Raw genomic sequence first — 44,939 nt, forward strand, 5'->3', positions numbered from 1 at the left:
CCTGACCCAGGGACGCGTTCCTGCGCACCAAGGTCTCCTTCGAGCTGCCCGCCGCCGGCTCGTACGCGGTCGGCATCGCCTTCCTGCCCGACGAGGACGAGGCCTCCGCCGCCGCCGTCGCGCAGATCGAGGCCATCGCCGCCGAGGAGGGCCTCACCGTCCTCGGCTGGCGCGACGTCCCGGTCAGCCCGGACCTGCTGGGCGCCACCGCCCGCAGCGTGATGCCGCGCTTCCGCCAGGTCTTCCTGTCGCAGGGGGAGACCACCGGCATAGCCCTGGACCGGCTCGCCTTCGTCGTCCGCAAGCGCTCCGAGCGCGAGGCCGGTGTCTACTTCCCGTCGCTCTCCGCGCGCACCATCGTCTACAAGGGCATGCTGACCACCGGCCAGCTGGAGCCCTTCTTCCCCGACCTGTCGGACCGGCTCTACGCCTCCGCGCTCGGCCTGGTGCACTCGCGGTTCTCCACCAACACCTTCCCGAGCTGGCCGCTCGCCCACCCGTACCGCTTCGTCGCGCACAACGGCGAGATCAACACGGTCAAGGGCAACCGGAACTGGATGACCGCCCGGGAGTCCCAGCTCGCCACCGACCTGATCCCTGGCGACCTCAGCCGCATCTTCCCGGTCTGCACCCCGGACCACTCCGACTCGGCCTCCTTCGACGAGGTCCTGGAGCTGCTCCACCTCGGCGGCCGCTCGCTGCCGCACTCGGTGCTGATGATGATCCCGGAGGCGTGGGAGAACCACGCCACCATGGACCCGTCCCGCCGCGCGTTCTACCAGTACCACTCCAACCTGATGGAGCCCTGGGACGGCCCGGCCTGCGTCACCTTCACCGACGGCACCCAGATCGGCGCCGTGCTCGACCGCAACGGCCTGCGCCCGGCCCGCTACTGGATCACCGAGGACGGCCTGGTCGTCCTCTCCTCCGAGGTCGGCGTGCTCGACATCGAGCAGGAGAAGGTCGCCAGGAAGGGCCGCCTCCAGCCCGGCCGGATGTTCCTCATCGACACCGCGGAGCACCGCATCGTCGAGGACGAGGAGATCAAGTCGGCGCTGGCCTCCGAGCACCCCTACGAGGAGTGGGTCGCCGGCGGTCAGATCCAGCTCGCCAAGCTGCCCGAGCGCGAGCACATCGCGCACACCCACGCCTCGGTGACGCGACGTCAGCAGACCTTCGGCTACACCGAGGAGGAGCTGCGGGTCATCCTGGCACCGATGGCGAGGACCGGCGGCGAGGCGCTCGGCTCGATGGGCACCGACAGCCCGATCGCCGCGCTCTCCGAGAAGCCGCGCCTGCTGTTCGACTACTTCGTGCAGCTCTTCGCGCAGGTCACCAACCCGCCGCTGGACGCCATCCGCGAGGAGCTCGTCACCTCGCTGCTGTCCAACCTCGGCCCCGAGGGCAACCTGCTGGCCGCCGAGGCCGCCGCCTGTCGTTCCGTCGGCATCACCTTCCCGGTGATCGACAACGACGAGCTGGCCAAGCTGGTCCACATCAACGCCGACGGTGATCAGCCCGGCCTCAAGGCAGTCACCCTGTCCGGCCTCTACAAGGTCTCCACCGGCGGCGAGGGCCTGGCCGCCCGCCTGGCCGAGATCGCCGCCGAGGCCGACGCCGCGATCGCCGACGGCGCCCGGATCGTCGTGCTCTCCGACCGGCACTCCGACGCCGAGCACGCCCCGATCCCCTCGCTGCTGCTCACCTCCGCGATCCACCACCACCTGATCCGCACCAAGCAGCGCACCCAGGTGTCGCTGCTGGTCGAGGCCGGCGACGTCCGCGAGGTGCACCACGTCGCGCTGCTCATCGGCTACGGCGCCGGCGCGGTCAACCCCTACCTGGCCATGGAGTCCGTCGAGGACCTCGTCGCCCAGGGCGTCTTCATCGAGGGCGTCGAGCCCGAGAAGGCCATCAAGAACCTGATCAAGGCGCTCGGCAAGGGCGTGCTCAAGGTCATGTCCAAGATGGGCATCTCCACCGTCGCCTCCTACCGCGGCGCGCAGGTCTTCGAGGCGATCGGCCTCTCCCGGGAGCTGGTCGGCGCCTACTTCGCCGGCACCACCACCAAGCTCGGCGGCATCGGCCTGGACGAGATCGCCAAGGAGGTGGCCGCCCGCCACGCCAAGGCCTACCCGGCCTCCGGCATCCCCGCCGCGCACCGCGCGCTGGACATCGGCGGCGAGTACCAGTGGCGCCGCGAGGGCGAGCCGCACCTGTTCGACCCGGACACCGTCTTCCGCCTCCAGCACTCCACCCGCAACCGCCGGTACGACATCTTCAAGCAGTACACGGACCGGGTGAACGAGCAGTCCGAGCGGCTGATGACGCTGCGCGGCCTGTTCCAGCTGGACGGCCTCGGCCGCACCCCGGTCCCCGTCGACGAGGTCGAGCCGGTCTCCGAGATCGTCAAGCGCTTCTCCACCGGCGCCATGTCGTACGGCTCGATCTCCCGCGAGGCGCACGAGACCCTGGCCATCGCGATGAACCGCCTCGGCGGCAAGTCCAACACCGGTGAGGGCGGCGAGGACCCGGACCGCCTGTACGACCCGGAGCGCCGCTCGGCGATCAAGCAGGTCGCCTCCGGCCGGTTCGGCGTCACCTCCGAGTACCTGGTCAACGCGGACGACATCCAGATCAAGATGGCCCAGGGCGCCAAGCCCGGCGAGGGCGGCCAGCTGCCCGGCCACAAGGTCTACCCGTGGGTCGCCAAGACCCGGCACTCCACCCCCGGCGTCGGCCTGATCTCCCCGCCGCCGCACCACGACATCTACTCCATCGAGGATCTCGCCCAGCTGATCCACGACCTCAAGAACGCCAACCCGGCGGCCCGCATCCACGTGAAGCTGGTCTCCGAGGTCGGCGTCGGCACCGTCGCCGCGGGCGTCTCCAAGGCGCACGCGGACGTGGTGCTGGTCTCCGGTCACGACGGCGGCACCGGCGCCTCGCCGCTGACCTCGCTGAAGCACGCGGGAGGCCCCTGGGAGCTCGGCCTCGCCGAGACCCAGCAGACCCTGCTGCTCAACGGCCTGCGCGACCGCATCGTCGTCCAGACCGACGGCCAGCTCAAGACCGGCCGCGACGTCGTCATCGCCGCGCTGCTGGGCGCCGAGGAGTTCGGCTTCGCGACCGCCCCGCTGGTCGTCTCCGGCTGCATCATGATGCGTGTCTGCCACCTGGACACCTGCCCGGTCGGCGTCGCCACCCAGAACCCGGTGCTGCGCGACCGCTTCTCCGGCAAGCCCGAGTTCGTGGTCAACTTCTTCGAGTTCATCGCGGAGGAGGTCCGGGAGATCCTGGCGGAGCTGGGCTTCCGCTCGATCGAGGAGGCCGTCGGCCACGCCGAGCACATCAACGCCCAGGCCGCGATCGACCACTGGAAGGCCGCCGGGCTCGACCTGGCCCCGCTCTTCCACGTCCCCGAGCTGCCCGAGGGCGCGGCCCTGCACTGCACCACCACGCAGGACCACGCGCTCGACAAGGCCCTGGACAACCAGCTGATCGAGCTCGCCGAGGACGCCCTGGAGCGCGGCGACGCCGTCCGCATCCAGCTGCCGATCCGCAACGTCAACCGCACGGTCGGCACCATGCTCGGCCACGAGGTGACCAAGCGGTACCGCGGCGAGGGCCTGCCCGAGGGCACCATCGACGTCACCTTCACCGGCTCGGCCGGCCAGTCGTTCGGCGCCTTCGTGCCGCGCGGTGTGACGCTGCGCCTGGAGGGCGACGCCAACGACTACGTCGGCAAGGGCCTGTCCGGCGGCGTGGTCGTCGTCCGGCCGGCCCGCGACGCCGCCGCGATCGGCGCCGACGCGCAGAACCACGTCATCGCCGGCAACACCATCGGCTACGGCGCCACCAGCGGCCGCGTCCACCTGCGCGGCAAGGCCGGCGAGCGTTTCGCCGTCCGCAACTCCGGTGCGACCCTGGTGGTCGAGGGCGTGGGCGACCACGGCCTGGAGTACATGACCGGCGGCCGGGTCGTCATCCTCGGCGAGACCGGCCGCAACCTGGCGGCGGGCATGTCCGGCGGCATCGCCTACGTGCTGGACCTGCGCCCCGCCAACGTGAACGACGGCATGGTGGGCATCGAGGCCCCGACCGCCGCCGACCGCGACTGGCTGCGCGAGACCGTGCAGCAGCACTACGAGGAGACCGGCTCCACCGTGGCCGCCGAGCTCCTGGCCGACTGGGGCGGCGGGGTCTCCCGCTTCTCCAAGATCATGCCGACCGACTACAAGGCAGTGCTCGCCGCCAAGGACGCCGCTGAGCGCGATGGCCTCTCCGAGGCCGAGACCACTCGCAAGATGATGGAGGCGGCACGTGGCTGACCCCAAGGGCTTCCTGACCACCGGCAAGCAGCTGGCCGAGCGCCGGCCCGTGGACGTCCGTCTGCGGGACTGGAACGAGGTCTACGTCGAGCGCAGCCTCCTGCCGATCATCACCAAGCAGGCCGGCCGCTGCATGGACTGCGGCATCCCGTTCTGCCACAACGGCTGCCCGCTCGGGAACCTCATCCCCGAGTGGAACGACCTCGCCTACCGGGACGACTTCGCCGGCGCCATCGAGCGCCTGCACGCGACCAACAACTTCCCGGAGTTCACCGGGCGGCTCTGCCCGGCGCCCTGCGAGTCCGCGTGCGTCCTCGGCATCAACCAGGACGCGGTGACCATCAAGAACGTCGAGGTCACCATCATCGACAAGGCCTGGGACAACGGCGGCGTCACGCCGCAGGTCCCGGAGCGCCTCTCCGGCAAGACCGTGGCCGTCGTCGGCTCCGGCCCGGCCGGCCTGGCGGTCGCCCAACAGCTCACCCGGGCCGGGCACACCGTGGTGGTGTACGAGCGCGCCGACCGCGTCGGCGGCCTGCTGCGCTACGGCATCCCCGAGTTCAAGATGGAGAAGCGCCACATCAACCGCCGCATCGAGCAGATGCGCGCGGAGGGCACCCGCTTCCGCACCGGCGTCCACGTGGGCGAGGACATCACCGGGCAGCAGCTGCGCGAGCGCTTCGACGCGGTCGTCGTCGCCGCCGGCGCCACCACCGCCCGCGACCTGCCGGTGCCCGGGCGCGAGCTCAAGGGCATCCACCAGGCCATGGAGTACCTGCCGCTGGCCAACAAGGTGCAGGAGGGCGACTTCGTCGAGCCGCCGATCAGCGCCAAGGGCAAGCACGTCATCGTCATCGGCGGCGGCGACACCGGCGCCGACTGCCTCGGCACCGCGCTGCGCCAGGGGGCGGCCTCGGTCACCCAGCTGGAGATCATGCCGCGTCCGGGCGACTCGCGCCCCGGCCACCAGCCCTGGCCGACCATGCCGATGACCTACAAGGTCACCTCGGCCCACGAGGAGGCCCTCTACGTCCGGGAGACGAAGACGGTCGGCAACCAGGCAGAGGGACCCTCCTCGCCGGAGGGGGGCAAGGAGGGACGGGTCTACTCCGTCAACACCACCCACTTCAGCGGCGACGAGGACGGCAACGTCCAGGAGCTGCACCTCGTCGAGGTCGAGTTCAAGGACGGCCGCTTCGAGCCGGTGCCCGGCACCGAGCGCGCCATCCCGGCGCAGCTGGTCACCCTGGCGATGGGCTTCACCGGCACGGACGTGAAGAACGGCCTGGTCGAGCAGCTGGGCGTCGAGCTGGACGCCCGGGGTAATGTGGCCCGGGACGGAAAGTTCGCCACCAACGTCGATGGCGTCTACGTCTGCGGCGACGCCGGCCGAGGCCAGTCGCTGATCGTCTGGGCCATCGCGGAGGGCCGTTCGGCCGCCGCCGCGGTGGACCGCTACCTGGGCGGCAAGACCCCGCTGCCCGCCCCGATCCGTCCGACGGACCGCCCGCTGGTGGTCTGACGTACACCCGAGCCCGCCGGCGGCCCCACCGCCGGCGGGCCCGGACCCCCTGATCGCCCGGTACCGCATTACCGGGAGTTCGAGCCGCTGCCCCCGTCAGCGTCGCCGGGCCTGCACGGTGCCATGGCGCCTGCCCTCTCCCCGACCAGTGGAGGGCGGGCGCCGTTTTCGCGTTCCGGGGGCCGGGCCTTCGGGGACGGGGGCCGCACGGGCCCCCTCCGGCCGCGCGCCCCCGTGCGGCTCAGCCGCGGAGCAGCAGCTCGGCCGCCTCGGTGCGGGCGTAGAGCACCGTGCGCCCGGTGCGGTGGCGGGCCAGCAGGCCGGCCTCGCGCAGGGCGGTGAGGTGGTGCGAGACGTTCGCCGGGGAGCCGCCGGTGCGGGCGGCGAGCTCGCTGGTCGAGGCCGGTGACTCCAGCTCGGCGAGCAGCCGGGCCCGGGTGCGGCCCAGCACACCGGCCAGCCCGTCCGGAGCGGTGGCACCGGCGCTCTCCCAGAGCGTGGCCACCCCGCGCGGCGGATAGACCAGCCCGGGCTGCCCCTCGGGCTCCACCTGCCAGACCATGCCCGGCCAGATGAACACCGACGGCACCAGCACCAGGCCGCGTCCGCCGTCCAGCCGCCGCTCGATCTCGTACCGCTGCTGCGCCACCGTCATCCGGCCGTCCTGCCACCGCACCTTCGGGTGCAGGCCGTCGAACAGCGCCGCCGGGCCGTCGGCCGCCATCCGCCGTGCCCGGTAGAGGATCTCGCCCTCCACCAGCCGGACGATCCGGCCCCAGTACGGCTCCACGGCCGCCGACCAGTACGCCCGGACCTCACCGGCCAGCCGCTCCAGCCCGGGCACCGGATCGGCGTACAGCTCGGCCACCAGCGGCGGCAGCGGCTGCCCGACCAGGTCCAGTTCGGCCCGGACGACGGCCGGTGCGGTGGCCGTCAGCGCGGCGAGCTCGGCCTCGATGCCGGGCGCGGTGGCGGCCGGCAGGGCGGTCAGGAACTGCGGCAGGTGCCAGGCCGGCATCGGCACCAGCTGCGACAGCAGCTCGTAGCGGACCCGGCCGGCCGCCAGCCGCTCGCGGGCCCGGCGCACCCACGGCAGGTGGACGGCCTTGGCGCCGGGGTCCTTGAGCACCTGGACGCTCATCACCACCTCGACCACGCGCGAGCCGGCGAAGCGGGTGGCGGCGAGGTCCTGGGCCGAGAAGTCCAAGGTGAGCACGGGTGTCTCCGGTACGGAAGCGGTCGGGATCCGGTCGGGGTCCGACGGGGATCCGGCCGGGATTCGGCTGCGATTCGATCATGATGGAATCTCTGGGCGCAGCATCCCATCACCGGGAGGCTCGGTCCATGACCACCGCCACGCTCCCCCCGCTCCGGGACCGGCTCGGCCTCCCGCAGACCGCCGGCCGCCACCGCCTGATCGGCGCCCACCTCGTGGACAGCCTCGGCACCGGACTGATCCTCGCCTTCACCCTCGTCTACTTCGCCCGCACCACCAGCCTGACCCTGGCCGCCATCGGCGCCGCGGTCACCACCGCCCGGCTGGTCGCCCTGCCCACCGCGATCGCCGTCGGCCCGCTCATCGACCGGTACGGCGCCCGCCCGGTGGCGGCCTGCGGCAACGCGCTCTCCGCGCTCGCCTACGGCGGCTTCCTGCTCGCCGGGCAGGTCTGGCAGATCGTGCTGGTCTGCCTGCTCGCCCAGATCGGGCACGTCTCCTACTGGACCTCCAGCACCGGCCTGGTGGTGCTGGCCTCCGCCGAGGGCGAGCGGACCCGCTGGTTCGCGCTGGTGCAGACGCTGCGCAACACCGGGATGGGGCTGGGCGGGGCGCTCGGCGCCGTCCTGGTGGCCGGGGACGGGACGGGCGGGCTGCGGGCGCTGGTGGTCCTCAACGCGGCCAGCTACGCGGTGGCGGCGGGCCTGCTGGCCTCCTGGCGGCCGGCCGCCACGGTGCCCGCGGCGTCCGCGGCGTCCGCGGGGCGGACGGCGACGGGGGAGCGGGACGGTGGCTACCGGGCGGTGCTGCGGGACCGGCGCTACCTGCTGCTGGTCGTCGTCCACCTGGCCTTCGTCTTCGGCTCGATGATCATCAGCATGCTGCTCGCCGTCTACCTCACCGAGGGCCTGCACCGCGAGGCCTGGCTGGCCGGATCGCTGCTCGTCCTCAACGGCGTCCAGGTGGTGCTCACCCAGAACGCGGTGGCCCGCCGGCTGGAGCGGTTCCGGCCGACCCGGGTGGTCGCCGCCGGCGCCCTGCTCAACGCGCTCTCCTTCGGCCTCTTCGCCCTGATGGCCGCCGCACCCGGCTGGATCGTGACCGCCGGCCTGTTCACCGCGATGGCGGTCTTCAACCTCGCCGAGACCGTCGCCACCCCCTACGCCGAGGAGCTCAGCGTCTCGCTCGCCGACCCCGCCCGCCGCGGCCGCTACCTCGCCGTCTACCAACTCTCCTGGAACACCGGCCAGGCCGTCGCCCCCGCCCTGCTCACCCTCCTGCTCTCCCACGGCGCCGCCTGGCCCTGGCTGTTCCTGCTGGTGCTGAGCCTGGCCGCGGTGCCCGGACTGCTGCGCCTCGAACGCCTCGGCTGACGGACTGTTGTTTGTCCGTGCCAGGTGGCAGACTGCGGCCGACGGCCGGGGGGCTGCGCGAGGTGCGGAGGTTGACGGGATGAGCATGACCCAGGCGGGCGGGGGCGCCACAGTACGGCGCCTCCTGCTGGGCTCCCAGCTGCGAAGGCTGCGCGAGGCCAGGGGCGTCAGCCGCGAGGAGGCCGGCTACTCGATCCGCGCCTCGGAGTCGAAGATCAGCCGCATGGAACTCGGCCGGGTCGGCTTCAAGGAGCGCGACGTCGCCGACCTCCTCACCCTGTACGGCGTCGAGGCCGAGCAGGAGCGGGCCGGTGTGCTCGGCCTGGTCCGCGACGCCAACGCGACGTCCTGGTGGCACGCGTACGGCGACGTGCTGCCCGGCTGGTTCCAGACCTACCTCGGGCTGGAGGAGGCCGCCTCCGACATCCGCAGCTACGAGGTCCAGTTCGTCCACGGGCTGCTGCAGACCGCCGACTACGCCCGGGCCGTGATCACGCACGGCGGGCACGTCACCGAGCCGGGCGAGGTCGAGCGGCGGGTCGACGTCCGGCTGAGGCGCCAGCAGGTGCTCACCGCGGAGCGGGCGCCACGACTGCTCGCCGTCCTCGACGAGGCCGCGCTGCGCCGCCCCTGGGGCGGGCCGGAGGCGATGCGGGCCCAGATCGACCGGCTGCTGGAGCTGACCGAGCTGCCCAACGTCGTCCTCCAGGTGATGCCGCTCGGCTTCGGCGGGCTGCGCGCGGAGGGCGGCGCCTTCTCGGTGCTCGGCTTCGCCGAGCCGGAGCTCGCGGACGTCGTCTACCTGGAGCAGTTCACCACCGCGCTGTACCTGGACAAGCCCGCCGAGGTGGCCGAGTACGCGGGCGCGATGGACGGCCTGGCGGCCGACGGGCTCTCCCCCGAGCGGACACGGGAACTTCTCCGCTCCGTACGCCAAGAGCTCTGAAGCATAAGTACGATGAGGCCCGATCAGATCTGATCGGGGAAGGCCTGCCCGTCTTCCCGAATCGGCACGAGAGGGATCAGATGTCGTACCTTTCCGAGTTGGCGCTGCAGTACATCGACGGCGAATGGCGGGCGGGCAGCGGCTCCTGGGACATCGTCGACGTCGACCCCTACACCGGCGACAAGCTCGCCGGCATCACCGTCGCCACCGTCGAAGAGGTCGACCAGGCCTACCGGGCCGCCGAGCGGGCGCAGAAGGAGTGGGCCGCCACCAACCCCTACGCCCGCCGCCTGGTCTTCGAGCGCGCACTGCGCATCATCGAGGAGCGCGAGCAGGAGATCACCGAGGCGATCACGGCCGAGCTGGGCGGCACCGCCCTCAAGGCCGGTTTCGAGCTCGCCCTCACCAAGGACATGCTGCGCGAGTCGATGCAGCTCTCGCTGCGCGCCGAGGGCCGGCTGCTGCCCTCGCCCGTGGACGGCAAGGAGAACCGCCTCTACCGCCTGCCGGTCGGCGTGGTCGGGGTGATCAGCCCGTTCAACTTCCCGCTGTTCCTGTCGATCAAGGCGGTCGCCCCGGCGCTGGCGCTCGGCAACGGCGTCGTGCTCAAGCCGCACCAGGAGACCCCGGTCGTCGGCGGCACCCTCATCGCCAGGATCTTCGAGGAGGCGGGCCTGCCGGCCGGCCTGCTCAACGTCGTGATCACCGACATCGCCGAGATCGGCGACGCCTTCATCGAGCACCCCGTGCCCAAGGTGATCTCCTTCACCGGCTCCGACAAGGTCGGCCGGCACGTCGCCACCGTCGCCGCCTCGCACTTCAAGCGGACCGTCCTCGAACTCGGCGGCAACAGCGCCCTGATCGTCCTCGACGACGCCGACCTCGACTACGCGGTGGACGCCGCCGTGTTCAGCCGTTTCGCCCACCAGGGCCAGGTCTGCATGGCCGCCAACCGGGTGCTGGTCGACCGCAGCGTCGCCGACGAGTTCACCGAGAAGTTCGTCGCCAAGGTCGCCACCCTGCGGGTCGGCGACCCCAGGGACCCGGCCACCCAGCTCGGCCCGCTGATCAACCCCGTCCAGGCCGACTCCATCACCGCCCAGGTCGACCAGGCGATCGCCGCCGGCGCCACCGCCCTGCTGCGCGGCGAGACCAACGGCAGCCTGATGGCCCCGGTCGTCCTCGGCGGCCTGCCGGCCGACGCGCCCATCCTCCAGCGCGAACTCTTCGGCCCCGTCGTCCTGGTGGTGCCCTTCGACGGCGAGGACGAGGCCGTCCGGATCGCCAACGACACCCCCTTCGGCCTCAGCGGCGCCGTCCACACCGCGGACGTCGAGCGCGGTGTGCGGGTGGCGCAGCGGATCGAGACCGGCATGATCCACGTCAACGACGGCACGATCGCCGACGAGGCCGTGGTGCCCTTCGGCGGCGAGAAGAACTCGGGCGTGGGCCGGCTGAACGGCGAGTCCACGGTGGACGCCTTCACCACGGTGAAGTGGATCTCCATCCAGCACGGGCGCAGCCGCTTCCCGTTCTGACGGACGGCGGTGCGGCGGTGGGGGAGCCCCCGGCGTTGGCGGAGCCCCGGCGTTGGCGGGGGCTCCGCCGCACCGGTCCCGCCGGGTGGCTGCCCCATCGGGCCGGATTCCGGAAGTGGCCGGTACGGTTCCCGTCCGACGCCTAGGCTGCCCGGGGAACGACCGGAACGGCCCGATGGGGGACCGAGAATGACCGAACGTCAGGACATCGTCGCGGACTGGGCGGACAGCGGGGCCGACGACCCGCGCATGCCCACCGACCTGCGGCCGGACGTCCCGCACCCCGCCCGGATGTACGACTACTACCTCGGCGGCAAGGACAACTTCCCCGCCGACCGGGCGGCCGCCGAGAAGGTCCTCGCGCTCAGCCCGCTGGTGCGGATCAGCGCCCTCGCCAACCGGGCCTTCCTCGGCCGGGCCGTCCACCACCTCGCGGCCGCCGGAATCCGGCAGTTCATCGACATCGGCACCGGCATCCCCACGGCCGGCAACACCCACGAGGTCGCCCAGCGCGTCCACCCCGACGCGCGGGTCGTCTACCTCGACAACGACCCGATCGTGCTGGTGCACAGCCGCGCCCTGCTCAGCGGGACCACCCCGGAGAGCACCGCCGTCGTCCAGGCCGACCTGCGCGACCCGGCCGCGATCCTGCGGACCCCCGAGGTGCGCGCGCTCCTCGACTCCGGGCGGCCCGTGGGCCTGCTGCTCTTCGCCGTCCTGCACTTCATCGACGACCAGGACGACCCGCACGGCATCGTGCGCACCCTCGTCGACGCCCTGCCCGCCGGCAGCCGGCTCGCGCTCTCGCACGCCACCGGCGACTTCACCGCCCCCGCCGACGCCGCCAAGGGCCCGGCCGTCTACCGCAACGCCTCCGCCCAGCTCACCATGCGCAGCCGCGAACAGGTGCTGCGCTTCTTCGACGGCCTGGAGCTGGCCGAACCCGGCCTCGTCACCGCCCCCCTCTGGCGGCCCGACCAGCCGGCCCAGCCCACCGACGCCGAGGTCGCCTTCTGGGCGGGCGTGGGCCACAAGCCCTAGCCGCCGTGGCCGCCCCAGCCGCCACGGCTGCCGGGACGCGGGCGGGTCAGGCGGCCGGGTAGCGGATCAGATCACCGGTGACGAGGTCGAAGGCGAACGGGTCCGGCACCGGCACCCGGTCGCCGAACCGTCCGCGCCACTGCCGGCGGTACGTGCCGCCGTCCGGTTCGGAGTGGAGGGTGAGCCCGCCGTCCCGCGGGTCGATCACCAGGTACAGCGGGATGTGCATCAGCGGGTAGTCGCGGACCTTGCCGACCAGGTCGTTCTCCGGGTTCGACACAGAGACGATCTCGACCGCGATCGCGGCCAGCTCGGCGGGGACTTCGTTGCCGCCCAGCTCGACCGCGGAGAGCGGGAGGTAGGTGAGGTCCGGATTGCGCAGCTTGCCGACGGTCGGCGAGGCCAGGTCGGTGTTCTCGCTGGGCATCAGGTCGGCCGGACGATGGGCGTCGAACTGCTCCCGGACGATGAGCAGGTTGCGCTGATGGATCAGTGACGGGCCGGCCATCACGATGATCTCGTCGCCGGACACCTCGATCTTCCAGCCCGAGGGTGGCGTCAGGCTCTGCGCGTAGGCCAGGAGCCGGGCGTGCCGTTCGGGACCACGGAACTCGGTCATGCCGCCATTCTCGAACCGCGGAGCCGTTCTCCGGCGGTCGGCCGGACGCGACCGGCCCCGGACCGCCGAGAGCGGTCCGGGGCCGGCCGGTGCGTGCGGCGGGTCAGAACACCGGCTGGCCGACGCGGACCAGGCGCCAGGACTCGCCGGCGAAGTCGGCCGGGTCGATGACACCCTTGGCCTTCACCCAGGCGATCATCGCGTTGCGGATCTCGTCCGAGTTGGCCCACACCTTCTGGGCCTTCGCGACGTGCGGGAAGTTGCCGCCGCCGTTGGCGCGGTAGTTGTTGACGGCCAGGACGAACTGGGCGGCCGGGTCGATCGGCTTGCCGTCGAACGACAGGTTGACGATCCGCGAGCCGACCGGCTGCGAGATGTCGATGTCGTACGAGACGCCGTACACCGCGTCGTAGTTGTAGTCCGGGGTGGTCTGCGCGTTGGTCAGGGTGTCCTTGTCGATCGGCGCACCCGGGGCGACCTGGACGTAGTACTTCGCCGAGTACTCCAGGTAGTCCTTGATCTGGGCGCCCGTCAGGATGCGGGCCTCCAGGGTGTTCTCGTAGATGTACAGCCCGGCGGCGTCCCGCAGCTTGACCTGTCCGGCCGGGATCAGGGCGGTGCGGTTGAACGGCGCGGCCTGCGCCAGCACCGGGAGCTTGGCGTACTGGCCGCCGGCCAGCGCCTCCCGCACGACGTCGGCCTGGACACGGCCGATCAGGTCGATGATCGGGGTGTCCTTGAACCGGGACTCGGCGATCGACAGCTCGGCCTTGCAGGTGCCGATCGGCTGGTTGACGTACGCCACGACCTTCTTATGCTGGTCCGCCAGCGCGTTCGCGATCTCCGGGTCCTCCGGCACGGTGTTGGAGTTCAGCACCCGGGAGGAGAGCGAGACCAGCTTCCACGCGCCCCGGTCGAACTCCACCTCGAAGTCGAAGCAGGTCAGCCGCTGGCCCCAGCAGAGCGGCTCGGAGAGCACCACCGTCTTCCCGGTCTGCTTGTTGACGATCAGCCGCTGCGCCACCTCCTTGTGGGTGTGGCCCACCAGCACCGCGTCGATGTCCGGGACGGTCTCGGCCATCTCGCCCGAGGCGTCCTCCGGCCAGGGAAGCTGGTCGCCGTACGTGGTCGGCTCGTCGATGCCGGAGTGGGCGGACACCACGATGATGTCGGCGCCCGCCGCCTTCATCCGGGGCACGTACTTCTTCGCCATCTCCACGATGCCGGGGAACACCATCTTGCCGGCGACGTTGGCCTTGTCCCAGATCGCGATGCCGGGGTTGGTCAGCCCGAGGATGCCCACCTTCAGCGGTCGGCCGCCGCCCAGGTGCAGCTCCTTGATGACGAACGGCTTGAAGGCGGGCTTCTCGTCCTTCGCGTGCAGCGCGTTGGCGCCCAGCAGCGGGAAGTCCAGCTGCTCCTCGAAGGCCCGCAGGGTGGGGATGCCGTAGTTGAACTCGTGGTTGCCGAGCGCCGCCGCGTCGTACTCCATGAGGTTCATGGCGAGCGCCATCGGGTGCTCGGGTGCGGTGTCCGCGTCGGTGGCGATCGGCTCCACGCGGGCGAAGTAGTAGGTCAGCTGGGTGCCCTGGATGATGTCGCCCGCGTCGATGAGCAGGCAGCGGTCCCAGCCCTTCTCCTCACGGACCTGCTTGGCCAGGCTGGAGATCTTGGCGAGGCCGACCTCGTTGTGCGCCTTGTCGGCGTACACCGCGTCGGTGAAGTAGTCCCAGTTGAGCACCCGGCCGTGCAGGTCGGTGGTGCCCATGACGGTGAAGGCCTGCTTCTTCGCGGGCTTGCCCTTGGCACGGGCGTCGTCCGGGCCGGCCGCCGCGGCGGGGGAGGCGGCGGCGAGCGAGGCGCCGCCGGCGAGGGCCGCACCGGCGGCGGTGGCGGCGGACCGGGTGACGAAGTCACGGCGGTTCAGGGACATGGACGGCTCTCCCGGGTGGGGACTGCGGACGGATCGTCAAGGATGCGTTCGCGGAGGTCATGGTGACGCGCGTAGAGGTACGCGCGTAGAAGTGTGCCGTGCAGTCAGGCGGATTGATAGCCCCGGGACGTTTCCAGCAGGTGAGATCTTGGCAACTCGTTCGTGACGCGGCCGGGCGGGTGCTGCGCGCTCCGGGCCCGACCGGACGAAGCGGGCGGACGCGCCCGCAGCCCGCCTCCGAAGCCCACGTCCGGAGCGCGTCCGGAGCGCGATCGGGCAGGCCCGGGCGGACGCGCCCGGAAAACGCGCCACCCGCCGCGCCGTGCGGGCACGGCGGGCGGGTGGAACGGCTGCCCGGAAAACGGACCCGAAGGTCCTAGATGTAGCCCTCGCGCACGGCGTGGGCGACCGCGTGGGCCCGGTTGCGCAGCTGCAGACGGGTGGTCAGACCGTGCAGCACGTTCTTGACGGTGCGCTCCGAGTACGACAGCCGGGCCGCGATCTCCCCGGTGTCCCACCCCTCGGCGACCAGCCGCAGCACGTCCGACTCACGCTCCGACAGCCCCGTCGGCGCGTGCCCGGGCATCCCCTGGACACTGCGCTGCAACCGGCCCACCTGGCTGATCAGCCGGCCCAGCAGATCGGCCGGCAGGTCCCCGTCGCCGCGCGCCGCGGCGAGCACCGCCCGGCCCAGCCGTTCGGCGGTCGCCTCCCGACGCCAGAGGATCGCGGCCACCCCGCACTCCACCGCCTCCAACAGCTCGGCCTCGCGCATCCGCTCGACGACCAGCACCACCTTCTGGTCGGCGCCGCGCACCAGCCGGCGCAGCGTCGCCACCACGGCGGCGTCCGCCGACTCGGCGAGCAGCACGGTGACGGCGCCGGGCGTCACCGCGGCGTCGTCCGCCATCAGCTCCAGGCCCGGGTGGCGGCGCAGCTGCGCCTCCGCGCCGGCCCGCGAGATCGGGTCCGCGGCCCGCACCACCACACCGGTGCGCACGCCGCCGGCCGGGGCCGCCGAGGCCGCGGCGGCATGGCGCACGGGCGCGGGACGCTGGGGAGGCACGGCGCGGGGCGGCGTCGCCGTCGCGGGCAGCCGCCGGGCGGCGCCGCGGTGGTCGGGCTCGGTGTGCAGGACAGTCAATCTGGCCCCCTCCTGAAGAATCCCGGCCCGCCACCCGGACATCCGGGCATGCCGCGCGCTGGGGGGGCGTTGCATGAACCCGACCGGGCGGGGACCGTGCAGTGAATGCGTCCCGGGGCAGGGGTGCCCCCGGGAGCCCGGGGCTGCGGTGCCCCCGTGGACTCCATGCTTTCCCGCGGCGGGCGGCCACGGCCATCGTGGTCCACCACGAGATCGGGCCACCCGGCGGCGCCCGCACGGCACCGCGGGAGCGCCCTCCGGAGCGGCCGAACCTGCCCCAGGAGGCAGCCCGGAGGTAGGGTGCGAAGCGGCGTCGGCCTGCGGGTTGTGCGGACAAGTGGGGCCGCGCCGGGCCCGGGGAGACGGCCGCCGCACCCGCCCCGGCAGGGGTGCGACGAGAATCACACCACTAGCCCAGGCGCTGATACCCCGTCAAGCCGTTTCCCTGGATGACGGCGAAGAGTGCCCGCCCGGCCGCGCCGGAGGGAACGACGGGGAGGGGAAACAGATGAGCACCGTCAGGATCCGCGGACCGCAGCAGGCCGCCCCCGTGCACCTCACCGCCCGCGACCGCCAGCTCGGCCGGATCACCGCCCTCGCCGACCGCGCCCGGGCCGGCACCGGCGGCGTCCTCCTGCTCACCGGTGCGACCGGCACCGGCCGCAGCACCCTGCTCGCCGAGGCCGCCCGCCGCGCGGCCGCCGAGGGCACCACCGTGCTGTGGGCCCGCTGCTCCGCCGACGAAGCCGGCACCCCGTACGCGGCCGCCCGCCAGCTGTTCGAGACCGGCCCCGACGAGTACCCGGTGCGCGCCGACGGCTACGAGCGGGCCCGCGTCGACGGCGCCGACGGCGCTGACCAGGCCCGCTTCGGCGGCGCCGCCGGCGGCGAACGGACCGACCGCGGCCGGCGGGCCGGACGGGCCGGGACGGGCGGCCCGACGGACCCGGCCGAGCGGCCCGCGGACCCCGCCACCACCGACCTCTGGGCCCTGCTGCGCCTGCACGCCGCCCACAGCCCCGTCCTGCTCGCCGTCGACGACATCCACCACGCCGACCGGCCCACCTGCGACTGGCTGCTCCAGGTCGCCCGCCGGATCGACCGCCTGCCCATCCTCCTGCTCGCCACCGAACGCCGCCAGTCCGTCCTCGGCACCCCGCCCACCCGCTTCGGCCGCGGCCTGCCCCCCGGCCTGGCCGAGACCGTCCCGCTCGGCCCGCTCGACACCCCCGCCGCCGCCCGCCTCGCCGCACACCACCTCGGCCCGGCCACCCCGACCGCCCTCACCGCCGACTGCGTCCGCGCCACCGGCGGCAACCCGCTGCTGCTCACCGCCCTCCTCGGCGACCTGCACCACCACCCCGCGCCCGCCCCGCAGGCCCTCCCCGACAGCTGCACCCGCCTGCCCGGCGACGCCTTCCCCGAAGCCGTCGAGGCCTGGCTGCGCGGCGGCGGCGACCGCGCCCTCACCGCGGCCCGCGTCATCGCCCGGATGCACGAACACCCCGCCGCCCGCACCGCACCACTGCCCGTCGCCGGCCACGACGACCCCGCGGCCATGCTCGCCGAACTCGCCGACGCCGACCCCGACCAGCTCGCCGGCTGGCTCGCCGACCTCACCGCCCAGGGCCTGCTCGACGACCCCGGCCCCGGCCGCTGGCCCCGCTTCGCCCACCCGCTGCTCGCCGACGCCGTCCTCGCCGGCCACGAGCCGGGCCACCGCGCGCGCGTCCACCGCGCCGCCGCCACCTTCCTGCACCGGGCCGGCGCCCCCGACGAACGCGTCGCCGGACACCTCCTCTTCACCCCCGCCCCCGGCCCCCGCTGGGCCGTCGACACGCTCCGCCACGCCGCCCGCAAGGCCGCCGACGCCGACCGCCCCGCCGACGCCGTCACCCTGCTGCGCCGCGTCCTCGCCGAACCGCTCGGCGACCGCCGGCGCGCCCTGGTGCTCACCGAACTCGGCAGCCTGGAGGTGACCCTCGGCCCCGACGAGCGCACCGCGGGCGTGCGCCGCCTCGCCGAGGCCGTCCACCTCCAGCAGTCCGACGAGGGTGTCTTCCGCACCGCCAACACGCTCGGCGCCGTCCTCGCCGCCCGCGGCGACACCCCCGCCGCACTGGAGCTGATGGAGGAGCTGGCCGAGCGCTTCGCCGACCGCGACGACCTCGTCCACGCCGTGCAGGCCGCCGCCGCGCTGATCGCCGCACACGACGGGCGCAGCTGGATCCAGGTGGTCGAGCGCGTCCAGGGATTCGCCGCCCGTTCCTCCCAGCGGCTCGCGCCGCCCGCCTACGCGCTGCTCACCGAGTTCGACTCGACCAGCGGGGTGCTCTCCGCCGCCGAGGTCGGCGGACGGATCGAGGAACTGCTCGCCGCCCCGGTCGACCCGCTCTGCCGCTCCTACGTCCTGGTCTCCGCCGCCACCCTGGCCCAGTGGGCCGACCTGCTCCCCGAGGCCGACCGGCTGGTGGAGCGCGGCCTCGCCGCGTACCGGGGGCCGTCGCTCGACCCGGGCTACCAGTGCCTGCTGAGCGTCCGGGCCGAGGCGCAGGTGATGCGGGGGGAGTACCAGGCGCTGCTGGACGACCTCGCCCTCACCGGGCCGGCACCCTCCGGGCCGCACGGCCCGGGCGAGACCGGCCCGGGCGAGACCGGACGAGACACGACCGGGTGGGACGAGACCGAACGGGGCGAGACCGGACGGGACACGGGCGAGACCGCCGGCCGGGCCGGCCGGTCGCTGCCGGCCCGGGCCGAGCGGGCCGAGCGGTCGGTCTGGTCCTGGTGGTGCGGCGCCCAGCCGGAGGACGGGCCCGGCCCGAACAGGTACGGCCCGAACGGGCAGGGACCTCACGGCGACGGACCCGGGGGGCACGGACCCGGCGGGCACGGACCGGACGGGACCGAGGGCACCGCGGCCGCCCGCGCCCGCTACGCCGGGCTGCTCGGCCAGCAGAACGCCCACCTGGTCGCCCAGGCCGTCCTCGCCCTCACCGAGACCGGCCGGTACTGGCAGGCCCACGGCCTGGCCCGGGCCGTCGCCGCCGACCGCGCCCAGGGCTCCTGGGAGTGGAACGAGTACCTGTACGCCCGCGGCATGCTCCGGCTGGCCACCGGCGAGCCCGCCGCGGCCCTCGCCGACCTGATGGAGTGCGGGCGCCGGCAGGACGAACGACAGGTCCTCAGCCCGATCGTCACCCCCTGGCGCTCCGCCGCCGCCGACTGCCACACCCTGCTCGGCGAACCCGGCCCCGCCGTCGCCCTCGCCGAGGAGGAGCTGCGGCTCGCCCGCGTCTGGGGCACCCCGCGCACCGTCGGCCGCGCCCTGCGCGCCCTCGCCGCCGCCACCGGCGGCCGGCACGGGCTCGACCTCGCCGCCGAGGCCGTCGACCTCCTGCGCGGCGCCGGGGTGGAGACCGAACTGATCCCCGCACTGATCACCTACGGCCGGCTGCTCGCCGACGGCGGCCGGCGCGGCGCCGCCCGCCGGGCCCTGCGGGACGCCGCCGTCCGGGCCGAACAGCTCGGCGCCGTCCGGCTGCGGGCGGTCGCCGTGGAGTCGCTGCGCGCCTCCGGCGCCCGGCTCGGCCGCGGCGAACACGCCGGGACGGAGGCCCTGACCGACAGCGAACTGCGGATCTGCCGGATGGCGGCGGCCGGGAGCTCCAACGCGGAGATCGCCGGGATGCTGCACCTCGCCGTGCGGACGGTGGAGACCCACCTGACCAACAGCTTCCGCAAGCTCGGCGTGCGGCGCCGGGCGGAGCTGGCGGGCGTGCTGGAGGGCTGAGGCCGCCCGCGGCGGGCACGGCCGGCCGGACCACGGCCCGCCGCGGTCCGGTTCGCCGCGCCCGCCCAGGGGTCAGACCGTGAGGCCCGCCGCCATCAGCTCCACCTCGTGCGCGAGGTCGGCGCCCGGGTCACCCGCACCCGGCCGCCAGCGCTCCCACGTCAGGGCCCGCAGATAGCCGTCCACCGCCACCGGCAGCCGCCGGCCGACGACCGGCTCCGTGGCCGGTCCCGGCCCCAGCTCCGCGAGCCGGCCCAGCAGCCCCTCCAGCAGCGCGTCCAGCTTCGCCGGGTCCGGCGGCCGCGGAACGCCGCGCAGGTAGACCCGCAGCTCCTCCAACTCCGGCCAGACCGGCCCGGGCTGCGGCAGAACCGGCCCGCCCGTCCCGCCCCGGCCACCCGTCCCGCCCCGGCCGCCCGCGCCGCCCTGCCCGCCGGGCCAGAGCAGCACCCCCGCGCCGTACAACGCCGCCACGATCCCCGGCCACCAGGCACCGCCCAGCCCCGCGAGGTGCAACCCCAGCCCACCCGCACCGGCCGCGCAGCCCACCAGGTTCCGGGTCGACTCCAGATACCCCAGCACCCGCCGCCCGACCGAACCCCCGCCGCCCCCAGGGCCGTTCGGACCAGCCGGACCGCCGGAGCCGCCGGAACCGGTACCGCTACTGGTAACCACGGATCTCCTCGAACGCCCCGTCCAACGAGCCCGTCCCGTCGAACAACTTCCCCCCGGTCAAGTCCGCGATCCCCTGCAACTGCGCCTTCGCCGCGTCACCGAACAGGATCGGGAACACCGGCACCGCCTTCTGCGCCGACGAGAGCCCGTTGTAGAAGTCCTTGAAGTCCCGGTCCGACGCACCCTCGTTGCTCTCGCCGTCCGTCATCACCACGATCGACGTGAACCGGTCGTCCTTGGCGTCGGCCTGCTGCCGCTCGATCAGCTTGTACGCCTCCTCCACCGAGCCGTACACCGCCGTACCGCCGTCCGCCGACAACGCCTGCACATCCGCGTTGATCGACGCCAGCTCCTGCTGCGCGTCCACCGCCGGCACCGAATGCGTCTTCGCCGACTTCACCTTCGACGCGAAGGACATCAGCGTCACCTCCTCGCGGTTGCGGAACCGCCGCACCCCCCGCGTGTCGTCCGCCCCCGTCAACCGCCCCAGCGCCCTCTTCAACGACGCCAGCCGGTCACCCGCCATCGAACCCGACGTGTCCAGCACGTACACCGTCCGCGACGGCCGCCGCAGCTCGTTCTGGTACGACGCCAGCAACCCGTCCGCCACCGACTTCGACCCCGGGAACGGCAACTCACGCCGCCGGTCACCCGGCAACGACGACGCCGGGGCCGCACCCGCCGCCACCGGACGGCGCAGCGTCAGCTCCGAGATCCGCTTCTGCACGTCGTCCTTGAGCAGGTACGCCGTCAACCGCTGGAACGAGTCCCGCTCACGCTGCGCCGACGACCCCAGCAGGGTAAACGGGTAGTCCGCCGACACCACCCCGTCCGTCGGCCGCACCACCGTCAGCCGCTGCCCCTCCGCCAGCGTCCTGTTCATCGACAACAGCACCGACTCGTAGTTCACCAACGCCCCGACCCGGCCCTGTTCGGCCCGGCTGTACGCCTGCGCCAGCCAGCCCGACGAACCCGACGTCAGCTTCTGCCCCGTGAAGAACCTCTTCAGCGACGGCGTCGCCTTCTGCACGTCCGCGTCCGTCAGCGCCGCCTCCGCCCCCGAGAACGCCGAGGCCACCGCCACCAGCGCCGAGAAGCCCGAGTTCGACCGCGACGGATCCGCCATCCCGTACGACAGCTTCCCGGCCGAGGCCGCATCCGCCACCTGCGCCCAGCTCACCTTCGAACCGTCGCCCCAGCCGAGCTCGTTGAGCGTCGCGGACCGCACGCCCACCGCCACCGGCGACACCATCACCGGAGTCTCCGACAGCAGCTTCGACCGGCCCGAGTCGTCCAGCCGCAGGTAGTGGTTGGACGGAAACCACACCGCGTCGTACTTCCCGTCCGCCCGCCCCGACGACACCGCGTCCGCACCGTCCAGCGAACCCGTCCACACGAACTGGACCGTCACCCCGGTCGCCTTCTGCGCCTCCTCCAACACCGGCGCCATGTCCTGCAGTTCACTGCCGGCCAGCACCCGCAGCACACCCGCCTGCGCGGTCGGGGCCGGCGCGTCGCTCGGCCTCGGGGCCGGGGACGAACTGGAGGAGGAGGTGCACGCCGTCGCCACCAGCAGGGCCACCCCCGCCGCGATCACCCGGCCGCCCCGCACCACCGCGGTCTTCGCACGCATACCCGTCGCCATCCCCCGTCACTTCCCCTTGGCCGCGTTGATCAGTTTGTTCAGGACCGCCACCGTCGGCACCTGCGCCTGCTGCACGCCGGCCGCCGCCAGGTCGGAGGCGTAGGCCGGTCCCTGCCTGCCCTTGACCGCCTTGCCGAGCGCCCCCGGGTCCGCCTGCGGACGGAAGCCGTACTTGGCCTCCAGGTCCCGCAGGACCTGGTCGTCCCGCAGCACCGCGGCGAGCTTCTCGGCGCCCGGCTTGAGCGCCACCAGGGTGTGATCGCTGAACACCGTGGTGTCCGGGTAGAGCACCACCAGGTCGCCCGCCGAACCACCGGGCGTGGACACGCCCTTGGCGGTCAGCGCCGCCATCTGCGACTCGTACGCCAGCACCGGCCCGTTGCCCACCCCGGACAGGAAGTCCTTGAACGGGCCGTCGCTGCTGGTCTTCTGGTCACCCTGGACCGAGGTCACCTGCCGGACCACGTCCTTGACCGCGCCCACCCCGGCGTCGTCCGACACCACCTGGTGGCCGTTGGCCAGGTACGAGATGGCCGCCAGGTACAGCGCCCCGGAGGAGGACGTGGACGGGTCGGTGGTGGTCAGGAAGAGCAGCCCCCTCAACTCGTTGTGACTGCCTGCCCCCTTGAGGTCCTGCCACTTCCGGCCCTCCTGGACGGCCTTCAGATAGGCGTCCATCTTGAGCGTCCAGACCGCGGGCTCCGAACTGCTCTGGCCGGCCAGGCCGTTCTCCTTGAGTACGTCCGCCATCGACCGGTGGGCGAGCACCACAAGCGGCGAGTAGAAAGGCCGCACCGGCTCGCTCTTGATCTGCCGCTGCTTGCGGATCTCCTCCGCCGGCGAGAGGCTCGCCGGGAAGGCGAAGTCGTACTTCGCGAGATCGCTCTCGCCCATCAGCCAGGAGCCGGTGGTGTCGGTGGTGACCTTCAGGCCCTGTTTCTGCAACTCCGCGACGACATCCGGGTCCGCGAAGAACTCCCTCTTCTCCGACCCGATCAGGCCGGAGATGGTGACGACCCCGTCCGAGCCGTCGGGCTCGTCACCCGGCCAGAGCAGTGCGACTCCCACCCCGGCAAGCAGCGCCAGCGCCGCCAGTACCCCGAACACACGCCTCATGCCGAACGTTTCCCCCTCGCCCGCTCCGTGCCCGGGCGGTCCACCCGGGTGACGAGCGTCCCGCCGGGGCGGGAGCGGAGGCCGAAGGGGCGGTGAACCGGGGGTGAACACCCCTTCACGGAATCGCATCGGGGAGCGGGCCGCCGACGACCGCCGCGCACACCCGTCCGACCATGTGTCAGATTGTTCAACTCGCCTTCCGGCAAAGGTCATCCCGCTGTCCGGACGCACGTCGATGTTACGCGCCGGTAATCCGTACTCTCAGCACTATGCGCCGAGCAAAAATCGTCTGTACCCTCGGGCCCGCCACCGACTCGTACGACCAGATCAAGGCACTGGTCGTCGCCGGGATGGACATCGCCCGATTCAACCTGAGCCACGGCTCCCACATCGAGCACGAGGAACGCTACCGCCGGGTCCGCAAGGCCGCGGACGAGACCGGCCGCAGCGTCGGCGTGCTCGCCGACCTTCAAGGCCCGAAGATCCGGCTCGACACCTTCGCCGAAGGACCCGTACTTCTCGAACGCGGCGACGAGTTCACCATCTCCACCGACAAGGGCGTCGTCGGAGACCAGCACATCTGCGGCACCACCTACGCCGGCCTCGCCGGCGACGTCACCCGCGGCGAGCGGATCCTCGTCGACGACGGCCGGGTCACCCTCGAAGCCGTCGACGTCGACGGACCCCTCGTCCGCTGCACCGTCATCGAGGGCGGCCTCGTCTCCGACCACAAGGGCCTCAACCTCCCCGGCGTCGCCGTCTCCGTGCCCGCGCTCAGCGACAAGGACGTCGACGACCTGCGCTGGGCCCTGCGGACCGGCGCCGACCTCGTCGCCCTCTCCTTCGTCCGCAGCGGCCGCGACATCGAGGATGTCCACCGCGTCATGGCCGAGGAGGGGCGCTTCGTCCCCGTCATCGCCAAGGTGGAGAAGCCGCAGGCGGTCGACAACCTGGACTCCATCGTGGACGCCTTCGACGGCATCATGGTGGCCCGCGGCGACCTGGGCGTGGAGATGCCCCTCGAACAGGTCCCGATGGTCCAGAAGCGCGCCGTCAAGCTGGCCAGGCGCAACGCCAAGCCCGTCATCGTCGCCACCCAGATGCTCGACTCGATGATCAACGCCTCCCGCCCGACCCGCGCCGAGGCCTCCGACGTCGCCAACGCCGTCCTCGACGGCACCGACGCGGTCATGCTCTCCGGCGAGACGTCGGTCGGCAAGTACCCCGTCGAGACGGTCCGGACCATGGGCCGCATCATCGAGGCGGCGGAGGGCGACGTCCTCGCCGCCGGCCTGCCCCCGCTCACCCCCAGCAACAAGCCCCGCACCCAGGGCGGGGCCGTCGCCCGCGCCGCCGCCGAGATCGGCGACTTCCTCGGCGCCAAGTACCTCGTAGCCTTCACCCAGTCCGGCGACACCGCCCGCCGCCTCACCCGCTACCGCTCGCCCATCCCCGTCCTCGCCTTCACCTACGAACCCGCCGTCCGCAGCCAACTCGCCCTCACCTGGGGCGTCGAGACCTTCCTCGGCCCCTTCGCCCCCACCACGGACGAGATGGTCGAACAGGTCGACGCGGCCCTGCTCTCCCTGGGCCGCTGCCAGAAGGGCGACATCGTCGTCATCACCGCCGGCTCGCCCCCCGGCCTCGCCGGCTCCACCAACCTCGTCCGCGTCCACCACGTGGGGACGCTGGACAACTGACCGTGCCCCGGGTGCGGTCGGGGCGGCGCCCCTCCGAGGGGTGCCGCCCACCCGGCCGGTCAGGGCGTGTAGACGTTGACGTCCGTGGTGGCGGTGTCGGTGGAATCGCCCTGCGTCCCCCCGACGAGGTAGATCCGTCCGTCGCCGCCGACCGCCGCCGCCGCGCAGTCCCTCGCGTGCGGCATGCTCTCGGCGGGCTCCCAGTGGTCCGTCCCCGGCGAATACGCGTAGGTCACCGCCGTTGGCGTGTCCCCGGGCTCGGAGGCGCCCCCGAACACGAGGATCCGTCCGTCCGGAGCCGTCACCCCCGCAGCCCGGCCCTTCGGCCCCGGCATGGGCGCCGCCTGGCTCCACTCCTGGGTACTCGGCGTGTAGACCTCCACCGTGCTCGTGGGAACGTCAGGTTCCGCTGCGGTGTACCCGCCGATCACGTAGACCCTCCCGTCCGCACCGGTCGCGGCCACCGCGCCTTCGCGGGCCGTCGGCATCGGGGGCCCGGTCTGCCAGGTCCTGGATTCCGCGTCGAAGATCGCGGTCTCGTTGCCGTCGAAGACGTAGACGTTCCCCGCGGCATCCGAAGCGGCCGAGGGGAACGGCATCTCCACGGGCAGACTGGGCATGGCCTGCCATGCTCCGTAACCGGGCGTGTACACCTCGACGGCCGTGCCCGAGGAGGCGTCGTCGCCGCCGATGGCCAGGATCCGGCCGTCCCCGTCGGTGACGGCCGCCAGCCTGTCCCGCGCACTCGACAGAGGAGGCAAGGTCGTCCAGGAGCCGCTGCTGGGGTCGTAGTTCTCCACCAGATCGCTGCGGGCGAAGTCCGACGGCCCGGGGTGCGACGTCGTGGCCTCCCACCCGCCGAGGGCGTAGACCGTTCCATCACAGTCGGTGGCCGCGGCGAGGAAGTAGCGCTGCACGGAGATCGGCGCCGCCGACGACCAACTGTCGTGCGGGCCGTCCGGATAGGGGCTCACGGTCAGGCAGGCCGGCACGAGCGCCGGACGTGCGGCAGCGGCACCGTCGGGCAGCGCCGCGCACGCGGCGGCCAGCAGAAACGCCCCGAGCAGGGCCGGCCACCGTTGCGCGTTGACTCTCGCCATCGGTATCGCCTGTTCCCATGTGGAAGTCACAGTCAGTCAAGTACCGGACCGCCGAAACACGGAGAGGCATCAGGACCCTCCGCCGCCCGGGGGTCCCGGAACTCCAGCGCACCACGGGCCGCCGTGCCACGCACGCCGGAGGGCGCGGTCGAGCCGAGGTTGCACCTCCTTCACGGCCGCCACATGCTGAAAGGGGAGCGTCGGCACCCGACCGTGCGGCTCCCGCAATCCCCTCCCCGGAAACGAGTGCGACGTCACGCACGGACGGAGGAGCCATGGCCCACCAGGACCCCCCGCAGCGCGGCGGCGGGGGCATCGCACCCCGGCTGTCCCGCGACTGGCCGCTGGTGGCGGCCGCAGGCACGGCAGTGCTGAGCTTCTTCATGCTCTTCGCCCCCTGGGTCTCGGACACGTACACCACCGTTGACGCCTTCGGGGAGGGCATGCAGGCGGCCGGACCGGCGTTGATCATCGTGGTGGTCCTGGCCTTCCTCGGCCTCGTCGGCGCGGCATTCGCACGGGACGACCGGAAATTCGCCGTGATCGCGCTGATCCCGGCGTCCGTTCTGCTGGTCCTCTACATCGTCAAAGTGGCCGACGTCTCCGACCTGGTGGACCTGAACAACCAACTGACCCAGACCACGGCCTCGACCGGAGCCGGCCTCTGGATCGGCCTGCTCGCCGCCATCGCCACAGCGGCCTTCACAGTGGTGGCGGCCGTCCAGCGGGACCGGCCCCGGACCCAGGATGAGGCCGAGTGGCACGTCGGTGCGAAGCCACCGGTGAATGCGCCGCCCCCGCCGCCCTACGACCCGCCCAAGCCGCCGGCGACCTAGGAGCTGAGGGACATGGGCAGAACACCCGGGACGCCGCTTCGGGGGTACCGGCGGGCGATTCGGCTCCTGGCCGCCACCGCGACGGCCGGCCTGACCGCCGTCGCGGTCGCCGCGTGCGGCTCCGGTGGTTCGTCGCCCGCCGCCTCCACCACGGCCGCGACGGCGCCCCGGACCGTCACCGTGACGGCCACCGCCCCGTCCGCCACCGACCTCTCCGCGTCGCCCACGCCGGGCTCGCCCACCTCCGGGCCGCCCGGCTCCGGCTCGCCCACGACGACCTTCACGGCCGGAACGCAGTACCTCAGCGACAACGACCCGTTCTCCTCCACCTACGGCGTCGAGAACGGCGCGGCACTCGTGAACGGCACGAACTACGCCCACAGCGTCTCCCTCCGGACGGATCTCACCTCCATCCCGTCCAACGCGGCCGAGTACAACCTCGAACGCTCCTGGCAGACGTTCAGCGCCACGATCGGGGCCCGCGACGACTCACCCACGGGCACCGTCCTGACCTTCGAAGTCTTCCTCGACGGCAGGTCCGTGGCCCGGCAGACCCTCTCGCTCGGGCAGTCGCAGCAGCTCACCGTCGACGTCAGGAACGCCTTGCGCCTGAAGATCGTGGTCACCTACGCCACGACGGCGGACCTGTCCCCCTACAGCTACGGGGTGTGGGGCGACGCCAGGCTCGGGGCGTAGTCCCTGGTCCCGGCGGCACCGTCAGTACTTGGGGCCGATGTGGGCGTCCATGAGGGCGACGGACTCCTTGCGGGCGACGGAGACGTTGACCGTGCCGGTGGGGCGGGTGGCGGACTTCCACTGCACGCCGACGGCGTCGAGGGTGGCCGTGAAGAGGCGGACGATGTCGGTCGAGGTGTTGGTGAAGAAGTACCGCGGGTACTCGTAGCGCTTCTGGACGCCGCCGACAGTCCGGGTCGTCCAGTTGGTGATCCGGCAGCCGTCGGAGTGGACCAGGCCGCGCAGGAAGTCCCAGGGGTGGGCGTCGACGATGTCCTGCTGCCAGGGCTCCAGGGCTATCGGACGCTCGTGCTTCTTGCCGGGGCCGTGCTGGGGGAAGTAGCAGGTCAGGTGATTCGAGTAGACCTTGATGTCGTGACAGCCGGCACGTCTCACCCGGCAGGGTTTGTTGTTGGGGAGGACCTGGCGGACGGCACGTTCGACGGAATCGGCGATTCCGGGCCAGCGGTCGTCACAGGTGATCTGGAGGCTCTGGGTTCTGCGGTACTTGTTGGGCAACAGGATGTGGCCGTCGCCGAGGTAGAGACCCAGCAGATAGGCGTAGGCGGGGCGGTCCAGCTCGTCGCCGAAGCAGTGCAGGCAGGCGGAGCGTTTGCGGCCGGGGAGTGTGCCGTGTTTGGCGAGATCCTCGTGCTTCCACCAGGAGACCGTGCCGGGCGGGACGCCGAGGCGTCGGGCCACTTCGACATTGCGGAGGCCGCGGCGCAGGAGGAGGACTGCTTGTTCGCGCACAGAAAGGGTGGTCATGTGCGCCAGCATGAGAGGGCGGGGACCGTGTGGTGGCGGTTCGCGCATGGTCCATCAGATGTGATGAACTTCCCATTACCTGGGAATATAAGGGAAAATCTGGTGCCGAGTGTGGGATTCGAACCCACACGCCCTTTCGAGCAATCGCTTTTGAGGCGATCGTGTCTGCCCTTCCACCAACCCGGCAAGTTCGCGCCCGTGAAGGATACCCTGCGCACGTTGTCTGGCGCAGCTAGGTACCCTCGTGCATGCAGTACCCCGCCGGAACTAGGAGCCCCGTGAGCACCGCCGACGAGCAGGCCGAGCCGCTTGAGACCGACATGCCCCAGATCACCCGGATTGTGATCGCCGAGGACGAGGCGTTGATCCGCCTCGACCTGAAGGAGATGCTCGAAGAGGAGGGGTACACCGTCGTCGGCGAGGCCGGGGACGGGGCGACGGCGGTGCGGCTGGTCGAGGAGCTCCGCCCCGACCTGGCGATCCTGGACGTGAAGATGCCGGTCCTGGACGGGCTCTCCGCCGCCGAGCAGATCCACGAGGCGCACCTGGCGCCGGTGCTGATGCTGACCGCGTTCTCGCAGCGGGAGCTGGTGGACCGGGCGCGGGACGCCGGTGCGATGGCGTACATCGTGAAGCCGTTCTCCAAGAGCGACCTCGTGCCCGCGATCGAGATGGCCGTCTCGCGGTACACGGAGATGCGGACGCTGGAGGAGGAGATCGCGGATCTCACCCAGCGGCTGGAGACCCGGAAGCTGGTGGACCGGGCGAAGAGCGTGCTGCAGACGAAGTTCGGGCTGAACGAGCCGGCCGCGTTCCGGTGGATCCAGAAGACCTCGATGGACCGCCGGATGACGATGGCCGCGGTCGCGGAGGCCGTGATCGAAGAGGGCGAGGCCCAGGACAAGAAGAAGGCCGAGGAGGCCAAGGGCGAGTAGCGCGACGACGAGGGGCCCGGCGGCTGGACGCAGCCGCCGGGCCCCTTCGTCGTGCCGGGGGGTCAGTCCTCGCCGAGGTAGGCCTTGCGGACGGACTCGTCGTGCAGCAGGTCGGCGCCGGTGCCCTGGAGGACGATGCGGCCGGTCTCCATCACGTAGCCCTGGTCGGAGAGCGACAGGGCGGCCTGGGCGTTCTGCTCGACCAGCAGGATCGTCGTCCCGCTCGCCTTGAGCTCCACGATGGTCGCCATGATCTTCTGCATCATCAGCGGGGAGAGGCCCATGGACGGCTCGTCCAGCATGAGCAGCTTGGGCTGGGACATCAGCGCGCGGCCCATGGCGAGCATCTGCTGCTCGCCGCCGGACAGCGTGCCGGCGGCCTGCTTGCGGCGCTCCCCGAGGATGGGGAAGAGCCCGTAGGCCCGCTCGACGTCCGCCGTGATGCCGGCGCTGTCGCTGCGCAGGAAGGCGCCGAGGAGGAGGTTCTCCTCGATGGTCATGCGGGGGAAGATGTGCCGGCCTTCGGGGGAGTGGGCGAGTCCGAGGGCGACGATCTTGTGGGCGGGGACGGTGGTCAGCGGCTGTCCGTCGAACAGGACCTTTCCGGAGGTCGGCTTGAGCAGGCCGGAGAGGGTGCGCAGGGTGGTGGTCTTGCCGGCGCCGTTGGTGCCGATGAGGGTGGTGACCTCGCCCTGGTTGACGGTGAAGCTGATGCCCTTGACGGCTTCGATCTTGCCGTAGGAGACGCGGAGGTCCTCGACCTCAAGGAGTGCGGTCACTGGGTGTCCTCCGGTGCTGCGGTGGTGCCTTCGAGCGGGGCGCCGAGGTAGGCGGTGATGACGCGTTCGTCGTTCTGGACGGTTTCGCGGTCGCCCTCGACGATCTTCTGGCCCTGGACGAGGACGGCGGTGCGGTCGCAGAGGTTGAAGATGAACCGCATGTCGTGCTCGATGACGAGGATGGAGATGCCGCGGTCGCGGATGGCGAAGACGAGCTCCTCGGCGGCCCTGGTCTCCTGGGGGTTCATGCCGGCGGTGGGCTCGTCGAGGAGGAGCAGGCCGGGGTCGGAGGCGAGGGCGCGGGCGATTTCGAGCTTGCGCTGTTCGCCGTAGGGGAGGTTGCGGGCGAGGTGCTCGGCCTTGTCGGCGAGGCCGGTGAACTCCAGGAGTTCCATGGCGCGGGCGCGGCTCTCGGCTTCGGCGCGGTGGTAGCCGGGGCCGCGGAGGATGGCCGAGAAGAGGCCTTCGCGGGTGCGGCTGTGGCGGCCGACGAGGACGTTCTCCAGGACGGTCATGTTGGCGAAGAGCCGGATGTTCTGGAAGGTGCGGGCGATGCCGGCCTGGGTGACGAGGTGGGGCTTGGGGGGCAGGACCGTCCCCTTGTAGGCGACCCGTCCCTCGGTGGGGACGTAGAGCCCGGTGAGGCAGTTGAAGAAGGTGGTCTTGCCGGCGCCGTTGGGGCCGATGAGGCCGATGATCTCGCCCTCGCCGACGGTGAGGGAGACGTCGTTGACGGCGGTGAGGCCGCCGAACCGCATGGTGACGCCGGAGACTTCGAGGATGGGCCTGGTCACGGCGGGGGCGCTGGGGGCGTCGGTGGTGGTCATCTGGCTGGTCACGCCCCTGCCTTGGTGAGGGTGGCCGCGTCGCCGGTCGACTGCGCCGGGATCGCTGCCTCGTGGAACTCCAGCTGCTGCCGGCGGTTGGGGATGAGGCCTTCGGGGCGGACCCGCATCAGGACGATGAGGGCGATGCCGAAGGCGAGCAGCTGGTAGTCGGAGAGGAATTCGAGCTTCTTCGGGACGAGGAAGAGGAGGGTGGCGCCGGCCAGGGGGCCGCTGATGGTGCCCATGCCGCCGAGGATGACGGCGGCGAGCAGGAAGGCGGAGTTGGGCGGCAGGGCCTCGGCGAAGGTGTACTGGTCGGGGGTGACGGTGTAGCTGACGTGGGCCTGGACGGTGCCGGCGAGGCCGGCGAGGCAGGCGCCGAGGGCGAAGGCGAGGAGCTTGAGGCGGAAGCCGTTGATGCCCATGGCCTCGGCGGCGGTCTCGTCCTCGCGGATGGCGACCCAGGCGCGGCCGATGCGGGAGTTGCCGACGCGGGCGAAGACCAGCACGACGAGGGCGGTGACCAGCAGCATCAGCAGGTAGTAGTTGGAGAAGCGGCCGAGTTCGACGCCGAGCACGGTGTGCGGCTTGCCGAGGTTGAAGCCGAGGATCTCCAGGTCGGGGATGCGCGGGATGCCGTTGGAGCCGTTGGTGATCTTGGGGCCGGTGGTCCCGTTGAGGTTGAGCATGGTGATGCGGAAGATCTCGCCGAACCCGAGGGTGACGATGGCGAGGTAGTCGCCGCGCAGTCGCAGGGTCGGGGCGCCGATGATGACGCCGAAGACCATGGAGACGACGGCGCCGGTGAGCATCGCGGCCCAGAACGGGAACTGGACGTGGATCGGGGAGGCGGGGGAGCCGGAGACCAGGGCGGCGGCGTAGGCGCCGACGCCGAGGAAGGCGACGTACCCGAGGTCGAGCAGGCCGGCCAGGCCGACGACGATGTTGAGGCCGAGTGCGACGGTGGCGAAGATCAGGATGTTGGCGGCGACCGAGGTGTACTGGTCGCTGGTCTGGGTGAAGGGGAAGCTGGCGGCGGCGGCGAAGGCGGCGCCGGTGGTGACCGAGCGGTACTTGACGGTCAGGGAGCGCAGCCGGGGCAGCAGTCCGGACTTGGTGATCGCGGGGATGACGGTGCCGGCCAGCAGCAGGTAGCCGATGAAGAGCTCGCCGTACTCGGTGTCGATGCCGAAGGTGATCGCGAACAGGCCGGTGGCGAAGGCCGCGACGATGAGGAGGATCTCGGCCCAGGAGGGGAGTTCGCGGGGGGCGGGCAGCGGCCGGGTGATGTTGGCGATGCGCAGCCAGTGGTTGGCGAGGTGGCCGAGCTGGACGGCGAGGACGGCTGCGGCGCCGATGACGAGGCCGCCGGCGAGGGCGGTCAGCACGGGGGCGACCGGCTTGTCCTCGGGGATGGCGTGGGTGGCGAACCAGACGACGGCGGCGGCCGGCACGAGCAGGAAGAGCCGTCGGTCGAGGACGCGCAGGGTGACGCCGGTGCGCCGGTCGAGGGGGAGGCCGAGGGCGCCGGCGAGGGTGAGCAGTGAGCCGGCGCCGAGGACCCAGCCGCCGGGTTCGAGGTTGGCGAGGCCGCCGAGGTCGGTGGCGATGGCGGTGATGGAGAACCAGCCGACGACGAAGGCGCCGGCGGCGGCGAGGAGGACGGCGTTGTTGCTGCGGGAGGGGGCGGCCCAGCGCAGGCCGGGGACGCCCTGGGTGGCGAGGAGGAGGACGAGGGTGAGCAGGCCGGCGGTGAGGGCGAGCCACTGGAGTCCGGCGGGGGAGCCGAAGTAGGTGAGGTCGCCGGGGAATTCGGAGGTCCAGGTCCAGGACATCAGGGCGGAGCCGGCGGTGGCGGCGGCGCCGAGGCCGGTGAGGAGGGCGGCGGCGCGGGCCGGCAGGGGGAGGACCGGGCTGGTCTCGGTGGTGGTGGTCATGGTGCTCACGCCCTGTCCGCGACGCGCTCGCCGAGCAGGCCCTGGGGCCGGACGAGCAGCACGACGATGAGGAGTACGAAGGCCCAGACGTCCTTCCAGGCGCCGCCTCCGAAGAGGTGCATGCCGGGGAGGTGCTGGATGTATCCGGTGGCGAGGGCTTCGGCGAGGCCGAGGGCGACGCCGCCGAGCATGGCGCCGTAGATGTTGCCGATGCCGCCGAGGACGGCGGCGGTGAAGGCCTTGAGGCCGAGGATGAAGCCCATGCGGAAGTCGACCTGGCCGCTGCGCAGGCCGTAGGCGACGGCGGCGACGGCGGCGAACGCGGCGCCGATGGCGAAGGCCATGACGATGATGCGGTCGGTGTCGATGCCCATGAGCTTGGCGGTGTCGGGGTCCTGGCTGGTGGCCTGCATGGCGCGGCCGGAGCGGGTGCGGGTGACGAACCAGCCGAGGGCGAGCATGCAGAGCGGGGCGGCGATGAGCAGGAAGATGTCGCTGCGCTGGATGGTGACGGAGCCGAGCTCGAAGGGGTCACCGGGGATCTTGGGGAAGACGCGGGCCTTCTTGGCGTCGGGGTAGAAGGAGAAGACCAGCTGCTGGAGGACGATCGAGAGGCCGATCGCGGTGATGAGGGGGGCGAGCCGGGGGGCGGTGCGCAGCGGCCGGTAGGCGAAGCGCTCGGCGGCGACGGCGGTGAGGGTGGAGACCAGGATGCCGGCGATCAGCATCAGCGGTAGGGCCAGCCAGAGTGTGGTGCCGCCGGGGAGGGCGAGGTAGGCGGTCAGGGCGCCGAAGCCGCCGACCATGACGATCTCGCCGTGGGCGAAGTTGATGAGCTGGACGATGCCGTAGACCATCGTGTAGCCGATCGCGACGAGCCCGTAGAGGGCGCCGAGGATCAGGCCGTTGGCCAGCTGCTGCGGTAGGTCGTGCACCGCTGGGCCTCCGTTGTGCGTGGGGTGGGTCCGCGTGGGTGGTGGATGTGGGTGCGCGGGGGCACTCGTGGCGCCCCCGCGCGGGTAACTCCGACGTTCTAGTGGTTCTGCTGACTCGGTGTCAGGTTCAGCCGTTGAAGGTGCCGGACTTCTCCACGGCCCACTTGCCGTCCTTGACGGCGTAGACGGTGAGCTGCTTGTTGGTGGTGTCGCCGAACTCGTCGAAGGAGACCTTGCCGGTGACGCCGTCGAAGGAGACCTTCTGGACGGCCTCGACGACCTTGGCGCGGGGGTTGTCGGGGAGCTTGCCGTTGTTGGCGCTCACGACGGCCTTGACGGCCTGGATGATGGCCCAGCCGCTGTCGTAGGAGTAGCCGCCGTAGGTCTCGTAGGCGTCCTTGTAGCCGGCGGCCTTGTAGTCGGCGATGAACTTGGCGGCGGTGGGGAGCTGCTCGACGGGGAGGCCGACGGCGGTGGCGTAGTCGCCCTGGCTCTTGGGGTTGAGCTTGATGAAGTCGCCGCTCTGGATGCCGTCGCCGCCCATCAGCGGGATGGTGACGCCGGCGTCCTTGAGCTGGAGGGAGAGCGGGCCGGCGGCGGGGTACTCGCCGCCGTAGTAGACGGCTTCGGCGCCGGAGTTCTTGACCTTGGTGACGACGGCGGCGAAGTCGCGGTCGTCGGGGTTGACGTGCTCCTCGCCGACGATGGTGCCGCCCTGCTTGGTGAACTCGCCCTTGAAGGTGGCGGCGAGGCCGGCGCCGTAGGTCTTCTGGTCGTCGATGAGGAAGACCTTGGTCTTCTTCGCGTCCTTGGCGAGGAACTGGGCGGCGAAGGGGCCCTGGACGGCGTCGGTGGTGGAGGTGCGGAAGTAGGACTTGAAGGGGCGGGCCTTGGTGCCGCTGGCCCACTTCTCGCCCTGGCTGAGGGCGACGCCGGTGTTGGCGGGGGAGATCTGGGCGAGGTTGGCGTCGTTGAAGATCTGCTGCATCGACTGGGCGACGCTGGAGTTGAGGGGGCCGACGACGCCGATGACGTCCTTGTCGGCGACCAGCTGGGTGGCGTTCTGCTGGCCGGGGGCGGGCTTGGCGGTGTCGTCGAGGGCCTTGATCTGGAACTTGACGCCCGGGACCTCGTTCTTCTCGTTGGCCTGCTTGACCGCGAGCTCGACGGAGTTGCGGATGCCGAGGCCGAGGGCGGAGAGGTCGCCGGTGAGGGGCGCGTCGACGCCGATGGTGACGGTGGTGCTGGACCCGGCGTTGTTGCCGTCCCCGGACTTCTTCTCGTCGCGGGAGCCGCAGGCGCTGAGGCTGAGGGCGCCGATCACGGCAATGCTCACGACAACTGCTGAACGATGACGCACGAGGGTCCCCTTCGGTTCGGGAGGCGCCGCACCTGAGTGGCGGGAGCCGGATGCGCGGTGGGCCTGGCCCAATCCGGTGGCGCGGTGACTGGCCGTGACTCTAGATGCCCCTGGGCGGCTCGGGCAGTGGTGTGGCGAGGCTGTGATTCTCTTGTTATGAGCACACGGAGAGCCCGTCTCACTATGTGGTCGTTTCGGCTCGATCGATCCTGTACTTCCGGGGCGTCTGCTAGCCCACGGAGGCATGTAAGGCCCAGAAATGCAGGTGACTCCTGGCCTCTCCGATAATCGGACGCGACTGTCCGCCATGTTGGTTTCGGTCGTTTGCGTCCGAATATCGGACATATAAGGGGCTGAGGCCCCACTCCCGGATCGTCGGGGGTCCGGGAGGTGCTGGATCTTCGGATTTCCTAGCTGTTACGCGCTGTTACATTCTGAAAGTCTGACAACATGCAACCGCCCCCTTGTATAGACCAACGCCTGCCCAGGGCAGGTGAAGGTCAAACAAGGGGGCGGGCAAGGGAATTGACGGCCGGCCGGGCCGGCCGGGAGGGGCCGGCCGGCCGACGGGCCGTCAGAGGTCGCGGAGCATGCACGTCAGCCGGCAGCTGGTGACCCGCCTGCCGGTGTCGTCGGTGATCGCGATCTCGTAGGTGGCGGCGGTGCGCCCCTTGAACACGGCGGTCGCCACCCCGGTGACCAGCCCGGAGGTGGCCGAGCGGTGGTGGGTGGCGTTGAGGTCGACACCCACCGCGTACCGGCCCGGGCCGGCGTGCAGCATCGCGCCGACCGAGCCGAGGGTCTCGGCCAGCGCCGCCGAGGCACCGCCGTGCAGCAGCCCGTACGGCTGCTGGTTGCCCTCGACCGGCATGGTGCCGACCACGCGGTCGCCCGAGGCCTCGACGATCCGGATGCCGAGCTTCTCGCCGAGGTGCCCGCCGGAGAAGGTCGCCGGGTCGACGCCGAGCTTGGCGAAGTGGTCCAGCACCTCCTGCGGGACCTTCAGGACGGGGGCCGCGTCGGGGGCAGCTTCGGTCATGGGGGAGCTCCTGCCGCTTGGGGTCACGTCATCGTGCTGCCTGTGATCGTACGACCGTCCTACTCGGCGGTAGCGGTCGCGTCGAGGGGCTGGCGTGGCGGGCGGTGCGCCGCGGCGGGCCCGCCGTCGCGGGGGCGGGCCCCGGCTCCGGCACGCCCCTTTTGTCGGTGCCGGGCCATAGGATCGGTGACCGGCAGTGGAATCGGCAGGAACGGACGTTGACGTGGCTACGCAGAGTACGGACAAGAGCGCGGCGGGTGGCGGCGGGGCCCGGCCCCGGCTGATGCTGCTCGACGGGCACTCGATGGCCTACCGGGCGTTCTACGCGCTGCCCGTGGAGAACTTCAACACCTCCACCGGCCAGCCCACCAACGCGGTGTACGGCTTCGCCTCGATGCTCGCCAACACCGTCCGGGACGAGCAGCCCACCCACCTCGCGGTCGCCTTCGACCTCTCCCGGCAGACGTTCCGCTCCGCCGAGTTCCCCGACTACAAGGCCAACCGCGCCAAGACGCCGGACGAGTTCCGCAGCCAGGTGCCGCTGATCGGCGAGCTGCTCGACGCCATGAACATCCCGCGGATGACCGTCGAGGGCTTCGAGGCCGACGACATCATCGCCACCCTGGCCACCGCGGCCGAGGCCGCCGGCTTCGACGTCGACATCGTCACCGGCGACCGGGACTCGCTCCAGCTGGTCACCGAGCACGTCACCGTCCTCTACCCGACCAAGGGCGTCTCCGAACTCACCCGCTACACCCCGGAGAAGGTCGCCGAGAAGTACGGCGTCACCCCCCGCCAGTACCCCGACCTCGCGGCGCTGCGCGGCGACCCGTCCGACAACCTGCCCGGCATCCCCGGCGTCGGCGAGAAGACCGCCGCCAAGTGGGTCAACCAGTTCGGCTCCTTCGACGAACTCGTCACCCGCGCCGACGAGGTGAAGGGCAAGATCGGCGAGAAGCTGCGCGAGCACCTCGACTCGGTCAAGCGCAACCGCATCCTCACCGAGCTGGTCCGCGACGTCGAACTCCCGCTCGGCGTCGGCGACCTGGGCCGCGCCGCGTTCGACCGCGAGGCCGTCGGCACCCTGATGGAGTCGCTGGAGTTCCGCAACGCCAACTTCCGCGACCGCGTCTTCGGCATCGACCCGGCCGGCGCCGAGCCCGAGGCCGCCGCCGAGCTCGCCCCCGGCGTCGAGGTCGACGGCGAGCTGCTCACCGACCCGGGCACCCTGGCCGCCTGGCTCCGGGAGCACGCCGCCGACGGCAAGACCCCGGTCGCCGTCGCCGCCGTCTACCGGTGGGCGCTCGGCAGCGGCGAGGTCACCGAGGTCGCGCTCGCCGCCGGGGAGGCCGCCGCCTGGTTCGACCCGGCGCTGCTCGCCGAGGAGGACGAGCGCGCCTTCGCCGCCTGGCTGGCCGACCCGGCCGCCCCCAAGGCCCTGCACATCGCCAAGCAGGTCATGCGCGCCTTCGCCGAGCGCGGCTGGCGGATCGAGGGCGTCGTCGCCGACACCGCCCTCGCCGCCTACCTGGAGAAGCCCGGCCGCCGCACCTTCACCCTGGAGGTGCTCGCCGAGGAGTACCTCGCCCGCTCGCTCGCCCCGGCCCCCGCCGCCGAGAGCGGCCAGCTCGCCTTCGACGCCCCCGACGAGGACGCGACGGCCGCCGCCCAGGCCCTGATGCTCCAGGCCCGCGCCGTGCTCGACCTCGCGGCGCTCTTCGACACCCGCCTCGCCGAGGTCGGCGCCACCGGGCTGCTGCGCGACATGGAGCTGCCGATCGCCGCCCTGCTGGCCCGCATGGAGCGCACCGGCATCGCCGCCGACCGCCCCTGGCTCACCAGCCTGGAGAACCAGTTCGCCGCCGAGATCCAGCGCGTGGTCGAGGAGGCGCACGCCGCCGCCGGCCACGAGTTCAACCTCGGCTCGCCCAAGCAGCTCCAGGAGATCCTCTTCGGCGAGCTGGCGCTGCCCAAGACCAAGAAGATCAAGACCGGCTACACCACCGACGCCGACGCCCTCACCTGGCTCGCCACCCAGACCGACAACGAGCTGCCGGTCATCCTGCTGCGCCACCGCGACCAGGCCAAGCTGCGCACCACCGTCGAGGGCCTGCTCAAGACGGTCTCCCCGGCCGGGCGGATCCACACCACCTTCAACCAGATGGTCGCGGCCACCGGCCGGCTCTCCTCGCAGGACCCGAACCTGCAGAACATCCCCGTCCGCACCGAGGAGGGCCGGATGATCCGCCGGGCCTTCGTCGTCGGCGACGGCTACGAGGCGCTGCTCACCGCCGACTACTCGCAGATCGAGCTGCGGATCATGGCCCACCTCTCCGAGGACGAGGCCCTGACCGAGGCCTTCGCCACCGGCGAGGACCTGCACACCACCGTCGCCTCCCAGGTCTTCGAGGTCCCCGGTGACGCGGTCGACGCCGAGATGCGCCGCAAGATCAAGGCGATGTCCTACGGCCTCGCCTACGGCCTCTCCGCCTACGGTCTCTCCCAGCAGCTCGGCATCAAGCCCGGCGAGGCCCAAGGCCTGATGGACACCTACTTCGAGCGGTTCGGCGGCGTGCGCGACTACCTGCGCCGGGTCGTCGACGAGGCCCGCGCCACCGGCTACACCGAGACCCTGCTCGGCCGCCGCCGCTACCTGCCCGACCTCAACAGCGACAACCGCCAGCGCCGCGAGATGGCCGAGCGGATGGCCCTCAACGCCCCGATCCAGGGTTCGGCCGCCGACATCGTCAAGATCGCCATGCTGCGGGTGGACGAGGCGCTGACCGCCGCTGGCCTCACCTCCCGGATGCTGCTCCAGGTGCACGACGAAATCGTGCTGGAGCTCGCCCCCGGCGAGCGCGAGCAGGTCGAGGCGATCGTCCGCGAGCAGATGGCCGGGGCCTACCCGCTGCGCGCCCCGCTCGACGTCTCGGTCGGCGTCGGCGCCAACTGGGAGTCCGCCGCGCACTGACGACACCTCACCGGCCCGCGTGGGCGCCGACCGGACCGGCCGGCGCCCACGCGGGCCACTGCTGTTCGCGGCCGCCTGCCGCGCCCGGGGCCGACGCCCTGCCCGCCGACGCCGCGCCGGAGGACCGGCCCTGAGCGTGCGCCGGGCCACCGCAGTGCGCCCCGGGGGTTGATCCGGCGTCAGGGAACCACTTCACTTGTCATGGCACCGACGCTCTTGATCGCGGTGCGGTGCCGCTCCACCCGCACCGCCCGCTCCACCCGCACGGCCCGCTCCACCGCTCCGACGCCTCACCCGACGAGTCTGGAGATCCCTCATGTCCCTACCCCGACTGCGGCGCGCCACCGCGGCGCTCGCGGCCCTTCCCCTGCTCGCGCTCGGCGCGGGCCAGGCCGTGGCCGCCCCCGCACCGGCCGCCCCGGCGCCCGCCACCCGTGTCTCCACCTCCCAGGTGGCGGCGATAGAGGACGGCGTTGCCCGCACCCTGGCCGCCTCCCTCACCGACTCCGCCGTGCGTGAGCGGCTGCGGTCCGCCACCGCCGGCGCCGGCGCCGCCGAACTCGCCCCGCTGGCCGCCGCCGCGCCGGGCCAGGCCGGCCGCGGGCTCGCGACCGCCACCGAGCGAGCCGACCGCGCCGTCGCCGCCGCCAAGGGCCTCGGCGACCTCGGCCCGCTGCTGCGCGTCCAGTTGGCCGACCCGTCGATGCGGGCCGCCCTGGATGCGGGCGCGGCGCCGCTGGTGGCCGTCGCCGCCGCCGACGACCACGCCCGCACCCTCCGGGCGTACGACACCGCCGGCCGGGCCCGTACGCTCGGCACCGGCTCGCTCCCCGGGCAGCCCGTCTACCTGGTCGACATCGACACCGGCAAGACCCTGGCGGCCGGAATCGCGCTCCTCCAGCGGGAGTTCGCCGCGCGCGGTCTGGACGCCACGGGTCTGGACGCCACGGGCCCGGACGCCAAGGGCGCGCAGGCCCCGGGCGCGGCGCAGGCCGCCGGCGGCTGGTGGGCCACCAAGATCAGCGGCATCGAGGTGGCCGACGACGAGGAGCCCTGGTTCAAGGGCGCCGCCGAGATGTTCAGCCTGGTCACCGGCTTCGGCCAGGACGGCAAGGTCCGGGTCGACTCGGTCGCCATGCCCTACCTCCAGTACGACGGCACGGTGTACTACCCGAACCAGATCCTGGTGAACTGGTCGAACTACAAGTACAACCTGGCCGACGTCGTCCTGATGGAGGACGACGGTGACACCAACTACCTGGCCCTCGCCCAGGCCGTCGCGGCCGTGCTGCTCACCATCGCCGACCAGGGTGCCTACATCCCGCTGGTCAACGCCGTCCTGGCGGCGCTGCCCTCCTCGTGGTGGACCGACGACCCGGACTACGTGGAGTCCTGGTACACCCTCGCCCGCACCAGCTCGGGCCGCCTCAACGGGGCCCGCGGCAACGGCTGGATGACCGTCGAGCCGTACTTCGTGCAGCAGTTCTGATCCGGTCGCGGCCCGGTCGCCGGTGGGGAAGGGTCCCGCGGCGGCCGGCTACCGGCGGGCGTTGGTGCGCTTCGTCGGTTCGGCCGCGAGCGGAGCGAGATGGGGGTCCCCCTAGCCGGAGGCCGGGGGAGGGTCCTCCGGCCACGGGTGGCGGGGGTAGCGGCCGCGCAGGTCGGCACGGACGGCCCGGTAGCCGTCGCGCCAGAAGGAGGCGAGGTCGCCGGTGACGGCGGCCGGGCGCCCGGCGGGGGAGAGCAGGTGGACGGTCAGCGGCACCCGCCCGCCGGCCAGCGCCGGAGCCGCCGCCCAGCCGAACAGTTCCTGCAGCTTCACGGCCAGCACCGGGCGTTCGCCGCTGTAGTCGACCCGGATCCGGGAGCCGGACGGAACGGTGATCCGCTCCGGCGCCAGCTCGTCCAGCCGCCCGGCCTCGCCGCCCGCCCAGGGCAGCAGCCGTTGCAGGGCGGCGGCCGTGTCGATCCGCGCGAGGTCGCCGCGGCGGCGCGCACGGGAGAGCTCGGGCTCCAGCCACTCCCCGGCCCGCTCCAGCAGCGCCGCGTCGCCGACGTCGGGCCAGGGCTCGCCGATGGCCGCGTGCAGGAAGGCCAGGCGCTCGCGCAGGCCGGAGGAGGGCCAGGTGAGGAGGGCGCTCACGCCCTCGCGGGCCAGCCCCTCCAGCAGGGCGGCCCGGACGAGGGCGGGGTCGGGGCGGCCGAGGGCGGCCGCGGACAGCTCGACCGCGCCGAGGGATTCCACCCGCCGGGAGACGACCTCGCCGCGGCGGGTGTCCCAGTGCACCTCCTCCCGGGAGGCCAGCAGCGGCGCGCCCGCCAGCCGGGCGGTCTCCTCGTCCAGGGCGGCCGCGTGCAGCACCCGGGCGGACGGTGACCCGGCCGGCCGGTCGGCCACCGCGACGGCCAGCCACGGCACGGCGCCCAGCGCGGTGCCGGGGGCGAGTTCGGCGGCCGTCCCCGAGGCCATCAGGTACGGGCTGCGCTCGCCGGGCGCGGGCTTCTCGACCCGGGCCCGGGCGATCCGCTCGGGGAAGCCCAGCGCGACGACGAGGCCGACCGCCGAGGCGTCGGGCAGCGCGGTGGCGGGGGTGTCGCCGGCCGCGCGCAGCAGCCGCCGGACCTCCTCCCGCCAGCGGCCCGCGTACGGGTCGCGGCCGTCGCGGACGGTGCGCAGCACGGCGCCGAGGTCGTCGCCGAGGGCGCGCGGCGGTTCCTCGGAGAGCAGGGCGACGACCTCGGCGGCCCGGCGTGCGCCGACGGCCGGGGCGCCGTCGGCGAGGGCGCGGGCGAGCCGGGGGTGCAGCCCGGTGCGGGCGAGGCGGACGCCGCGCGTGGTGGCCCGGCCGTCCTCGTCCACCGCGCCGAGTGCGTGCAGGGTCTGCCGGGCGGCGGCCATGGCGCCGGCCGGGGGCCGGTCGGGCAGGGCGAGGCCGGTGGCGTCCGGGTCACCCCAGCAGGCGGCCTGGAGGGCGAAGGGGGTGAGGTCGGCGAGGGCGATCTCGGGGGTGGGGTAGCGGGCGGCGAGGGCGTCCTCGGCCTCCGCCCAGCAGCGGTAGACGGTGCCGGGGGCCTCGCGTCCGGCGCGTCCGGCGCGCTGGCGGGCGGCGGCCAGCGAGGCGCGGACGGTGACCAGCGCGGCCAGGCCGCGGGCGTGGTCGGTGCGCGGCTCGCGGGCCAGCCCGGCGTCGACCACGACGCGCACGCCCGGCACGGTGAGCGAGGACTCGGCGACGGCGGTGGCCAGCACCACCCGTCGTCCGTCGCCCGGGGCCAGTGCCGCGTCCTGGACCGCCTGCGGTGCGCGGCCGTGCAGTTGCAGCACCTCGGCCGGCGCCCCGGCGAGCAGCCCGGCGACCCGGGCGATCTCGCCGACGCCGGGCAGGAAGCAGAGCACGTCGCCGTCGCGCTCGGCGAGGGCCCGCCGGACGGTGGCGGCGACGTGGTCGAGCAGCGCCGGGTCGACCCGGGTGCCGTGGGCGGGGCGGACGGCCCGCGGCGGCGGGGCCCAGACGGTCTCGACCGGGTGGGCCACCCCGTGGGCCTCGACGACGGGGGCGCCGCCGAGGAGCCCGGCCCAGGCCGCGGTGTCGGAGGTGGCCGAGGCGCAGACGATGCCGAGCTCGGGCCGGAGCGTGGCGCGGACGTCGAGCAGGAAGGCGAGCGCGGTGTCGGCGTCGAGGTGCCGCTCGTGGCACTCGTCCAGTACCACCACGTCCACGCCGGGCAGCTCCTGGTCGCGTTGGAGCCGCTGAAGCAGGACGCCGGTGGTGACGACCTCGACCACGGTGTCCGGCCCGGCCCGCCGCTCGCCGCGCACGGTGAAGCCGACCTCGGCCCCGACGGCCGAGCCGAGCAGCCAGGCCATCCGCCGGGCCGCCGCCCGGACGGCCAGCCGGCGCGGCTCGGCGACCAGCACCCGGCGGGGCGGGCGGGCGTCCTCGGCGAGCAGCCCGGCCAGCGCGAGCGGGACCAGCGTGGTCTTGCCGGTGCCGGGCGGGGCGGCGAGGACGGCGGCGCCGTCCGTGTCGAGCGCGCGGTGCAGGGCGGGCAGGGCGGTACGGACGGGCAGTTCGCGCCAGGCGGGGTTCACGCGGACAGTCTCCCCGATGGCCCGGCCCGTCGGCCTGCCCGGCCCGTCGGCCTGCCCGGCCCGTCGGCCTGCCCGGCCCGGCGACCCTGCCCGGCCCGGCGACCCTGCCCGGCCCGGCGGCCCGGCGGCCCGGCCCCGGTCCCTGCCCGGTCCTCCGCCGGGTCAGTCCCGCTCGGCGACGAAGATCGCCGTGCCCGGGATCAGCCGGCCGCGCAGCGGGGACCAGCCGCCCCACTCCTGCTCGTGCCCCTCCGGCCACTCCGGCTCGACCAGATCCACCAGCCGGAACCCGGCGCCGACCAGCTCGCGGACCCGGTCCCCGACCGTGCGGTGGTGCTCGACGTAGGTGGCTCGCCCGTGCTCGTCCTGTTCGACGTAGGGGGTGCGGTCGAAGTAGGAGGCGACGGCGGTGAGCCCCTCGACGCCGGGCTCGTCGGGGAAGGCCCAGCGGATGGGGTGGGTCACCGAGAACACCCAGCGCCCGCCGGGCCGCAGCACCCGGTGCACCTCGCGCATCAGCGCGCCGGTGTCGGCGCTGAACGGCACCGCGCCGTAGGCGGAGCAGGCGGCGTCGAAGGAGCCGTCGGCGAACGGCAGCACGGCCGCGTCGGCCTGGACGACCGGGACCGGCGGGGTGTCGCGGGCGAGGTCGATCCGGAGGGAGTGCTGGAGCTGGCGGAAGGAGATGTCCAGCGCGACCGGCCGGGCGCCCTGCCGGGCGAGCCAGCGTGAGCACTGGGCGGCGCCGGCGCCGATCTCCAGCACGGTCAGGCCCTCGACCTCGCCGAGCAGCCGGGCGTCGGCCTCGTCCAGGCCCTCGGGGCACCAGGTGAACCGGTCGTCGCCGAGGAACTCGCCGTGCTCGTCCTGGTATTCGTCGGCGTTGCGGTCCCACCAGTGGCGGCTGGCGTGGCTGCTCTCGCCGGCCTGCGCGTCGCGCCTTACCGCGTCGTCGCCGTCGTCGTCAAGATCGTGGACGTCGGACTGGGGGGTGGTGGCCACGGTGATAATGCCCATCGCGTAGGGTGTGGTCTGCGGAAGCGCCGCTGCCGCGAACCGGCCCGCAAGGGTCCGGGTCCTGGCGGTGGCATCCGGGGAAAGGCTTCCTGCGGCCGCCACTGTGAGGTGCGCAATCGGAGGATATGGCCTGATCCATACCGGCCTCCACCGTCTTGGCGCCCTTGGCGTTGACCGTGCCTGGCCGTCCCCGTATGCTACAAGTTGCGCTGCGGGCCTGCGCGCCTCGGACGGAGCAGGTCGCGCTCGCATCTGTCGAAGACCCCACGGTCGCAAGACGGACGCCGGATTCTCGCTGTTGCGGGAGGTTCCGGTGGGCCGTGCTCTTGGCTGTCCGGCTTTCGGTGGGAGCGATACGGGCCCTCCGCGTGGCATTACCTACGACTTCATGTCCGTACCGGAGCCCTTTTCCTAATGACGAGCCCCACCGACTCCTCCACCAGCACCACCCCGCAGGTCGCGGTCAACGACATCGGCGACGCTGAGGCCTTCCTCGCCGCCATCGACGAGACCATCAAGTACTTCAACGATGGCGACATCGTCGAGGGCGTCATCGTGAAGGTCGACCGTGACGAGGTGCTCCTCGACATCGGTTACAAGACCGAGGGCGTCATCCCGTCCCGTGAGCTCTCGATCAAGCACGACGTTGACCCGCACGAGGTCGTCTCCGTCGGTGACAACATCGAGGCCCTGGTTCTCCAGAAGGAGGACAAGGAGGGTCGTCTCATCCTGTCCAAGAAGCGCGCTCAGTACGAGCGTGCCTGGGGCACGATCGAGAAGATCAAGGAAGAGGACGGCATCGTCACCGGTACCGTCATCGAGGTCGTCAAGGGTGGTCTCATCCTCGACATCGGCCTCCGTGGCTTCCTGCCGGCCTCGCTCGTCGAGATGCGTCGTGTCCGCGACCTCCAGCCCTACGTGGGCAAGGAGCTCGAGGCCAAGATCATCGAGCTGGACAAGAACCGCAACAACGTGGTCCTGTCCCGCCGTGCCTGGCTGGAGCAGACCCAGAGCG

Annotated in this window: 29 protein-coding genes, 1 tRNA gene and 2 pseudogenes; 14 read left to right on the forward strand and 18 right to left on the reverse strand. The window is 72.7% G+C overall.

Translation table 11 applies throughout. The annotated features are described in order from the left end of the window. Both gltB and C2142_RS28350 read left to right on the forward strand, forming a co-directional pair. A pseudogene (gene gltB, locus C2142_RS28345) lies at positions 1 to 4,331 on the forward strand (glutamate synthase large subunit); the annotation flags it as partial. After that, positions 4,324 to 5,853, forward strand: a complete 1,530-nt coding sequence (locus tag C2142_RS28350; protein WP_148645570.1) for a glutamate synthase subunit beta — start codon at positions 4,324 to 4,326, stop codon at positions 5,851 to 5,853. The pseudogene gltB and the gene C2142_RS28350, both read left to right, overlap by 8 nt. Before the next feature lie 241 nt (positions 5,854 to 6,094). Here the strand turns inward: C2142_RS28350 and C2142_RS28355 are convergent, their stop codons facing one another. Next, entirely contained in the window at positions 6,095 to 7,069 is a 975-nt protein-coding gene (locus tag C2142_RS28355; protein ID WP_148645571.1) for a winged helix-turn-helix domain-containing protein, read from the reverse strand. Positions 7,070 to 7,197: 128 nt separating this feature from the next. Between C2142_RS28355 and C2142_RS28360 the strand changes: the two genes are divergently transcribed. The 4 genes from C2142_RS28360 (at position 7,198) to C2142_RS28375 (ending at position 11,967) form a co-directional block, all read left to right on the forward strand. After that, positions 7,198 to 8,442: an MFS transporter gene (locus tag C2142_RS28360; RefSeq protein ID WP_162002558.1), complete on the forward strand. Its 1,245-nt coding sequence runs from the start codon at positions 7,198 to 7,200 to the stop codon at positions 8,440 to 8,442. Between the two features lie 79 nt (positions 8,443 to 8,521). Continuing rightward, positions 8,522 to 9,388 (forward strand): helix-turn-helix transcriptional regulator, encoded by an 867-nt coding sequence (locus C2142_RS28365; protein WP_148645573.1) that lies wholly within the window; start codon positions 8,522 to 8,524, stop codon positions 9,386 to 9,388. An 80-nt stretch (positions 9,389 to 9,468) separates the two neighbouring features. Then, the gene (locus C2142_RS28370) at positions 9,469 to 10,926 is read left to right on the forward strand and encodes an aldehyde dehydrogenase family protein (RefSeq protein WP_148645574.1); all 1,458 of its coding nucleotides are present in this window, start codon (positions 9,469 to 9,471) and stop codon (positions 10,924 to 10,926) included. Between the two features lie 249 nt (positions 10,927 to 11,175). Beyond that, a complete protein-coding gene (locus C2142_RS28375) occupies positions 11,176 to 11,967 on the forward strand; it encodes an SAM-dependent methyltransferase (protein WP_241003284.1) in 792 nt (263 codons plus the stop codon). A 46-nt stretch (positions 11,968 to 12,013) separates the two neighbouring features. On the opposite strand, the gene C2142_RS28380 is transcribed toward C2142_RS28375, so the two are convergent. The 3 genes from C2142_RS28380 to C2142_RS28390 form a co-directional block, all read right to left on the reverse strand. Next, the gene (locus tag C2142_RS28380; RefSeq protein ID WP_148645576.1) at positions 12,014 to 12,586 is read right to left on the reverse strand and encodes a Uma2 family endonuclease; all 573 of its coding nucleotides are present in this window, start codon (positions 12,584 to 12,586) and stop codon (positions 12,014 to 12,016) included. A gap of 103 nt (positions 12,587 to 12,689) precedes the next feature. Next, entirely contained in the window at positions 12,690 to 14,519 is a 1,830-nt protein-coding gene (locus tag C2142_RS28385; RefSeq protein WP_148645577.1) for a 5'-nucleotidase C-terminal domain-containing protein, read from the reverse strand. Between the two features lie 376 nt (positions 14,520 to 14,895). Beyond that, the gene (locus C2142_RS28390) at positions 14,896 to 15,561 is read right to left on the reverse strand and encodes a response regulator transcription factor (RefSeq protein WP_241003285.1); all 666 of its coding nucleotides are present in this window, start codon (positions 15,559 to 15,561) and stop codon (positions 14,896 to 14,898) included. A 610-nt stretch (positions 15,562 to 16,171) separates the two neighbouring features. Here C2142_RS28390 and C2142_RS28395 point away from each other — a divergent pair. Beyond that, entirely contained in the window at positions 16,172 to 19,456 is a 3,285-nt protein-coding gene (locus C2142_RS28395) for a LuxR family transcriptional regulator (RefSeq protein ID WP_162002559.1), read from the forward strand. A 72-nt stretch (positions 19,457 to 19,528) separates the two neighbouring features. Here C2142_RS28395 and C2142_RS28400 read toward each other — a convergent pair whose 3' ends face one another. From C2142_RS28400 to C2142_RS28410, 3 genes are all read right to left on the reverse strand, one after another. Beyond that, positions 19,529 to 20,038, reverse strand: coding sequence for a hypothetical protein (locus tag C2142_RS28400; protein WP_148645580.1), 510 nt, complete (start codon positions 20,036 to 20,038; stop codon positions 19,529 to 19,531). Positions 20,039 to 20,117: 79 nt separating this feature from the next. Continuing rightward, positions 20,118 to 21,764: a VWA domain-containing protein gene (locus C2142_RS28405; RefSeq protein WP_241002825.1), complete on the reverse strand. Its 1,647-nt coding sequence runs from the start codon at positions 21,762 to 21,764 to the stop codon at positions 20,118 to 20,120. An 18-nt stretch (positions 21,765 to 21,782) separates the two neighbouring features. After that, positions 21,783 to 22,892 carry a substrate-binding domain-containing protein gene (locus C2142_RS28410; RefSeq protein ID WP_162002560.1) on the reverse strand — a complete coding sequence of 370 codons (1,110 nt, stop codon included), beginning with the start codon at positions 22,890 to 22,892 and terminating at the stop codon, positions 21,783 to 21,785. Positions 22,893 to 23,161: 269 nt separating this feature from the next. Here C2142_RS28410 and pyk point away from each other — a divergent pair, with 269 nt between their 5' ends. After that, positions 23,162 to 24,592, forward strand: a complete 1,431-nt coding sequence (pyk, locus tag C2142_RS28415; RefSeq protein WP_148645583.1) for a pyruvate kinase — start codon at positions 23,162 to 23,164, stop codon at positions 24,590 to 24,592. 59 nt (positions 24,593 to 24,651) lie between these two features. Here pyk and C2142_RS28420 read toward each other — a convergent pair whose 3' ends face one another. Then, positions 24,652 to 25,692, reverse strand: a complete 1,041-nt coding sequence (locus C2142_RS28420; RefSeq protein WP_148645584.1) for a kelch repeat-containing protein — start codon at positions 25,690 to 25,692, stop codon at positions 24,652 to 24,654. A 275-nt stretch (positions 25,693 to 25,967) separates the two neighbouring features. On the opposite strand from C2142_RS28420, the gene C2142_RS28425 reads away from it, so the two are divergent. Both C2142_RS28425 and C2142_RS28430 read left to right on the forward strand, forming a co-directional pair. Beyond that, entirely contained in the window at positions 25,968 to 26,528 is a 561-nt protein-coding gene (locus tag C2142_RS28425; protein ID WP_148645585.1) for a hypothetical protein, read from the forward strand. Between the two features lie 12 nt (positions 26,529 to 26,540). Then, positions 26,541 to 27,224 carry an NPCBM/NEW2 domain-containing protein gene (locus C2142_RS28430; protein ID WP_148645586.1) on the forward strand — a complete coding sequence of 228 codons (684 nt, stop codon included), beginning with the start codon at positions 26,541 to 26,543 and terminating at the stop codon, positions 27,222 to 27,224. 21 nt (positions 27,225 to 27,245) lie between these two features. Here the strand turns inward: C2142_RS28430 and C2142_RS28435 are convergent, their stop codons facing one another. Together C2142_RS28435 and C2142_RS28440 are read right to left on the reverse strand one after the other, a co-directional pair. Next, entirely contained in the window at positions 27,246 to 28,043 is a 798-nt protein-coding gene (locus C2142_RS28435) for a helix-turn-helix domain-containing protein (protein WP_148645587.1), read from the reverse strand. A gap of 88 nt (positions 28,044 to 28,131) precedes the next feature. After that, positions 28,132 to 28,217 (reverse strand) — tRNA-Leu (locus C2142_RS28440). Between the two features lie 134 nt (positions 28,218 to 28,351). Between C2142_RS28440 and C2142_RS28445 the strand changes: the two genes are divergently transcribed. Further along, positions 28,352 to 28,966 (forward strand): response regulator, encoded by a 615-nt coding sequence (locus tag C2142_RS28445; RefSeq protein ID WP_174315788.1) that lies wholly within the window; start codon positions 28,352 to 28,354, stop codon positions 28,964 to 28,966. Positions 28,967 to 29,028: 62 nt separating this feature from the next. Here C2142_RS28445 and C2142_RS28450 read toward each other — a convergent pair whose 3' ends face one another. The 6 genes from C2142_RS28450 to C2142_RS28475 form a co-directional block, all read right to left on the reverse strand. Further along, a complete protein-coding gene (locus tag C2142_RS28450; protein WP_148645589.1) occupies positions 29,029 to 29,745 on the reverse strand; it encodes an ABC transporter ATP-binding protein in 717 nt (238 codons plus the stop codon). Beyond that, the gene (locus C2142_RS28455; protein ID WP_148645975.1) at positions 29,742 to 30,572 is read right to left on the reverse strand and encodes an ABC transporter ATP-binding protein; all 831 of its coding nucleotides are present in this window, start codon (positions 30,570 to 30,572) and stop codon (positions 29,742 to 29,744) included. Before C2142_RS28455 ends, C2142_RS28450 begins: the two co-directional genes overlap by 4 nt. 8 nt (positions 30,573 to 30,580) lie before the next feature. Beyond that, positions 30,581 to 32,407 (reverse strand): branched-chain amino acid ABC transporter permease, encoded by a 1,827-nt coding sequence (locus C2142_RS28460; protein WP_148645976.1) that lies wholly within the window; start codon positions 32,405 to 32,407, stop codon positions 30,581 to 30,583. Positions 32,408 to 32,514: 107 nt separating this feature from the next. Further along, positions 32,515 to 33,444: a branched-chain amino acid ABC transporter permease gene (locus C2142_RS28465; RefSeq protein WP_148645590.1), complete on the reverse strand. Its 930-nt coding sequence runs from the start codon at positions 33,442 to 33,444 to the stop codon at positions 32,515 to 32,517. A 127-nt stretch (positions 33,445 to 33,571) separates the two neighbouring features. After that, positions 33,572 to 34,804, reverse strand: coding sequence for a branched-chain amino acid ABC transporter substrate-binding protein (locus tag C2142_RS28470; RefSeq protein WP_148645591.1), 1,233 nt, complete (start codon positions 34,802 to 34,804; stop codon positions 33,572 to 33,574). A gap of 574 nt (positions 34,805 to 35,378) precedes the next feature. Next, complete coding sequence (locus C2142_RS28475; RefSeq protein ID WP_148645592.1) at positions 35,379 to 35,843, reverse strand: hotdog fold thioesterase; 465 nt, start codon at positions 35,841 to 35,843, stop codon at positions 35,379 to 35,381. Between the two features lie 283 nt (positions 35,844 to 36,126). Here C2142_RS28475 and polA point away from each other — a divergent pair, with 283 nt between their 5' ends. Both polA and C2142_RS28485 read left to right on the forward strand, forming a co-directional pair. Then, positions 36,127 to 38,814, forward strand: coding sequence for a DNA polymerase I (polA, locus tag C2142_RS28480; RefSeq protein WP_148645977.1), 2,688 nt, complete (start codon positions 36,127 to 36,129; stop codon positions 38,812 to 38,814). Between the two features lie 316 nt (positions 38,815 to 39,130). Continuing rightward, a complete protein-coding gene (locus tag C2142_RS28485; RefSeq protein ID WP_148645593.1) occupies positions 39,131 to 40,303 on the forward strand; it encodes a DUF3103 family protein in 1,173 nt (390 codons plus the stop codon). A 111-nt stretch (positions 40,304 to 40,414) separates the two neighbouring features. Here the strand turns inward: C2142_RS28485 and hrpB are convergent, their stop codons facing one another. Continuing rightward, positions 40,415 to 42,907 carry an ATP-dependent helicase HrpB gene (gene hrpB, locus C2142_RS28490; RefSeq protein WP_148645594.1) on the reverse strand — a complete coding sequence of 831 codons (2,493 nt, stop codon included), beginning with the start codon at positions 42,905 to 42,907 and terminating at the stop codon, positions 40,415 to 40,417. Positions 42,908 to 43,069: 162 nt separating this feature from the next. After that, positions 43,070 to 43,924 carry a class I SAM-dependent methyltransferase gene (locus tag C2142_RS28495; protein WP_148645595.1) on the reverse strand — a complete coding sequence of 285 codons (855 nt, stop codon included), beginning with the start codon at positions 43,922 to 43,924 and terminating at the stop codon, positions 43,070 to 43,072. 471 nt (positions 43,925 to 44,395) lie between these two features. On the opposite strand from C2142_RS28495, the pseudogene C2142_RS40475 reads away from it, so the two are divergent. Continuing rightward, positions 44,396 to 44,939: pseudogene (locus tag C2142_RS40475) on the forward strand (S1 RNA-binding domain-containing protein); the annotation flags it as partial.

Origin of the sequence: Streptomyces sp. CB01881, from assembly GCF_002953255.1 — a bacterium.
Classification (GTDB): domain Bacteria; phylum Actinomycetota; class Actinomycetes; order Streptomycetales; family Streptomycetaceae; genus Kitasatospora.

What these genes read in the sequence shown, in the direction of transcription:
- C2142_RS28475 (WP_148645592.1), bottom strand. Translation starts at nt 35,843, where the DNA reads ATGACCGAAGCTGCCCCCGACGCGGCCCCCGTCCTGAAGGTCCCGCAG.
- C2142_RS28420 (WP_148645584.1), bottom strand. Translation starts at nt 25,692, where the DNA reads ATGGCGAGAGTCAACGCGCAACGGTGGCCGGCCCTGCTCGGGGCGTTT.
- C2142_RS28365 (WP_148645573.1), top strand. Translation starts at nt 8,522, where the DNA reads ATGAGCATGACCCAGGCGGGCGGGGGCGCCACAGTACGGCGCCTCCTG.
- C2142_RS28370 (WP_148645574.1), top strand. Translation starts at nt 9,469, where the DNA reads ATGTCGTACCTTTCCGAGTTGGCGCTGCAGTACATCGACGGCGAATGG.
- C2142_RS28405 (WP_241002825.1), bottom strand. Translation starts at nt 21,764, where the DNA reads ATGCGTGCGAAGACCGCGGTGGTGCGGGGCGGCCGGGTGATCGCGGCG.
- C2142_RS28445 (WP_174315788.1), top strand. Translation starts at nt 28,352, where the DNA reads ATGCCCCAGATCACCCGGATTGTGATCGCCGAGGACGAGGCGTTGATC.
- pyk (WP_148645583.1), top strand. Translation starts at nt 23,162, where the DNA reads ATGCGCCGAGCAAAAATCGTCTGTACCCTCGGGCCCGCCACCGACTCG.
- C2142_RS28435 (WP_148645587.1), bottom strand. Translation starts at nt 28,043, where the DNA reads ATGCTGGCGCACATGACCACCCTTTCTGTGCGCGAACAAGCAGTCCTC.
- C2142_RS28410 (WP_162002560.1), bottom strand. Translation starts at nt 22,892, where the DNA reads ATGAGGCGTGTGTTCGGGGTACTGGCGGCGCTGGCGCTGCTTGCCGGG.
- C2142_RS28485 (WP_148645593.1), top strand. Translation starts at nt 39,131, where the DNA reads ATGTCCCTACCCCGACTGCGGCGCGCCACCGCGGCGCTCGCGGCCCTT.
- C2142_RS28360 (WP_162002558.1), top strand. Translation starts at nt 7,198, where the DNA reads ATGACCACCGCCACGCTCCCCCCGCTCCGGGACCGGCTCGGCCTCCCG.
- C2142_RS28425 (WP_148645585.1), top strand. Translation starts at nt 25,968, where the DNA reads ATGGCCCACCAGGACCCCCCGCAGCGCGGCGGCGGGGGCATCGCACCC.
- C2142_RS28380 (WP_148645576.1), bottom strand. Translation starts at nt 12,586, where the DNA reads ATGACCGAGTTCCGTGGTCCCGAACGGCACGCCCGGCTCCTGGCCTAC.
- polA (WP_148645977.1), top strand. Translation starts at nt 36,127, where the DNA reads ATGCTGCTCGACGGGCACTCGATGGCCTACCGGGCGTTCTACGCGCTG.
- C2142_RS28495 (WP_148645595.1), bottom strand. Translation starts at nt 43,924, where the DNA reads ATGGGCATTATCACCGTGGCCACCACCCCCCAGTCCGACGTCCACGAT.
- C2142_RS28385 (WP_148645577.1), bottom strand. Translation starts at nt 14,519, where the DNA reads ATGTCCCTGAACCGCCGTGACTTCGTCACCCGGTCCGCCGCCACCGCC.
- C2142_RS28395 (WP_162002559.1), top strand. Translation starts at nt 16,172, where the DNA reads ATGAGCACCGTCAGGATCCGCGGACCGCAGCAGGCCGCCCCCGTGCAC.
- C2142_RS28460 (WP_148645976.1), bottom strand. Translation starts at nt 32,407, where the DNA reads ATGTCCTGGACCTGGACCTCCGAATTCCCCGGCGACCTCACCTACTTC.
- C2142_RS28430 (WP_148645586.1), top strand. Translation starts at nt 26,541, where the DNA reads ATGGGCAGAACACCCGGGACGCCGCTTCGGGGGTACCGGCGGGCGATT.
- C2142_RS28455 (WP_148645975.1), bottom strand. Translation starts at nt 30,572, where the DNA reads ATGACCACCACCGACGCCCCCAGCGCCCCCGCCGTGACCAGGCCCATC.
- C2142_RS28375 (WP_241003284.1), top strand. Translation starts at nt 11,176, where the DNA reads ATGCCCACCGACCTGCGGCCGGACGTCCCGCACCCCGCCCGGATGTAC.